45 protein-coding genes, 3 tRNA genes, 1 other RNA gene and 1 pseudogene are annotated in these 51533 nt (G+C 37.2%); 26 read left to right on the forward strand and 24 right to left on the reverse strand.

The window, feature by feature from the left end:
* Positions 1-65: 65 nt before the first annotated feature.
* From HMPREF9444_RS09530 to HMPREF9444_RS09540, 3 genes are all read right to left on the reverse strand, one after another.
* Positions 66-155 (reverse strand) — tRNA-Leu (locus HMPREF9444_RS09530).
* Between the two features lie 10 nt (positions 156-165).
* Positions 166-239, reverse strand: a tRNA-Cys gene (locus tag HMPREF9444_RS09535).
* 3 nt (positions 240-242) lie between these two features.
* Positions 243-318: transfer RNA gene (locus HMPREF9444_RS09540), tRNA-Gly, on the reverse strand.
* Between the two features lie 318 nt (positions 319-636).
* Between HMPREF9444_RS09540 and HMPREF9444_RS09545 the strand changes: the two genes are divergently transcribed.
* Positions 637-1065: an HIT family protein gene (locus HMPREF9444_RS09545; protein ID WP_040909512.1), complete on the forward strand. Its 429-nt coding sequence runs from the start codon at positions 637-639 to the stop codon at positions 1063-1065.
* Between the two features lie 77 nt (positions 1066-1142).
* Positions 1143-2015 carry an endonuclease/exonuclease/phosphatase family protein gene (locus tag HMPREF9444_RS09550; protein WP_009144230.1) on the forward strand — a complete coding sequence of 291 codons (873 nt, stop codon included), beginning with the start codon at positions 1143-1145 and terminating at the stop codon, positions 2013-2015.
* Between the two features lie 17 nt (positions 2016-2032).
* Here the strand turns inward: HMPREF9444_RS09550 and uvrC are convergent, their stop codons facing one another.
* The 5 genes from uvrC to HMPREF9444_RS09575 form a co-directional block, all read right to left on the reverse strand.
* Complete coding sequence (gene uvrC / locus HMPREF9444_RS09555) at positions 2033-3982, reverse strand: excinuclease ABC subunit UvrC (protein ID WP_009144231.1); 1950 nt, start codon at positions 3980-3982, stop codon at positions 2033-2035.
* Complete coding sequence (locus HMPREF9444_RS09560) at positions 3979-4764, reverse strand: protein-ADP-ribose hydrolase (protein WP_050779026.1); 786 nt, start codon at positions 4762-4764, stop codon at positions 3979-3981. Before HMPREF9444_RS09560 ends, uvrC begins: the two co-directional genes overlap by 4 nt.
* A gap of 62 nt (positions 4765-4826) precedes the next feature.
* The gene (locus tag HMPREF9444_RS09565; RefSeq protein WP_009144233.1) at positions 4827-5606 is read right to left on the reverse strand and encodes a MetQ/NlpA family ABC transporter substrate-binding protein; all 780 of its coding nucleotides are present in this window, start codon (positions 5604-5606) and stop codon (positions 4827-4829) included.
* Positions 5607-5827: 221 nt separating this feature from the next.
* Positions 5828-6469 (reverse strand): methionine ABC transporter permease, encoded by a 642-nt coding sequence (locus HMPREF9444_RS09570; protein ID WP_009144234.1) that lies wholly within the window; start codon positions 6467-6469, stop codon positions 5828-5830.
* A gap of 19 nt (positions 6470-6488) precedes the next feature.
* Positions 6489-7553, reverse strand: a complete 1065-nt coding sequence (locus tag HMPREF9444_RS09575; RefSeq protein ID WP_009144235.1) for a methionine ABC transporter ATP-binding protein — start codon at positions 7551-7553, stop codon at positions 6489-6491.
* A 288-nt stretch (positions 7554-7841) separates the two neighbouring features.
* Here HMPREF9444_RS09575 and HMPREF9444_RS09580 point away from each other — a divergent pair, with 288 nt between their 5' ends.
* Entirely contained in the window at positions 7842-9056 is a 1215-nt protein-coding gene (locus HMPREF9444_RS09580; RefSeq protein ID WP_009144236.1) for an ABC-2 transporter permease, read from the forward strand.
* On the opposite strand, the gene nth is transcribed toward HMPREF9444_RS09580, so the two are convergent.
* Complete coding sequence (gene nth, locus HMPREF9444_RS09585; RefSeq protein ID WP_040909519.1) at positions 9042-9650, reverse strand: endonuclease III; 609 nt, start codon at positions 9648-9650, stop codon at positions 9042-9044. The genes HMPREF9444_RS09580 and nth overlap by 15 nt on opposite strands.
* Positions 9651-9773: 123 nt before the next feature.
* Here nth and rsxA point away from each other — a divergent pair, with 123 nt between their 5' ends.
* The 7 genes from rsxA to HMPREF9444_RS09620 are packed head-to-tail and all read left to right on the forward strand — an operon-like array spanning position 9774 to position 15882.
* The gene (gene rsxA / locus HMPREF9444_RS09590) at positions 9774-10361 is read left to right on the forward strand and encodes an electron transport complex subunit RsxA (RefSeq protein WP_040909513.1); all 588 of its coding nucleotides are present in this window, start codon (positions 9774-9776) and stop codon (positions 10359-10361) included.
* Positions 10358-10927: an RnfABCDGE type electron transport complex subunit B gene (locus HMPREF9444_RS09595; protein WP_009144240.1), complete on the forward strand. Its 570-nt coding sequence runs from the start codon at positions 10358-10360 to the stop codon at positions 10925-10927. Before rsxA ends, HMPREF9444_RS09595 begins: the two co-directional genes overlap by 4 nt.
* A complete protein-coding gene (rsxC, locus tag HMPREF9444_RS09600; protein WP_009144241.1) occupies positions 10928-12829 on the forward strand; it encodes an electron transport complex subunit RsxC in 1902 nt (633 codons plus the stop codon).
* 6 nt (positions 12830-12835) lie between these two features.
* Positions 12836-13933 (forward strand): RnfABCDGE type electron transport complex subunit D, encoded by a 1098-nt coding sequence (locus HMPREF9444_RS09605; RefSeq protein ID WP_009144242.1) that lies wholly within the window; start codon positions 12836-12838, stop codon positions 13931-13933.
* Entirely contained in the window at positions 13933-14568 is a 636-nt protein-coding gene (locus HMPREF9444_RS09610) for an RnfABCDGE type electron transport complex subunit G (RefSeq protein ID WP_009144243.1), read from the forward strand. Before HMPREF9444_RS09605 ends, HMPREF9444_RS09610 begins: the two co-directional genes overlap by 1 nt.
* Positions 14568-15305, forward strand: coding sequence for an electron transport complex subunit E (locus HMPREF9444_RS09615; RefSeq protein ID WP_009144244.1), 738 nt, complete (start codon positions 14568-14570; stop codon positions 15303-15305). Before HMPREF9444_RS09610 ends, HMPREF9444_RS09615 begins: the two co-directional genes overlap by 1 nt.
* Positions 15306-15336: 31 nt before the next feature.
* Positions 15337-15882, forward strand: coding sequence for a CD3072 family TudS-related putative desulfidase (locus HMPREF9444_RS09620; RefSeq protein WP_009144245.1), 546 nt, complete (start codon positions 15337-15339; stop codon positions 15880-15882).
* 81 nt (positions 15883-15963) lie between these two features.
* On the opposite strand, the gene HMPREF9444_RS09625 is transcribed toward HMPREF9444_RS09620, so the two are convergent.
* Positions 15964-18660, reverse strand: a complete 2697-nt coding sequence (locus HMPREF9444_RS09625) for a hypothetical protein (protein ID WP_009144246.1) — start codon at positions 18658-18660, stop codon at positions 15964-15966.
* Positions 18648-20144, reverse strand: coding sequence for a purine-cytosine permease family protein (locus HMPREF9444_RS09630; RefSeq protein WP_009144247.1), 1497 nt, complete (start codon positions 20142-20144; stop codon positions 18648-18650). Before HMPREF9444_RS09630 ends, HMPREF9444_RS09625 begins: the two co-directional genes overlap by 13 nt.
* Before the next feature lie 238 nt (positions 20145-20382).
* On the opposite strand from HMPREF9444_RS09630, the gene HMPREF9444_RS09635 reads away from it, so the two are divergent.
* On the forward strand, positions 20383-20862 hold the full coding sequence (locus HMPREF9444_RS09635; RefSeq protein ID WP_040909514.1) for a low molecular weight protein-tyrosine-phosphatase: 480 nt from the start codon (positions 20383-20385) through the stop codon (positions 20860-20862).
* Complete coding sequence (locus HMPREF9444_RS09640) at positions 20840-21394, forward strand: DNA-3-methyladenine glycosylase I (protein ID WP_009144249.1); 555 nt, start codon at positions 20840-20842, stop codon at positions 21392-21394. Before HMPREF9444_RS09635 ends, HMPREF9444_RS09640 begins: the two co-directional genes overlap by 23 nt.
* Here the strand turns inward: HMPREF9444_RS09640 and HMPREF9444_RS09645 are convergent.
* Positions 21391-22521 (reverse strand): 4-phosphoerythronate dehydrogenase, encoded by a 1131-nt coding sequence (locus HMPREF9444_RS09645; RefSeq protein ID WP_040909515.1) that lies wholly within the window; start codon positions 22519-22521, stop codon positions 21391-21393. The genes HMPREF9444_RS09640 and HMPREF9444_RS09645 overlap by 4 nt on opposite strands.
* A gap of 291 nt (positions 22522-22812) precedes the next feature.
* Between HMPREF9444_RS09645 and purT the strand changes: the two genes are divergently transcribed.
* Genes purT through HMPREF9444_RS09660 form a run of 3 tightly spaced genes read left to right on the forward strand, consistent with a single transcriptional unit; the run spans position 22813 to position 25436 of the window.
* Positions 22813-24012 (forward strand): formate-dependent phosphoribosylglycinamide formyltransferase, encoded by a 1200-nt coding sequence (purT, locus tag HMPREF9444_RS09650; protein WP_009144251.1) that lies wholly within the window; start codon positions 22813-22815, stop codon positions 24010-24012.
* Positions 24012-24203 (forward strand): DUF4250 domain-containing protein, encoded by a 192-nt coding sequence (locus tag HMPREF9444_RS09655; RefSeq protein WP_009144252.1) that lies wholly within the window; start codon positions 24012-24014, stop codon positions 24201-24203. The genes purT and HMPREF9444_RS09655 overlap by 1 nt, the downstream gene beginning before the upstream one ends.
* Complete coding sequence (locus HMPREF9444_RS09660; RefSeq protein ID WP_009144253.1) at positions 24204-25436, forward strand: hypothetical protein; 1233 nt, start codon at positions 24204-24206, stop codon at positions 25434-25436.
* A 31-nt stretch (positions 25437-25467) separates the two neighbouring features.
* On the opposite strand, the gene topA is transcribed toward HMPREF9444_RS09660, so the two are convergent.
* Both topA and sohB read right to left on the reverse strand, forming a co-directional pair.
* Positions 25468-28119, reverse strand: coding sequence for a type I DNA topoisomerase (topA, locus tag HMPREF9444_RS09665; RefSeq protein ID WP_009144254.1), 2652 nt, complete (start codon positions 28117-28119; stop codon positions 25468-25470).
* Positions 28120-28140: 21 nt separating this feature from the next.
* Complete coding sequence (gene sohB / locus HMPREF9444_RS09670; protein WP_009144255.1) at positions 28141-29280, reverse strand: protease SohB; 1140 nt, start codon at positions 29278-29280, stop codon at positions 28141-28143.
* A 360-nt stretch (positions 29281-29640) separates the two neighbouring features.
* Here sohB and ssrS point away from each other — a divergent pair.
* A non-coding RNA gene (gene ssrS / locus HMPREF9444_RS10855) (6S RNA) lies at positions 29641-29823 on the forward strand.
* 242 nt (positions 29824-30065) lie between these two features.
* Here the strand turns inward: ssrS and HMPREF9444_RS09675 are convergent.
* The 3 genes from HMPREF9444_RS09675 to HMPREF9444_RS09685 form a co-directional block, all read right to left on the reverse strand.
* On the reverse strand, positions 30066-31070 hold the full coding sequence (locus HMPREF9444_RS09675) for a GGGtGRT protein (protein WP_009144256.1): 1005 nt from the start codon (positions 31068-31070) through the stop codon (positions 30066-30068).
* Positions 31071-31084: 14 nt separating this feature from the next.
* On the reverse strand, positions 31085-31783 hold the full coding sequence (locus HMPREF9444_RS09680) for an iron-sulfur cluster assembly scaffold protein (RefSeq protein ID WP_009144257.1): 699 nt from the start codon (positions 31781-31783) through the stop codon (positions 31085-31087).
* 146 nt (positions 31784-31929) lie between these two features.
* Positions 31930-32526: a DUF533 domain-containing protein gene (locus tag HMPREF9444_RS09685; RefSeq protein WP_009144258.1), complete on the reverse strand. Its 597-nt coding sequence runs from the start codon at positions 32524-32526 to the stop codon at positions 31930-31932.
* Between the two features lie 243 nt (positions 32527-32769).
* Between HMPREF9444_RS09685 and crp the strand changes: the two genes are divergently transcribed.
* The 3 genes from crp (at position 32770) to HMPREF9444_RS09700 (ending at position 35532) form a co-directional block, all read left to right on the forward strand.
* The gene (gene crp, locus HMPREF9444_RS09690; protein ID WP_009144259.1) at positions 32770-33411 is read left to right on the forward strand and encodes a cAMP-activated global transcriptional regulator CRP; all 642 of its coding nucleotides are present in this window, start codon (positions 32770-32772) and stop codon (positions 33409-33411) included.
* A 52-nt stretch (positions 33412-33463) separates the two neighbouring features.
* Positions 33464-33991, forward strand: a complete 528-nt coding sequence (fabA, locus tag HMPREF9444_RS09695; RefSeq protein ID WP_009144260.1) for a 3-hydroxyacyl-[acyl-carrier-protein] dehydratase FabA — start codon at positions 33464-33466, stop codon at positions 33989-33991.
* 332 nt (positions 33992-34323) lie between these two features.
* Complete coding sequence (locus tag HMPREF9444_RS09700) at positions 34324-35532, forward strand: hypothetical protein (protein ID WP_009144261.1); 1209 nt, start codon at positions 34324-34326, stop codon at positions 35530-35532.
* A 412-nt stretch (positions 35533-35944) separates the two neighbouring features.
* On the opposite strand, the gene HMPREF9444_RS09705 is transcribed toward HMPREF9444_RS09700, so the two are convergent.
* On the reverse strand, positions 35945-37288 hold the full coding sequence (locus HMPREF9444_RS09705) for a Y-family DNA polymerase (RefSeq protein WP_009144262.1): 1344 nt from the start codon (positions 37286-37288) through the stop codon (positions 35945-35947).
* 206 nt (positions 37289-37494) lie between these two features.
* On the opposite strand from HMPREF9444_RS09705, the gene HMPREF9444_RS09710 reads away from it, so the two are divergent.
* Entirely contained in the window at positions 37495-38295 is an 801-nt protein-coding gene (locus tag HMPREF9444_RS09710) for a M48 family metallopeptidase (protein ID WP_040909516.1), read from the forward strand.
* 101 nt (positions 38296-38396) lie between these two features.
* Here HMPREF9444_RS09710 and eno read toward each other — a convergent pair whose 3' ends face one another.
* From eno to HMPREF9444_RS11465, 3 genes and pseudogenes are all read right to left on the reverse strand, one after another.
* Positions 38397-39683, reverse strand: a complete 1287-nt coding sequence (gene eno, locus HMPREF9444_RS09715) for a phosphopyruvate hydratase (protein WP_009144264.1) — start codon at positions 39681-39683, stop codon at positions 38397-38399.
* 84 nt (positions 39684-39767) lie between these two features.
* On the reverse strand, positions 39768-40550 hold the full coding sequence (locus HMPREF9444_RS09720; RefSeq protein WP_009144265.1) for a ParA family protein: 783 nt from the start codon (positions 40548-40550) through the stop codon (positions 39768-39770).
* A 211-nt stretch (positions 40551-40761) separates the two neighbouring features.
* A pseudogene (locus HMPREF9444_RS11465) lies at positions 40762-40833 on the reverse strand (hypothetical protein); the annotation flags it as partial.
* A gap of 377 nt (positions 40834-41210) precedes the next feature.
* Here HMPREF9444_RS11465 and HMPREF9444_RS09725 point away from each other — a divergent pair.
* A complete protein-coding gene (locus HMPREF9444_RS09725; RefSeq protein WP_009144267.1) occupies positions 41211-42326 on the forward strand; it encodes a polyamine ABC transporter substrate-binding protein in 1116 nt (371 codons plus the stop codon).
* Positions 42327-42392: 66 nt separating this feature from the next.
* Here HMPREF9444_RS09725 and HMPREF9444_RS09730 read toward each other — a convergent pair whose 3' ends face one another.
* From HMPREF9444_RS09730 to HMPREF9444_RS09740, 3 genes are all read right to left on the reverse strand, one after another.
* Entirely contained in the window at positions 42393-44282 is a 1890-nt protein-coding gene (locus HMPREF9444_RS09730) for a hypothetical protein (RefSeq protein WP_009144268.1), read from the reverse strand.
* Between the two features lie 71 nt (positions 44283-44353).
* On the reverse strand, positions 44354-45472 hold the full coding sequence (gene dnaX / locus HMPREF9444_RS09735; protein ID WP_009144269.1) for a DNA polymerase III subunit gamma/tau: 1119 nt from the start codon (positions 45470-45472) through the stop codon (positions 44354-44356).
* A 3-nt stretch (positions 45473-45475) separates the two neighbouring features.
* Positions 45476-46048, reverse strand: coding sequence for an adenine phosphoribosyltransferase (locus tag HMPREF9444_RS09740; protein ID WP_009144270.1), 573 nt, complete (start codon positions 46046-46048; stop codon positions 45476-45478).
* Positions 46049-46309: 261 nt separating this feature from the next.
* Between HMPREF9444_RS09740 and HMPREF9444_RS09745 the strand changes: the two genes are divergently transcribed.
* From HMPREF9444_RS09745 to HMPREF9444_RS09765, 5 genes are all read left to right on the forward strand, one after another.
* The gene (locus HMPREF9444_RS09745; RefSeq protein WP_009144271.1) at positions 46310-47005 is read left to right on the forward strand and encodes an HAD family hydrolase; all 696 of its coding nucleotides are present in this window, start codon (positions 46310-46312) and stop codon (positions 47003-47005) included.
* A 2-nt stretch (positions 47006-47007) separates the two neighbouring features.
* Positions 47008-48132: a porin gene (locus HMPREF9444_RS09750; RefSeq protein WP_009144272.1), complete on the forward strand. Its 1125-nt coding sequence runs from the start codon at positions 47008-47010 to the stop codon at positions 48130-48132.
* 43 nt (positions 48133-48175) lie between these two features.
* A complete protein-coding gene (locus HMPREF9444_RS09755; protein WP_187363667.1) occupies positions 48176-48967 on the forward strand; it encodes a DUF2057 family protein in 792 nt (263 codons plus the stop codon).
* Positions 48968-49119: 152 nt separating this feature from the next.
* A complete protein-coding gene (gene sstT / locus HMPREF9444_RS09760) occupies positions 49120-50385 on the forward strand; it encodes a serine/threonine transporter SstT (RefSeq protein WP_009144274.1) in 1266 nt (421 codons plus the stop codon).
* A gap of 472 nt (positions 50386-50857) precedes the next feature.
* Positions 50858-51112: a hypothetical protein gene (locus tag HMPREF9444_RS09765; RefSeq protein ID WP_040909517.1), complete on the forward strand. Its 255-nt coding sequence runs from the start codon at positions 50858-50860 to the stop codon at positions 51110-51112.
* Positions 51113-51533 lie beyond the last annotated feature (421 nt).

The raw sequence follows: 51533 nt of genomic DNA on the forward strand, positions 1-51533 counted from the left end.
TAAAAGGGATTTTACCTAGACTGTAAATTTCGGGTAAAAATGACAAGAATTAAAAATTGAAGAGTTGGTGCCCGGGACCGGGGTCGAACCGGTACGAACTTTTAAGGTTCGAGGGATTTTAAGTCCCTTGTGTCTACCAATTTCACCACCCGGGCGGCTTGTTTGTGGAGGCGCGTTCCAGAGTCGAACTGGACTATACGAATTTGCAATCCGCTGTATAACCGCTTTACTAACGCGCCCTTTGGAGCGGGAAACGAGGTTCGAACTCGCGACCCTAACCATGGCAAGGTTATGCTCTACCAACTGAGCTATTCCCGCATCACATCAAGCGGAGACTATTATATATGAACTTTACTAAGAGTCAACAAATTTTTTAAACTTTTTTCATCAAACAAGATTATTTCAATAGGCAAACATATCAATAAACAAGATATAAATCAGCTTCTTTTAAAGAAAAAAATTTTTTAAATTAACATTATTTTTTAGGTGCATTACATTAATATGTGAGCTTATACTGACAGCAAAACTATACTTCTTGTATATTTATTTATTTTTTAAAGCTTTTTGCTCACGCTCACAGCTTTATAAGCCTGTTTCATTACAATCTTTTTAACAAATTTAATAAGGAGAAACAAAATGTCCGAACCATGCATGTACTGTGAAGAAACTGAGAAGCTTCATTCTTTAATGTTTCGCGTAGGTGAGCTTGATCACAGCATTTTATATTTAATGAAGGATCAAAAATTTAGAGGCCGCTGTGTTCTTGCTGCAAAAAAACACTACGACGAAATGTATGAAATGCCTGCTGAAGAGCGTAACGGCTTTTTTGCCGATTTAGCAAAAGCAAGTAAAGCTATAGCTGAAATTTTTAAACCGGGTAAAATCAATCTCGGTGCATATGGCGATTTAGTCAAGCATTTTCATGTTCATATAGTTCCTAAATATGAAGGCGGACTTCAATGGGGGGCTTTCGTATGGGATAAAGATGTTCCGGTGGTACACCTTGAACAGGCAGAATATGACGCTATGATTCAAGAACTTAAAGCAAAACTTAATATTGCTTAGTTTATTTAATGAAATAAAATCAATTACATTGTATTTATTATCTAATAATTAAATACAGTTATTGAGGATTTTAAAAGATGCCGAAGCTTTGCAGAATATGTAATACCGCTTGTGTTTGCGCTTTTACCTTTATTGCTTCAGCTTCGGCAGAAACATATTTTAACTACAATCAAACATATGATTTATCCACAGCTCCGGAATTAAAAATTGTTACCTATGCCATAGATAATCTTAAAGCCGATAAAATAGGAACGCTTGCTTCAGGACTTTATTTACTTGATGCTGATGTCATTGCTTTAAATGAAAGCTCTGAAAATATGACTTCCGAATATTTTTCAGAAGCCGTTAAAGAGTTATCACGCCTTATAAATTATTCTTACGTTTTATCTGATAAAACCGATACCGGAAACTGTTCTGTAGGGCTCATCAGCCGTTACCCTATATACAACGTCGTTTCTCTTAATTATCAGGATGTCAGCCAGCATCTGCCGCCAATACTTTGTGCTGAAGTAAAACTGCCTCAATTTGACTCACCTGTTCTATTTTTAAATACTGCTTTTGAAAATAATGAAGATCTTGAATCTAAAATCGCAGCAATACGTTCTATCAATGATTTTGTAAAAAATCCGTATGATAATAGCAATGCAATAACCGACAAAGATTTAAAAATAAAAATATTAACCGGAAATTTCAACGATACGGCAAACGGACCTGTCCTTTATGAGCTTTCACGATATTTTAACCTTGTTGATTCTCAGAATAATGAAGATTTTCGCACTTATCCTGCATTAAATCCTGCTCTTGATTTATCGCACATCTTAACCTATCGCGGACAGGTATGGAAAACCACCGCTATTACCGTTATAAAAGGTAATCACGGTCACATGCCTTGGCAGGAGTTTTCTTCTCACCTGCCTATTTTTGCTACCTTAAAATTAATTGAACAATAAATGCCGCAGAGAAATAATTAATCTATCGCATGTAAAGCATCATATATTTTCTGTGCCAATGCCTTGCTTATTCCAGGAACTTTAGCAAGCTCATCAACGCCTGCGCGCATTACTTCCTGACGCCCGCCCAGATGCTGCAGCAAAGCCTGCCTGCGTTTGGTTCCTACTCCTTCAATTCCTTCAAGAGCTGAAGTTCTCCGTGCTTTTGATCTTCTTCCGCGATGCCCCGTAATCGCAAACCGATGGGATTCATCACGGATATGCAAAATAAGCTGCAATGCCGGATCACTTAAATCAAGATGATATCTCTCATGAGTAAACCCCATGATAAGCGTCTCCAAGCCCTCTTTTCGTCCTTCCCCCTTTGCAACAGCAACAATTTTCGGTAAAGAACTTTTTGCATGTAAAAAGCTTTCAGTTAAAACTTCCTCTGCTTGTTTTAACTGTCCCGGCCCTCCGTCAATAAACACCAAATCAGGAATCTCAGAATGATCAGGATCTTTAAAACGACGGGTTAAAACCTGATGCATTGCTGCAAAATCATCCCCCGGAGTTATACCTTCAATATTAAAACGTCTGTATCTTGAAGTATCCGGACCTTCTCTATCGAAGACAACGCAGGAAGCTACAGTTAATTCTCCTTGAGTATGTGAAATATCAAAACACTCCATTCGATGTATATCTTTTATATTTAAGATTTTCTCTAAACTGTTTATGCGATCTTGTGCAGTAAGAGAAGATGCTATTTTCGAAGTTAAAGAGGCTTTAGCGTTTGCTTTTGCCAAAGTCAGATATTTCGCCCTCTCTGCACGCACATTAATTAAAAATTTAACCTCCCGTCCTGATACCTGATTTATTGCATTTTGCAGCACGCCAATTTCATTCACAGCAACATCTATAACTATTTCCTGAGGGAACATAGCCGAACGGTTTTCACTTAAATAAAATTGACTTAAAAAAGACATCATCAATTCATCAAGAGAACCTTCCCGAGGAAGTTTCGGATAATATGAACGTGTTCCTAAAATTCTTCCCTTTCTTATAAACAGCACATGTACGCAAGCAAGTCCGTCCTGAACAGCGTGTCCTATTACATCAATATCAAATTTAATATCACTTGAAACGGATTGCGCTTCTTGAACCCTACGCAAAGCAAGAAGTTGATCCCTACATTTTGCAGCTTCTTCAAATTGAAGATTTTTAGAAAAGCTTTGCATAAGTACAGTCAAATTATTTAATAATTCTTGATTTTGTCCGCGTAAGAATAACTTCACCAACTCTACCTGTTTGGCATAGCTCTCTTCTCCTTTCTCTCCCATAGGAACACAAGGAGCAAGACACTTACCTAATTGTGCCATTAGACACGGACGAGAACGATGAGCATATACCGTGTCGGCACATTGCCTGATAGGAAAAATTTTCTGTAAAAGACGAAGACTTTCCTTTACAGCACTTGAATCAGGAAAAGGACCGAAATAATCACCGACAATTCTTTTTGCACCCCGATGATAAAAAAGACCGGGATGCTTATCTTTAGTTAAAAGAATATAAGGATACGACTTATCATCACGTAAAAGGATGTTATATCGCGGCTGATATTTCTTAATTAAATTATTTTCAAGAATTAAAGCTTCCGTTTCTGAAAAAGTAACGGTAAATTCTATGTGAGCAATATGTGACACCAGAGCTCTGGTTTTTATCGAATCGACACCTTTTAAAAAATACTGCGACAGTCTTTTTTTCAGATCTTTTGCTTTCCCGACATAAATAACAGTTTCATTTTTATCATACATACGATATGAGCCGGGTCGGTTAGGAACAGTTTTTAAAAAAGTCTTATAATCAAAATCCGTTGTATCCTTTGATTTTTCTGATTTCTGAACACTTTGTTTTTTTACGTCTGAATCGTCATTTAAAGCATCATCAATAAAATACAAAGATTGAGACGGAGTTTTTTCTTCTTTCATTGAGTACCTAAAAGTTCGATGTAAATTGACAAATCACTATCTTTAAACACATTAAAAACTACTTTAAAAGGATAATCATGTGCTTTAAGAAACTCTCTTACACAATCTACAGCAATAATTGCCGCTTCCTTTTGCGGAAAATGAAATTCTCCTGTGGAAATACACGGGAAAACAATGCTCTTACACTTGTTTTCTAATGCCAAATTCATAGAGTTTAAATAACAGGATCTAAGCTCTTCTTTCTTTTTATTATTTACATCAACAAATATTATCGGTCCTACTGTATGAATAACATAACGTGCAGGTAAATTAAAACCGGGAGTAATAATTGCTTCGCCTGTAAATAATTCTTTGTTTCGTTTCTTTATAAGATCATGACAATATAGACGAAGCTGCATTCCTGCAAAGGTATGAATTACATTATCTATACAGTTATGCCCGGGAATAAAACATCCTTGTGCAGCACTGTTTGCAGCATTAACGATAACATCAGCATTAAGACGCGTGATATCTCCTTGAAATAAAGAAATCCCTTTTTCTTTTTCAGAAAGATTGAAAATATCAACAATTCCCCGCTCTTTAATTAAAGAACTTAAAACTAAATTCTGTGCTTTTACTACTTCTTCAGAAAGTGATTTTGCAGGTCTTAAATTCATATAAGCGCGAGCAATATTAAAGCGTTTTGCAAATGGAAATGTAAAAACATCCCTATCAAGTTTTTCCTTTCTTTCTTCACTTAATTTTAAAATTAAAAAATTAAGATTTTCATCAACAGCATGCATACTCATACCAAAGTAAAGGGGACATATAAGTCCCCTTTACTTTAGCACTAATTCAAAATGAATTAAAAGGCCGGTAAAACTGCACCTTTATACTGTTTCTCAATAAATGCCCTGGTTTCTTCAGACTGCACAGCCTTAATTAAAATCTTCATGTCTTCTTTTTTAGCGCTCTCAGGATTTGCCACCAAAATATTCACATAAGGCGAATCTGCGCCTTCAATAACAATGGCATCACGCTGCGGAATTAAATCAGCCTGCATAGCAAAATTAGTGTTAATAACGGCAGCGTCTACATCTTCAAGAGCACGCGGCAGCTGAGCTGCTTCTAACTCACGGATTTCTATGTTTTTAGGATTATCTTTAATATCCATCACAGTGGCAGTGATATCGGTAGGATCTTCTAAAGTAATAACACCGGCTTTATTAAGCAGTAATAAAGCACGACCGCCGTTGGTCGGATCATTTGGAATTGCGATAACTGCGCCATCCTTCAATTCATTGATCTTTTTAATCTGCTTGGAATAAACGCCCATAGGCTCAATATGAACGGCAGCAACCTCTACAAGGTTAATTCCATGATCTTTGGTAAACTCTTCCAAATAAGGACGATGCTGGAAATAATTTGCATCAAGCTCACCGTCATCAGTTGCTAAATTCGGCTGTACATAATCATTGAACTCAACAATTTTTAAATCAACGCCCTGTTTTGCAACTATTGGCTTAACGAACTCCATAACCTCTCCATGCGGCACCGGAGTTACGCCTACGGAAATTTCACCTGCATTAGCGGCAGAAACGGAACAAAGAACAGCAGCTGACAATGCTACAACAATGGCTTTCATTTATTAGCTCCTCATATTCTATATTTGAGCTTTATTTCAACTTAAAGCTCCACAATGATTCTATTAAAATCGTTTAAATACCATTATGCAAGGGAAATACGGAATTAAGCACCAAAAAGGAGCAAAAAGCGAAATAAAAGAAAAAATAAAAATAAAGCTCCAATCCTCAACATGAAAATCGGAGCTTAAAATATTTTTTGATAATATTGGAATATCAGAGTCTATCGATGATCATAGTGACGGGAAAGCATATCGCCAATCCACTGTACTAACTGAACCATCAAAATCAAAATAAGAACAGTTGCAATCATCATATCTGCTCTAAAACGCATATATCCGTATCGGATAGCCAAATCACCGAGGCCTCCGCCGCCGATTGTTCCTGCCATAGCAGAACTGCCGATAATTACAATCACGGTAATAGTAAAATTCTGAATAATCTCAGGCATTGCCTCGGGCAAAAGAACTCTGCGTATAATCTGCCACGGAGTAGCCCCCATGGAAGTTGCTGCTTCAATCAATCCATAAGGTACGGTTCTTAAAGAAGTTTCGATAAGTCGGCCGGTAAAAGGTATGGTTGAAACAGTCAAAGGTACGATTGCTGCAGTAGTTCCGATAGATGTGCCGACCAGCATTTTAGTAAACGGAATAATCGCAACCATCAGAATAATAAAAGGAATAGAGCGCAATGCATTTACTATCGTACCTAAAATACGATAAAAATTAGGAGATTCCCAAAAATAACCGCGGGACGTGACTAAAAGCAAAACACCTAAGGGCACACCGAAAATAGCGGTAATTACAGACGCTAAAAGCACCATGTAAAAAGTTTCGAGTGTACCGTCAAACAGTAATCCGGACATTTTAGACCATGCGGATAAATCAATATTCAGCCAGTTGCTTACGGCGGTCATAGCCTAAAACCTCCACTTTGTGAACGCGCTTTTTAAGTTCTTCAATAGCAATATGAATAGTTTCTTCATCACCGTCAATTTCAACAACCAAAAGTCCGAACGGAACTTTACGGATATGATCTATACTACCTGCCAAAATACTTATCTTGGCATTACAGCATTTAGAAACATCAGCAATTACCGGACTATCAGCCTTAGGCCCTAAGAACAGAATTTCCACAACGGCTTTATATCCGTTCTCATAATTAGGGACGATTTGCGTATGACGAAGTAATTCCGGCATACCGCGACGTACGGCAGAAGATACCAATCGCTTGGTTAATTCCTCTTTAGGCTCAGTAAAAATATCAAGAGTACTACCCATTTCGGCAATAACACCGCCGTCTAATACGGCAACTCGATCACAGCACTCTTTAATAACTTCCATCTGATGAGTGATAATAACGATAGTAAGCTTAAGCTTATCTCTAAGATCAAGCAGCAATTCCAAAATCGAACTTGTAGTCTTCGGATCAAGAGCTGAAGTTGCCTCATCACATAAAAGAACTTTTGGTTCAGCGGCAAGAGCTCTGGCAATACCGACGCGCTGCTTTTGACCGCCTGATAATTGAGCAGGATACATATCTGCTTTATCTGAAAGCCCTACTAACTCAAGAAGATGAGCAACACGCTTATTAATCGCCTCTTTATCAAGTCTGCCTTCAAGTTCCAAAGGAAAAGCTACATTTTTAGCAACGGTAAGCGACGACAATAAATTGAAGCTCTGAAAAATCATTCCGATTTTTCTTCTTTCAACTCTCAGCTGCACCTGTTTCATAGCTGTAAGATCTTTTCCGTCTACTTCAACTGTTCCTGAAGTGGGACGTTCAAGAAGATTAATATTACGGATAAGAGTGGATTTTCCTGCACCGGACAATCCTATCACTCCGAAAATTTCACCTTCTTCAATAGTCAAAGATACGTCTTTTAAGGCTTTAACCTCACGTTTAGTGCCTTTTGCGTAAATCTTTTCTATATGGGTAAGTTTAATCACAAATAAATCCCATTATTTAATAACTGTGTAAACCTATTTCACCACAAATCTTTCCATTTCTTTTCGGAAAGAAATTCACGGTCAATGCGGATAAATATAATATTGTAACACTACCGGAAGTTTTAAAAAAACTCACAATTCAGGTTCTGAAAAGCTATCAAAAATTGTAAGCAAGCTGCAGCTTAACAAAGTTAAATGACAAATACACCTTTCATTTAGATAAGGAGAAAATGACAAAAACGACTTTTTACGCTATTATGCAAAAGTGATTTTTTCGAGATTCCGACTATGGCGCTAAATATTAACGTTTTAAAAAACGTAACGGATAAGTTCATAAAAAAAACCGGCAGCAGCGCACGATCGACAAACACTGAACCGACTGCCGACGCTTCAATTTTTAAAAATGTAAGTCTTAATCAGACAAAAGATGAATCTTTGTTTAAAGATCCTACCGATAACATCTTAGAAACGGACAATCCGGTTCCTGAGCAAAGTACTAGAGTATTTACGGGTAACCAGACTATTTTCAGTGAGCTTAAGCAAGAATCGGCTGACACCTTTAATAAAACAGCAAATATAGATAAAAATGAATTGACTTCCGATGTTGAACCGCTCACCGAAACATTTGCAAAAAGTGTTAAAGAGCATACTGAAAAAAATTTAGACAATGATATTGACGTGGATCCGAGTCCTATTGATTTAAATTTGTCTGCATACAATGACAAAGAAACTATTTCTTTAAAATTATCATCAATTTTGTTTTTCCGTCAGTTTTTTGCCTCTTTCTTTCAGTACACTACATTATCACTGTGTTTTCCGCAAACTGCATCGCGTCTTGGCCCCAGTTACCCTAGCTCAATGCCTTTTGCTTATTTGCTTATCGGCCTTATTTCAGGAGCGGCAGCAGGATTTACTTCAAATGTAAATTTAAAAATTATCTCAGGCGGCCTTATTTTCTGCGTTTTCATCACTTTATCAGGCTTGAGTTCTTTTCGCGGTATTTGTACTTTGATGTGTTTATTCAGTCAAAGACGAGCCGATGAAATAATCTCCGGAGTAGCAGTGGCAATCCCCTGCATTATTTTTACAGTGGTTGCTTCAGCCCTGGCAATGATCGTAAGCCCTTTAGAGCTGTTTTTAAGCTTTGCCTTGATTTCAATGTTAAGCGCAGCCTTCGCCGTAACTTTAGTATTCACTCTCGAGCAGGATCCGGTAAACTCCATCGGTACAATTACGATTGGAGGGATGATAATAAGTGCACTCTTGACCTTAGCCTTATGCTTTTTAATTTTAAACCCGTTAGTTATGGTGTCTTTATTAGGAACAGGTTTATTAGTCAGGGTAATTATCGGCTATTTTCTGCATTTAAATCATGTTGCAGCCTCCCGAGATTTGATATTGGCGGCAACGCAAATCAGCGTAATTGCCATGCTGCTTGATTTAGCTTGCATCGGCTCTTCTCTTCCCGTTATCAATACTTGCGTTATCTCACTCTTTAACTAAAGGATAACTTTTGCAGTACTCTCGAATTACACAGGAGCTGCATTGCGGCCTCTGTGCTTTACACACGTAACGTCCATGCAGAAGAATATAGTGATGAGCATCCTGAATAAATTCCTTATCAATAAGCGCAGGTAAATTATCTTCTACTTCTTTTACTGTTTTTCCTACACACAGTCCAGTACGATTGCAAACTCTGAAAATATGAGTATCAACGGCAATATAAGGCTTCTTAAAAGCAACATTTAATACTACTTTTGCCGTTTTTGATCCGACACCTGGCAATTTTATGAGTTCTTCATAAGTATCAGGAACTTGTGAATTATATTTTTCATATAAAATTTGTGATAATATCTGCAAATTTTTTGCTTTATTGCGCCATAAACCTATTGTTTTGATATATGGAGCAATTCCTTCCGCACCTAATTTACACATTAATTCAGGTGTCGGAGCAACTTTAAACAAAGCAGGAGTTGCTTTATTGACTGAAGCATCAGTAGCTTGAGCCGACAAAACAACTGCGCATAAAAGTTCAAACGGATTGTTGTATTTAAGCTCACTTTGAGGATTAGGGTTTTGTTCCCTTAAAACCGACATCAAAGAATATCTTATGGCTTTGCTTAATAAAGATGATTTTTTTTCGCACTGCCTCTTATTCTTAAGTGCGGTAAGATCTTCATTCTGATGAATCATAATTAAATGCATTAATGAGAAAATAAAGTGTTAGATGCCATTATTCTCTTTTTCAGCGCGGCAATAGTCAATAACTTCGTGCTGGTTCGTTTTTTAGGATTATGCCCTTTTATCGGCGTGTCTAACCATTTATCCGCGGCTTTAGGCATGGGTGGAGCAACCACTTTCGTACTGACATTAACTGCAGGCTGCTGTTATGGCGTAAATAATCTTATTCTTGATCCTTTAGGCTTATCCTCTCTTGATCTTATCGTTGATATCGTAATTATCGCTATAGCAGTACAGCTTGTTGAGATTTTAATCAAAAAAATCTCTTACGATCTTTACAATGCTTTAGGTATTTATCTGCCTCTTATTACAACTAACTGCATCGTCTTAGGTCTGGTTTTGTTGAATGTCTCCCTCCATCATTCTTTTATAAATTCTATTGTTTATGCTTTAGGAGCCGGAAGCGGATTTACATTAGTCCTAACTCTTTTTGCCGCTATCAGGGAAAGACTGCAGATAGCCGACGTTCCGCTTCCTTTTAAAGGCACACCCGTAGCACTTATTGCCGCAGGTCTTATGTCGCTTGCATTTATGGGCTTTGCCGGATTTACAGGAAGTGCCGTATGATTTCAAGCAATGAAAGTTTATTTATATTAGGTCTAAGCATTGTTCTTCTGCTGCTGGGAGCCTTTCTTTCTTTCATTGCAAAAAACTCAAAACAAGGCAATGAAAGCACGGCTTCTAAAATTGAAAAAATACTTCCCGGCGTTCAATGTGCTCAATGCGGATTCCCAGGATGTTCTGCTTATGCGGAGGCCGTAGCTTCAGGCGCTGCTTTATGCAATAAATGTATTCCGGGAGGACCTGACACCGTCAAGGAAATTGCTGCATTATTAGGCATTGCCCCGCCATCTGAAGAAGATGAAGATTTAGTATTCCTCCCGCGCCTTGTTGCGGTAATTGATGAAAACAAATGCACCGGCTGCTCAAAATGTTTAAAGCATTGTCCGGTAGATGCTATTGAAGGAAAAATAAAAACAGTACATCACATTAATTCTGAAGAGTGTATCGGATGTGCCGACTGCTCAAAAATCTGTCCTGAACAATGTATTTCCATGCAGCGTCTAAAGCCTACTTCTGCCAATTTCAATTGGGACATTAAAGCCGTAACCGTAAAAGGAGACAAGCAGTAAATGGCTCAATCCAAACAGCTTGCCAAAATTTTAAAAGGAAAAATCTGGAAATTTTTCGGAGGAATAAAACCTCAGGAATTAAAAAAAACGGGAGATATCCCGATTAGAGAATTACCGCTTCCGGACTCCGTCTCATTACCGGTTAATCGCTATTTAGGACAAGGCGGAAAAATTATCGTATCAGTAGGAGACAAAGTAAAAGTCGGACAACCTTTAACAATTCCCGGAGGAAATAGGAATGTTCCGCTGCACGCCTCTATTTCCGGAGAAATCGTTGCTATTTCCGATCATATAATAGCGCATCCAAGCGGAGCTCTTGAAACATGCATTACCATCAAAAACGACGGTAAAGACGATATTTATCCGCCGGAGCCTTTAAAAGACTGGGAAACAAGTGATGCCGATACTTTATTAAAGCGTATTCGTGATTACGGTGTTGAAGGATTAGGCGGAGCTCAATTTCAAACTGCAGCCAAACTCGGTTCTTCAATCAAAGGCAACAGAAACTGCAATATCTTTATTGTAAACGGATGTGAATGTGAACCTGTTGCAACTTGTGATGATCGTTTAATGCAGGAAAGAGCAAAAGATATAGTATCCGGAATTAAAGTCATCAAAAGAATTCTTAAACCCAAAGCTGTAATAATTGCCATTGAAGATAATAAAACGAATGCAATTAAAGCAATTAAGAATGCAGCAAAAGATGAAGCCATTGTTAGAGTACTGCCTACGCTATACCCGTCAGGAGCGGCACGCAACCTTATCAAAATTGTTACCGGAATTGAAATTCCATACAGTGAACACACATCAGACTGCGGCATAGTAGTTGATAATGTCGAAACCGTTTTTGCAGTAAAACAAGCAGTTATTGACGGTATTCCTCTTACTAAGCGTACGGTTACGGTCGACGGAGAAAAGCTTTCTGATCACGGCAATGCCTGGATACGTCTTGGCAGCAGTGTAAATTTTGTTTTAAAACAATTCGGTTATACAGAGCAACCTAGCAATAAGGTTATTTTCGGCGGACCGTTTATGGGGTTTACTCTTCCTGATTTGAGTATTCCCGTAACTAAAAGCTGTACTTGTCTTTTTACTCCTTCTGAAAAAGAACTTCCTCCTGCAGGCATTGAACGCAATTGCATACGCTGCGGACGCTGCGCCAGGGTTTGCCCGTCACGCTTAGTACCTTATCGTATGTATGCTTTATCAAAAGCAGGTGATCACAAAAAGACTTTAAATTGCGGAATAAAAGACTGTACCGAATGCGGATGCTGTGCTTATGTATGTCCAAGTAAAATTCCTTTAACTTCACAATTTAGAAAAGAAAAGGCCATTATCAGAATATTGGATGACAAACAAAGACGTACCGATAGAGCAAAAGAAAGAATGAAACTTCACGATGAAAGACTGAAAGAGGAAGCAAAAATTCGTGAAGCCAAACGTCAAGCAGCTCTTGCGCGTATTGCAAAGCAAAAAGAAGCAGCAACTAAAAACGCCGAACCATCAAATTCTGAAAATAAGATATCGGATTCCGCACGCAAAGCAGCAATCGCTGCAGCGCTTGCCCGCAAGAAAAACCAAGATAAAAACTCTGCTGCAGCTGCAAATTTATCCCCTGAAGAGCTGCAACAACGCAGACAGGCGGCTATTGCTGCAGCACTTGCTCGCAAAAAAGCGCAAAGCGCAGCCGAAAAAACTAATACTGTTATTAACGAGACTGCAGAAAAAACAGATAAAAATTTAACTGTACAAAGTACAGATGGCTTAAAGCCAAAAGCTTACCAAGAGATTTCTCCTGAAGAGCTAAAGCGCCGCAGACAAGCAGCTATTGCTGCAGCCTTAGCCCGTAAAAAAGCACAAAGCCTGACCGTAGACAAACAAACGAATACTAAGCAGGATTAATTTAATATGACAATAAATAATTCACCTGATATTAAGTTCGATTTGGAGCCTGCTCCACATATTCACAGCCGCATGACAACCTCCAAAATGATGGGGATTGTTCTGGGCGCCCTGATTCCGGCATACTGCGTAATGATTTATTTTTTCGGCTACGGAGTTTTAATTCAATTTCTCATATGCGCAATTTCATGCTGCGTTGCCGAGAGTATTGCCGCTCTTTTACGTAAAAGAAAACCTGTTTTTTATATAACAGATTTATCTGCACTTGTTACTGCAGCTATTTTAGGTTTGACCCTACCAGCCTTCTTACCTTGGTATTTAAGCGTATCGGCTTCATTCTTTGCTATTTTACTTGTCAAACATACATTCGGCGGACTCGGTATGAATATTTTTAATCCCGCCATGGCAGGATTTATTTTCCTTGTAATATCTGCACCAGGAATATTCTTCTCAACATGGGTATCACCGGCACCGGGAGCCTATAGCATAGCAACAATTGAGCAACGCTCCGATGTAATATTCAGCGACAAAGATCCTATTATGCTTCGCAATAAAATAAAAGAATTAAACACCAATGCTGACATCCTTACTGGTGCTACTTATCTTGAAAGCATCAAAACGGCAAGAAAAGCAGGAGCTGTAGGCAATGTTGAGACAATTGATTTTTCTCTTGACTCCTATAAGGCTTATGGATATTTGGCAATAGCTTATCTTTTAGGCGGAATAATTTTAATCGGATTTAAAGTAATTCCTTTTCAAATGCCGCTATCCTTCCTTGCTACCATTTTTATTGGCGGAAGCATCTGGCATGCGCTTGATCCGGGAATGTCAATAAACGGTATTGAACATATTCTTTTCGGCGGCACGATGCTCGGTGCTTTTTTTATTATTACCGATCCGGTCACGAATTCGGGAACATTTAAGGGCCGTATATGCTTTGCAATATTTACAGGTCTGCTTGTTCTTTTGATCCGAGTTCAAGGCTCTTATTCTGACTCAGTAGCCTTTGCTGTCATGCTCGCAAATGCAGCTGCCCCTTTGCTTGACGTTTTAACCCGCCGCCGTCCTTTCGGCATCGGGTATAGAAAAGGAGGTCTTGATTAATGATTAAATCCTTTTCTTCTCCTTTTACAAGAGCAATAGCTGCAGGCTTTACTCTTGCCTTTATCGCCGCTTTATGCGTATTTTTTATTTTACATGCTCAACACAATACTTCAGAGAAAATTTCTGCCAATCAAAATGCCCGAATGATGCAAGTAATAAACGATCTATTGCCGGCTGAAACATTAACTGAAGATACAATTACTGTATGTAAATTATTTTCACATAAAAAAATCGGTAAAAATATGCCGTTTCTTACCGTAACGGATAAAAACAATAAACCTTTAGGTTATATTGCAACTTTTTCAACATCTCGCGGATATTCAAATCCTTTAATCTTAATAGCAGGACTTACATCGGACCTGAAAATTTATAAAGTAGATATTCAAGCATCAAAAGAAACACCGGGGATCGGCGATAAAGTTGACAGGAATCACGGCAATTTCCTTGACCAATTTGACAATCAAAATTTAGAGTCCATTCATTGGGAAGTAAAAAAATTCGGTGGGGACTTTGATTATATAACAGGAGCAACCGTAACCTCACGCGCCATCGTACTTGCAAGCCGTGATTTACTTAAAGCCGTTAATGAAACAGATTTATCTTCTTTGCCGTTATGTAAAGGAGCTTTGCAATAATGACCGACAATATTGATACCGTACATGGGACTAAAGAGTCTGAATTCACCCCTGCTGAAAGCAAAAATTCACTGCTTATAATCATTATCAAGGGGCTGTGGAAAGAGAATCCCGGACTTTGTCAGCTTCTGGGGTTATGTCCGCTGCTTGCCGTTACCACCACAGCAGTTTCTGCTCTGGGGCTTGGCATTGCTACAACCTTGGTTGTTATTTTAAGTTCTACATTAATTTCCTGTCTTCGTTCAGTTATCTTCACAGAAGTGCGCATTCCTATTTATGTAATAGTAATTGCAACCTTAGTTACCGTAGTGCGTTTTTACGTAGAAGCCTATTTCCCTGAACTTTATAATGCCCTTGGCATTTATCTTGCCCTAATTGTCACCAACTGCATCATCATGGGACGAGCTGAAGCCTTTGCAGGACGCAATCGTCCACTCCAAGCTGCCGTTGACGGACTTGCCTGCGGCGTAGGTTTTTCTCTTGTTCTTTTTACTTTAGGATCCATCCGTGAAGTTTTAGGCAGCGGAACTTGGATGTTCGGGGCTCATGACTTCTTAGGTGATTGGGCTTACGCTCTCGAAATAAATTTGATAAGTTCCGATCATACTTATTTAATTGCAATTTTACCGCCGGGAGGTTTCTTCATTCTTGCCATGCTTATCGCAGCGAAAAACGCTTTAGATCAAAGAAAACAACATAAAGAACAATCTCTTGCAATCAAATCAAAGCAAATTTAAGGTTCAACACGTAAGTTATAATCTGTAAACCATGTTTGATGATATTAGAAGCAAAAAAATTGTATTGATTGCTCATTGCTTAATCAATCAAAACGCAATTTCCGATGGAACGGCAGTCTATCCTGCTGCCTTTTCCGATCTAATAAACTTTCTAATGCAAAACAACATCGGAATACTGCAAATGCCTTGTCCTGAGCTTTGTTGCTTAGGTCTTGACCGGGGAAATCCATTAGGAGCAGCATCTCCGGTTTTAGTTGAAAACACTCGGATCCGCAGCGCAATGCAACAAAAAGAGACAAAAGACAAACTGCAAAAATTAATTGATTATGTAATGCTGCAGATTTTAGAATACCGCAAACACGGCTTTAAAATTATTGCTATTATCGGTGCTAACCGTTCCCCCAACTGCGGAGTTGAAACAACGTCGGAAAACAATCAGGAAACCCAAGGAATGGGACTATTTATGGAAGAACTTGCCAAACGCCTTTATCAAAATAAAATAAAAATCTCGTTTCTAGGCATTAAATCCTCTGACGGCATGGAAAAAATAAAGAAACTTTTAAGATTTGCAGATTAATTAAAATATCAACAGCTTTAATTAAGTAAAACTTATTAAAGCCGTCGCTATTCTTATTGCTACTGTGCAATGCAGACTAATCTACATAATCAGCTTAAGGATCGGAGCTGCCAAAATACCGCAACTGTCCGGTCCGCTTTTACGCCACTTGCTATGTTGATAATAATAGTTGGCAGCCGAAGTATATAATTCAATTTCCAAAAGATTAGCCCCTATCTTAAGCTCTGTATTCAAAGAAAAACAATAGTCTTGACCTAAGCTTTGTCCAACTAAAACTTTATTTAAATAAATCTTTACTCCGTCATGACATGACGGCAACAATAACTTAGCCTCTTTACATGAGCTTTCAAGTAAAAAATTTATCTGATATAAAGCCTTTCCTGCAAAGTTTTCAAATCCTTGTTTTTCAAGACCGCATTCTACACTGATGGGACAAAACTCACGTTCTACTGTTGTAACTGACCATCCGTCTTTAAGCGTACGATAAATTTCTTTATCAAAATCGCTAAGAATAAAACAAGCAATCTCATACGGATTAAGGAAAACGGAATGTACGCGTTGTTTGTACGACTCTTTAGCAAACTCAGCACCGGAAAAATCCAGCTTACTGAGCAGTGAACTTTTATCACCGACAATATTAAGAGCAAGATAATTGTGACTGTCATTAAAAATGCACAACGCATAACCGTCATCAGTTCTTAATATTTTTGACCACACCGGATCTTTACGTGGGGAAAATTCAAGATGAATTCTTTCTTCTTTTAAAAATGATAACGCCTTTTCTAATTTAGGAGCATAAGCTTCATTGAGCTCTTCTAATGAAAAATCAATTGGATGTACAAGCAAATCAGATATTAAATCGCTCACCTCTCTTGCAGCTTCATCGTCCTCACCGTAAGCTACAATACGAGGCAAAGATCCGACAAAAAAGATTTTAAGCCCGTCTTCGGCAAATTCTTTAATAAGCTTAAGAGTCTTAGCTGATTTTACTACCTTAACATCCGGCAATAGCAAAGCACTAAAACTCTCTTTTCCTAATATAAGTTTCCCATTCTCTACATGAGCCTTATCAAGATAGTCTTCATCTAAAAATAGATAATCATAAGCATGAGTACTTAAATATTTAGCTACATCAGCACAAATGCTGCCGTATTCCCGATTCATTCCGCTTACGTAAAAATTTCGGCGCGGATAGAAAATTGCCAAATCAAAAACAGGATTTCCGGCATCAAGAAATTCCGCAACTATTGCAGAATCCTTACAAATTTTCGTAAAAAACGGTCGATACCAAGGTTCAAAATTAATCCCCGGAGAAAAATCCAAACGCGGATTCTTAAAAATTTCATCATTATCTAAAGTTCCGTCATCAAGATAAAAAGCGTGCATCAAAAATTGACGCATTCCTAAAATATGATGACGCATGACTTGAGCATAAAGCTCCAGCGGCTTTAACTCCCAAAAACCGGCACCGAAATGTGATCCTTTTTCCTCCCGACCGTAGTATTGTTCTAAAATACAGCCGCTTCTTCCATTTGCTCGTGCTACAGAATCACCCATTTTGGCTGAAATCTGAGAAATTGAGTTCTTCGCATCTACAGCAGTGATATCACGTAAGGCGTCCAATGCAAAATAATCAAGTGCAAAGTTGCAGCGGTTATCTTCAGTAATTACCGTATCGGCAAAATTCCATGAATGCACATGACCTAAAACCTCATGCCCGCTGAATAATAAATTATGATCACTACACCATTTTCTTAAAGGTTCAAAATAGTTTCTAAAAGCAAGATGAGCGTAGGTTTCAAACACGCAGCAGCGTTTAGCGGCACTATCGTTAAAATAATCCCCTAACAAAGAAATAAGACAATGCGCTTTTTCTAACTCACCCCCTGCTGATAAAAGATCCGAAAACTCTTTTGAAAACATTAAAGAAGAACGGACTTGAGAGGTATTTTCTCGCCATTGATAAAAACATGAATGCGGTTGATCAAAAAATGTATAACGTACCGTAGTACCTAAATGGTCACCCAGTGCCTTTGCATAAGGTTCATACGTTGTTTTAATAAAAGCTTGAGCCGTCTGCGGTAACAGATAATTCACCATACGTGAGCTTTTACAGCGAGCTGCAGCAAAAAGTGCCAATTTGCTTTCAGAATTCAAATACGGAAGAAATTCTTTTTTTACTTTAATTTTTATCCCTTGATCATCACAGCAGCAATCAAATTGTGTTTTATCAAGTATCGCCAGTTTTTTACCGTCTGCCGTAAAATTATAAACTCCTACAATCTCCCACTCATCCCATAAAGCTTTTCCGCCTTCATAAATCCAGTTTTTACCTATTTCAAACAAACATTGGGCATCTCCTGAGCTTATTGAGCTTATCTTAAGTTCAGCATATGCGTCACTATCGTCAATATTCTTAAGGCTCCAAAACAGATGGCGTTCTTTTACTGTGGGATCAAGCTTTACGCACAATCCTCCTGCATGACCTGACTGCCAATTATAATCATCATAAATTCCCATCATGAGCTTTAGCTCACGTGCCCTATCGGCGCAATAACGATAAGCCGTTAAAAAACGATCACTTAAATAATCATTTATAGGAGTAGCAAGTCTTGCTGCAATTTGAAATGATCCGAACCCTCCGCTTTTAAGTTCTTTTAACTTGGCATCTATTTCATCGCATGCAGGAATACGCTGCCAAAACCAATAACATGCAGGCAGATGCCATTTATCCGGATGTTTGATCCTTTCAGCTAACTTACCTCTTACCTTACACATTTAGGTCTTTTCTCCGCATAATTGTTCGGCAATTCGGTTTTTCCTAAAACAAAAGTTATAATCGCATAAATTGCAGCACCTGCTGCCATTGACACAATGACACCGACATTAGCAGATGCAAACACACTTTGTTTAGTTTCCTCAGTTAACAAGAAGCCGACAAAATGAGCGATATTCGGATCCCATGAGGTGATGGTACCCAAACCGATAATCGATGCCGCAATTAAACTGAAAAGTGCTCCTTTGCGATAATTCAGTCCCCCGCTGCCTAAAGGCTGAGCCAATGAAACATCCCAGTTAAGTCGTTTTTGTCTTATAAAATCAACAAGCTCAATAGCACCCATTGACCCCAAAACCACAGATACCGCAGCTAAGAAAGCTTGAAAAGTCGATAAGAAAGAATCTGAGACGAACAAAAGATAAAAAGCTCCAAAAGCAATAATAAGCGCATTTAATGCCGTAGTTACTGCTCGCGATGTAGGAAGTCCCAAAGCCATTAAGGCAAGCCCTGAACTATAAACTCCTGTCATCGCAGCAGAAAGCAAAGATATGATAATAACAATGCAAAAAGGAACATAAAACCAAAAAGGCAGCAAAGCGGTAAGTGCGCCTATAGGCTGAGATGCGGCAGCAGCTGTCAAATCCGGATTAGAGTCTGCAAGCAGTACTCCTAAGATTAACAAAACGGCAACCGGCAACGAAATACCCAAAGAAGTCCAAAAAATAATGCCTCCGGCTTTAGTGTTTTTAGGCAGATAACGACAAAAATCCCCGCCGTAATTTAAAAATCCTAAACCGACCATGGTCATTGCCATAACCATACCGCCGATACAGGTTATAAAATCTGCAGACTCATGTGATCCTAAAGCAGAAAAATTAATATGCGGAATAATCATGAAAATAAAAATCACCGTCATGATGCTTGTAACAACAGCGATATATTTTTCAACACGAACAATAAGTTGATACCCGTATACGGCAACTGACATGCTCAAAAAAAGAACAACAATAAACCAACAAACAAGACACGTTGTGGTATAAGTACCGTCAGCATTGGCACACAATGACGGAAACAGTTTGGCAAACAAATCGGCACCGGTAGTTGCCGAAAGCGTAATAATCGTGACTTTCCAACCCATATTGGAAATATAGGCAAAAAGAGTCGGAAATTTATTTCCTTTAAAGCCGAAAGCCATGCGCGTCTGGGTTAAGGTAGGAAGTCCCGTACGCGGTCCGCCCACAGCTAAAATACCCACTAATGTACTTGATAAAAAATACCCTATAACCCCAAAAGCAATAGCTTGTAAAAAGCTCATGCCTAAACTGTAAACATAAATACCGTAGGTAATCCCCAAAATAGATACATTCCAGGAAAACCACACCGGGAAAAGACCGAACGGAGTACCGTAACGCTCATTTTCAGGGATCGGATTAACACCGTTGGTCTCCAGCCTAACGCCCGTGTTGCCGCTATTGCTTGACATAATATGTTCCTATCTGTAAAAGATGATGAAATTTAAACGTACAATTATACCCATTTTGCCGGTTATGCTTTCTAATGGAACACAAAGGTGCAAAACAGTTAATTCTATCAAAAGAGCTACAAAATTTAGCTTACTATAAGCTGACTTGACGGCATGATAGTTAGCATTAATAATTACAACAACTCTTTCAATTTCATCTCTTAAATCAATTTAATAATTTCAACCAGCTAATACGAATATGATTAATATAATTTTTGTCTGTCACGGCAATATATGCCGCTCACCTATGGCCGAATTCATATTTAAAGATATGATAAAAAAAGAACATCTTGAGCACGAATTCAATATTGCCTCAGCCGCAACTTCGACAGAAGAAATCGGAAATCCGGTTTATCCGCCGGTTAAAGCATTGCTCGAAAGTAAAGGTTTATCTTGTAAAGGTAAACGCGCTCGTCAAATAACTAAAGATGATTTAGATTTTTATGATTATATTATCCTTATGGATAATAATAATTTACGCAATCTGTCTTATCTTTATCCGCAAGCTAACCAAAATAAAATCCATCTTTTAATGGACTTTACCGGAACAAAAGGACAAGAAGTCGACGATCCGTGGTATACCGATAACTTTGCTCTTGCTTATAATGATATTAAACAAGGCTGTACTGCTCTGCTACATTTTTTAAAAGAAAAACATGATAAAAAAACATCGCTGTAAATGGGTTAATCTTAATAACCCGTTATATGTTGCTTACCACGATACGGAGTGGGGAAATCCGGTCTTTGACGATCACTGTCTTTTTGAAATGCTTATTCTTGAGTCATTTCAGGCCGGACTTTCCTGGGAATGTGTTTTAAATAAAAGAAAAGATTTTAAAATCGCCTTCGATAATTTTGAGCTGAATAAAGTCATTAATTATGATGACAATAAAATAGCTGAACTATTAAGTAATGAAAAAATAATCCGCAATCGCCTTAAAATTAAAGCCGCCATCAGTAACGCTAAGATTTTTAAAGAGATACAAAAAGAGACTAAATCATTCAGCAACTATCTATGGCACTGGACAGATTACAAAATAATCCATGAAACGGGAAAAACCTCATCGGCCCTTTCTGATGCAATTTCTAAAGATTTACAAAAACGTGGAATGAAATTTGTCGGAACAACAATTATTTATTCATATCTACAAGCTGTGGGAGTAATAAACTCCCACGAAAAAGATTGTTTTTTAGCGCCCCAAATCCGCTAATCGCCGCTTAAAGAAAAGCCAAGCCCTTTTAACGTCTCTTTATATTCTATCGGGACATTTTGCAATGTAAGTGATGATAATTCACGCCTTTCCCGATAGTTTTTCCGCAAAGCATCAAAACTCTTACCGTCAACGCAACGATTTTTAAATAGATAACTATCACGGCGAACATCATAAATAGAAAAAACCAAGCGAGAAATCAAATCGCGGTCAAGACTATCAATTCTGCCTATATCAAGTTCAGAAAACTCAGGCAAAGGAACAATAAAAGAACTTTTTAAAGGGATATTCAAATATTTGCACATACTTACTGCAAGCATATACGCAGCTCTACGCTTTGACTCATATGAATATCCGGCAATATGAGCAGTTGCCCCTTCAAGAAAAGGAATCAACTTCTTATATGAAATGTCAGGCTCTCCCTCAAATACATCAAGCCATACTCTTAATTTCTCTCCTTTTTCAAACAACGTAAGCAATGCCTTATTATCAAGTACCGGTCCGCGTGACGCATTTATAAGAAAGCCCTTGCCGATCTTTGTTTGTAACGCACTCTCATCAATAAGATGGTAAGTTTTATATTTACCTTCTTTAATAAGCGGAACATGAAAAGTCGTAAAATCACAGTTAAGACATTCTTCAAGACTTGCTCCATATTCCTTTTGTCCTGCGGCAAATAAAGGAGGATCGCGTTTAACAACACGCATATTCAAAGCATGTGCCTTTTTAATCACTTCAGAGCCTGTATTGCCGCAGCCCACTACCCCTATAGACATTCCGTCAAGTTTTAAATCATAGCGCTGAGCAAAAACCAACAGCACGGACAAAATATAATCGCCAACACTTTCTTTATTTGCCCCGGGAGCTGAAGCAAAACCGATCTTAAGCTGTTTTAACAATTCCTCATCAACATGATCACAACCTGCAGTGGCAGTCCCAATAAATCTTAGCTTTGCAGCGTGTGCAAGCAGCTCTCTATCAACTTTTGTCACTGAACGAATCATCAAAGCATCAATATCTTTAAGATCGTCTCCTGCAATATCGCGCCCCGGTTTTAACACGACTTCACCATATGGAGAAAAAACTTCCATAGCATTCGGCATGGCGCTATCGACTAAAATCTTCATGTTTCTTTTGTCCGCAAAGTACTTAAGCACAATTTTTGCAGTAAATTATATGAATTTTTCTTATAAATAAAAAAAGTCCCAGTTCACACTATTAAACGCTTACTGCTTAAATCACTATAAGGCATGATAGAAAAAACATTTTAGTCCGTTCAATTTTTTCTTAAACCCATAAGAGCATGTTATAATTTTAATTTAGGTTAAGGAAATAAAAATCCTTTTTTATTTTAATAAGTTAGCTTTTACAAGTACTTATCTTATTAATACATTTCAGAGCTAAAAGAAGGTTTACTTATGGCATCAGCTATCAGCATTCATAATACCGTTAACGGTCGCCCGACCACCGCTTTACTTTTAGGTTCGGGAGAATTAGGTAAAGAAGTTGCCATTGAACTTATACGCCTGGGAATAAAAGTAATAGCCTGCGATCGCTATGACAATGCCCCTGCTATGCAAGTTGCCCAAGACAAAGCTGTTATTAACATGAAAGATCACGATGAGCTTTCAGCTTTAATTCATAAAGTAAAACCTGATTTTGTAATTCCCGAGATTGAGGCAATCTCCACTTCTACATTAATGGAACTTGAAGAAAAAGAAGGCCTTCATGTGGTTCCGTGCGCGCACGCCGCTCATATTACAATGAACCGCGAAGCAATAAGAACATTAGCCGCAGAAAAATTGGGATTACCTACTTCAAAATATTTCTTTGCCTCTTCTCTTGCAGAAATTAAAGCTAATATCGATAAAATCGGTTTTCCCTGCATAATGAAGCCTACTATGAGCTCTTCTGGTAAAGGTCAGAGTACGGTAAAAGCTCCTGAAGATGTTGAAAAGGCTTGGGACTACGCTTTAAAAGCCGGCCGCGGCGGTGAGCAGAGAGTAATTGTGGAAAGCATGGTAAAATTTGACCGTGAAATAACTCTACTAACCGTTCATGCCGTAGACGGGATTCACTTCTGCCAACCCATCGGCCACCGTCAGGAAAACGGTGATTACCGAGAATCATGGCAGCCTGAACCTTTAACTGATACCGTTTTAGATGAATGCAAACGCATCGCTTCAACTGTTGTTAAGGCATTAGGCGGATACGGAATTTTCGGTGTGGAATTATTCATTTGCGGCGATAAAGTAATTTTCTCGGAATTATCTCCTCGCCCGCATGATACCGGCATGGTAACTTTAATTTCTCAAGACATGTCAGAATTTGCTCTGCATGTTCGTGCCTTATTAGGTCTTCCTATAGGTAATATAGCTTTCTACGGACCTTCAGCATCAGCAGCCGTCTTAGTGAAAGGTGAAGGCAATAATCTTACCTATTCAAATCTTGATAAAGCTTTGAGCATGGCTCCTGATTGTGCCGTCAGAATTTTCGGTAAACCCGAAATCCATGGAGAAAGACGTATGGGAGTGGCTTTAGCACGCGGATCCGACGTTAAAGACGCTGTAGCAAAGGCCTGCGCTGTACGAGATAATATTGTTTTTGAGGCCAAATAATGTTTTCTCTTGATAACTACGAAAAAATGGATCCTTTTATCTTATTGTCTGCAGTTAATATGCAGCTGCGAGATAATTATCCATCTCTAGAAGATCTTTGCAAAAGCTTCGATATCGACGAAGAAAAATTAAAAACCCGTTTAAATAACGCGGGATTTACCTACGATAAAGCTCAAAATCAATTTAAATAAATGCTAAATCGTCTTGACGGGCAGTACCTTTTCGTACTGCCTTTACCCCTTACTGCGCCCGGCAAAAACGCCAGACTTTACGGCGTTGTTTTATGCCGTACAGATGCCAATCTAAATCCATTAAGCGAATACGAAATTTTAAGGTGCAAACTGCCGTATAACGCTTTACCCAGTCCTGCATATCTATACACTTTAGATCTTAATGTGGATCTCTTGCGCGACGGGATTTGTGAAAGCAAATTCATCAATTGTCTAAAATCTCATTTTGACAACAAAAATCTTACCGTCGTTACTTTTTCAGCAAGACATCTGCAGGCATTGAATGCTATATCCCTACGTTGTTTCCTTGTACCCGATATACTGCAAAAACCTAAAAGCGTATTTGACGTAAAAACAGCACTTAACGTAGCTTCAATTTTCGGCACACAAAGCTTCACTGCACAAAGTGATCTGATTGCCAACGCCAAAATTCTTGAACTTTACGAAAATGAAAAAGCAAATGATCATATTGCACGACTTAAGCTTCTTATAAAACTTTTTAAAAAGCTTATTACCGACAATTACAAGATCGCTGCGTATTTATTAAGGCCGACTGCTGACAAAATAAACTTTATAAGAAAATCAATCAGTACCCGTGATTGCTTGGCTCTGCTTGATAATACCGAAATAAAAATAATAAAACCAATAAAACTGCAAAATACGTTGCTTTATGCGCTGACTTGCAATAATGAAGAAGAACTGAAGTATGAAGCAATAGATCTTGATTTAATGTATATGATTGCTCCTCTTAGTATTTTGACCCCCGATCGCTTACAAAAATTACATTTTAATTTATCTAATACTTTGTCAATTTTAAAAAGCTCATCTGAAGATCTTATATTTAATACGGACACACTTCCTTATAAAGACAAATTTTTTATGAATCTTAATGCAGCAGATATGGCTTTTTATGAATCAATAGGCAAAAAAGATCCACACAGCTTATATCCCAATATGGAAACTGACTCTCAAGTTTTAAGCAATCATTTATTTTTATATCGCTGTGAAAACTTTCAAGGAACACTTACCGATCAAGAGCTTAATAAATATTATGAATACTGTGTAAAAAAAATGCGCAAAGATCTTCCGGTATTCTTAAAAGAAGCAAAAATATTGGCTAACAATCTTGAAGAAAATGATGAAGCCGGATTAAAGCGAATACGCAATATTATTAGGTTTGCTGAAGAGCTTTAAAGGCGGTTGTTTTTTACCGCCTTTTAACCGATTATTTTTTAGATGATTTTTGAACTGTCTGTTTTTTCTTTACCGTAGATTTTTTTACTACAGGTAAATTTATTTCCCATTTTTCTTCTTTTTCATTGTAAAAAGCAGTCCACCCGGTAGGCTTCCCGTTAGACTCAGTCATCAAATATTGTTTTTTAACCTTTCGCGAAAATCTTACTTCTGCAGGATTTCCGTTTTCATCGGCTTCAGGGCCGTCTGCCAAATAATAAAATTTTGGTGAAATTCTATCTCTAAAGCGCTTGAGCTCTTTTACCAAAACAGGACGGGTTTCACGTACTTTAGGGAAATTATGCGCAGCCAAGAACAATCCGGCAGCGCCGTCTCTTAAAACATAATGGGAACCTGGCGTTTTACATTCTAGCTCCGGTAAATCAACGGCCGGCTCTTTAGGCGGTGCAACTTCTCCGCTTTTTAAAATTTTACGCGTATTACCGCATTCGGTATTGGTACATGCCATATATTTACCGAATCGCCCGTCTTTAAGAACCATTGGAGCTCCGCAGCGATCACACTCGATAACAGGCCCCTGATTCTGTTCTGCAGCAAAATTCCCTTCTTCAAGAACAGTTCCTGAACAAGCAGGAGAGTTAGCGCAAACATAAAGTTTGTGAGAATCATCAATAAAGAAAGCATCCATAACAGAGCCGCATATTGGACAGCGCTTACGTTTACGCATCAACTCTGCTTCATCTGTTTCAGACAAATCTTTTTTACTAAAGTCATTAAGATCAATTTCCTTTAAATTTAAAGTCTTTTTACACCGTTTATCTGCAGAAACCGTCTTATCATAATAACCTTGGCAGGCAAGAAATGTACCGGTACGCCCGGTATGCAATGCCATCTTGTACTTTCCGCACTCGGGACAAATCAAATCAGTCACGATTGCCTTATTTTCCGGCATACCGCCTTCACTAGCAGGCTTTTTGGCTTCTTCCAAGGTCTTGCTGAAACGACCGTAAAACTTATTCAGACTATCAATCCAATCAGCCTTACCGCTTGCAATCTCATCAAGATTATCCTCCATTGATGCGGTAAAATTAAGATCCATTAATTCTTTAAAACTCTTGCGAAGTCTATCTGTAACGATTTCTCCCATCTTCTCAGCATAAAAACGTCCGCGTTCAATCTTCACGTAACCGCGATCCTGTATCGTACTGATGATGGCAGCATAAGTAGAAGGTCTGCCGATACCATCTTTTTCAAGCTCTTTTACTAAAGTGGCTTCGGAAAAGCGAGCCGGAGGCTGAGTAAAGTGCTGCTGCGGAATAATTTCTTTTAACTTAAGGATCTCTCCTACACAGACTTTAGGCAATAGATTGCTGTCTTTAGATGATGAAGGCAAAGCAGCTCTGAAACCTTCAAATAATACGGTTTTGCCGCTAGTTCTTAACAAATAGTCACCAGCCTCAACACTTATTGTGGTAGTTTCATAAGTTTGCGGAGCCATTTGACAAGCTAAATATCGAGCATAAATCAAAGCATATAAACGCTGCCCGTCCCGATCAACCGATGCCGGCAAATCTTTTGCTGAAAGTTCAGGGTGAGATGGCCGTATAGCCTCATGAGCTTCCTGTGCTGATTCTTTTGATTTATAAAAATTAGGTTTTTCCGGCAAATATTCTTTTCCGAAATTCTTTTCAATCTGCTCGCGTGCAGCACTTATTGCCTCTGCTGACAAATTAACACTGTCAGTTCTCATATAAGTAATAAGACCGTTTTCATAAAGGCGCTGCGCAACCATCATAGTACGTTTTACAGAAAAACCCAATTTCTGATTAGCGCTTTGCTGCAAGGTTGATGTGGTAAACGGAGCTGGAGCATGAAGCGAACCTTTTTTAGCTTCAACCTTTGCTACCTTAAAAACATTTACTTTTAATTCATCTTTAATAAAGTTCGCAGCTTTTTCATCAGCTATTTCAAGCTTTTTGCCGTTTTTACTTATAAGCTGCAATTTTAAAAATGCTTCGTGTGTTGTTAGAGTATCGGCATCAATAGTCCAATATTCTTTAGGAATAAATGCCTTTATCTCTCTTTCTCTGTCAACAATAAGCTCAACAGCTACCGATTGAACACGACCTGCAGACAGACCTCTTGCAACCTTAGTCCATAAAAGAGGAGAAACCATAAAACCAACAACGCGATCTAAAAAACGTCTGGTCTGCTGCGCATTAACCAGATCCATATTAATGGTACCTGGATTTTCAAAGGCTTTATTAATAGCGGCTTTTGTGATTTCAGGATACTTAACACGTAAATAACGATCTTTTTTACCGCCTAAAACCTCACGTAAATGCCAGGCAATTGCTTCTCCCTCACGATCCAAGTCAGTTGCCAAATAAACTTTATCGGCATCTTTTGATAATTTTTTTAATTCACTTACAACATTTTCTTTACCAGGCATAATTTCGTAACGTGCCTGCCAATTATTTTCAGGGTCTATTCCCATTCTGTCAAAAAGCGGATTCGTTTTCTTATCTTTAGCCGTAGTTTTTTTTCCACGTCCTGACGACGAGCTTACCGGTAAATCCCTTATATGTCCGACACTCGCCTTTACAACAAAGTCCTCTCCCAAATAACGATTTATAATTTTGGCCTTAGAAGGAGACTCAACGATAACTAAAGACTTACTCATCAGCTTACAACCTTATAATTTTTAACGTATTCCTGTAAATTCGTCATCTTTTGCAGATAACAAAAGCTTACCGATGTCGCTCTTTATATGTTTTAGCAAAATTAATTGTTTAAGTTTAGACAGTAACGACCTTTTTTGCTTGCGGGCGCACATAATTTGCAGAGCGCAACCATAAGTTTGTGCTACTTTTTTACTGATATATTCATCAGAAGTAGCTATTTCATCAACCAGTTTTAATTTAAGAGCATCACTTGCAAGCCAATACTCACCTGTAGCAACTTCATCAATATTAATGAAAGGACGGTACTTTTGTACCTGCTCTTTAAAACGGGCATGAATGGCTTCTAACTCTTCTTTGAATTTTTTTCGACCTTCCTGTGTGTTTTCTCCGAGCATTGACAGCGTACGTTTATATTTGCCTGCTGTTATTTGTTCATACTCGACATCATATTTATCAAGTACTTTTCTAAAATTAGGGATTCCCGCTATAACCCCTATCGAGCCGATATAAGAAAAAGGCGCCGCTACAATATGATCGGCTACTGACGCCATCAGATAACCGCCAGATGCTGCAACACTATCTACAGTGCAGGTAAGTTTTATGCCGCGATCTCGGATCCTTGCAAGTTGTGAAGCACACAATCCGTAAGAATTTACCATACCGCCAGGTGATGTTAAATTTACTATAACTTCGTCCTTTGGGGTTGCTACATCTAAAATTGCATCAATTTCTTTGCGTAATTTTTTAACTTCATTACCCTTCGTTGAACCGACAAAATTTACTACATATAAATTCTGCGGACAAAAAACACCTTCATCTTCAAGTTTTTTTAAATTCTCAATAAAACTTTGACGATCCTTTATTTTCAAATCTTTATCTTCTTTTTTATCTTTTTTCTTCTTTTTCTTTTCATCAAGCGACGCAATTTTCTTATCAGGATCATAGACGCTCAAAGCTTTTACCATAGACTTCTTGCGTTTTTCATAAACCGACTTTAAATCACGGATAATTAGTTTGGAGTCTGCATACGTTGAAGGATTTTTTTTACCTTTTGATTTTAAAACAGCAGCAAAGACCAAACCGACAGGTATTGAAACAACCAAGATGACAATCAGAGTTTTTAAGAAAAATGAGAGTAAATCAACGAAAAAAGGAACCATTCTTGACCTTAATTTTAATTTAAGCAAATTCTACTTATATTAGTAATAACGTTAATTAAGTTATCTTGCAATATCCAAAATAAATCTTTATTAAGAATTTAAAAGAAAACTGCTCATTTTTAATCATAAACAACTAAAAATGAGCACTATAAAAATCTGCCAAGCAGATTTTACCTATTTACTTACAAAAGAAAAATAGTCAATGCAAAGCTTTAAAATAAATACTACAAACAGATAAGTAAAGAACTTTTTGATAATTTTGTATCACACATGTAAATTACATTAATAAATTCATGAAAACATTGAAACATCAACGTTTTTTTGATAAATTAGCATCCAAGGTAATTGAGTTACCTAAAAATTTCCCTGGGGTGTTGGCCAGTCGCATTTACCCTGAGCCGATAATACCAGATCGGGGCGTCTCCCTGGTGATTGTTGTGCAGGCCTGCTTTTTAGTACAGGAAGCCTTATTTCATCACAGGTGCTCCACTTGAACTTCATGGTTCAAGGAGTCATATCGACAGCGGCACTTCCGGGGTCCTATAAAAAATAAAACACAAAATCATATAAGTAGCTAAGCTGTCTTCTTTATTGCTTTTTTATTCTAACCATAATCATCCCACCATAGCGCACGAGAGAATTTCCTTTTATTTAAATAATTGCTCATAAAGTTATAAAGAGCAAAAGATTTTCTGAATTTATACACAAAAATAAAAAACCCGCAGAACTCGAAATTTATCTCGATATCAACGGGTTTTTAATATATGTTTAAAAGTTTCTACAAATTACTTGTTTTTCAAAGCTTCAGAAACTGCAACGGCAATTGCTACGGTAGCACCAACCATCGGGTTGTTGCCCATACCTAAAAAGCCCATCATTTCTACGTGAGCAGGTACGGAAGAAGAGCCGGCAAACTGGGCATCTGAATGCATACGACCCATGGTGTCGGTCATACCGTAAGAAGCAGGACCTGCAGCCATGTTGTCCGGGTGAAGAGTACGGCCGGTACCGCCGCCTGATGCAACGGAGAAGTACTTCTTACCCTGTTCAACACACTCTTTCTTATAAGTGCCGGCAACCGGATGCTGGAAACGAGTCGGGTTGGTAGAGTTTCCGGTAATAGAAACGTCAACACCTTCTTTATGCATAATTGCAACGCCTTCACGGACATCGTCTGCACCATAGCAACGAACAGCGGCACGCTCACCGTTAGAGTAAGCGATTTCACGTACAATGTTTAACTCGCCGGTGAAGTAATCGAACTTGGTCTGGACGTAAGTAAAGCCGTTAATGCGAGAAATAATCTGAGCAGCATCTTTACCAAGACCGTTCAAAATAACGCGCAACGGAGTCTTACGAGCTTTATTTGCATTACGAACGATACCGATAGCGCCTTCAGCTGCAGCAAAAGACTCATGACCGGCCAAGAAAGCAAAGCACTTGGTCTCGTCACGAAGAAGCATTGCACCCAAATTGCCGTGACCCAAACCTACTTTACGATCCTCGGCAACAGAGCCGGGAATGCAGAAAGCCTGTAAACCGATACCAATTGCTTCAGCTGCATCTGCGGCGTTTACACAATTTTTCTTAATTGCAATAGCTGCACCTGCAGTATATGCCCAGCAAGCATTCTCAAAGGCAATCGGCTGAATTTCACGAACCTTGTCATACGGATTGATGCCATGATCTTTACAAATCTGCATGGCTTCATCCAAAGAGGCAATACCGTTCTCGTTTAAAACTTTATTTACTTTGTCAATACGACGCTCATAACTTTCAAATAATGCCATTTTCAGTACACCTCTTATTCTTTTCTCGGATCAATGTACTTGGCAGCGTTATCGAACTGTCCATAGTGTCCACGGATCTTGGCGATTGCGTCAGAGCCTTTCATGTCGGGATTAGCTTTGAGCAAATCGATAAGTTTGCCTAAGTTTACAAACTCGTAACCGACAATCTCATTCTGCTCATTTAAAGCCAAACGAGTTACATAACCTTCGGTCATTTCGAGATAACGTGAGCCTTTTGCTCTGGTACCGAACATAGTGCCAACCTGGCTGCGAAGGTTCTTGCCCAAATCTTCAAGCGAGGCACCAATAGGGAGACCGCCTTCAGAGAACGCAGTCTGAGTACGTCCGTATACAATCTGCAGGAATAATTCACGCATTGCGGTATTGATAGCATCGCAAACGAGATCGGTATTTAAAGCCTCAAGTAAAGTCTTACCCGGAAGAATTTCTGAAGCCATTGCAGCAGAGTGAGTCATACCGGTGCAGCCGATAGTCTCGACCAAGGCTTCTTCAATAATACCGTCCTTAACGTTCAAGGTGAGCTTGCAGGTGCCCTGCTCAGGAGCACACCAGCCGATACCATGAGTAAGGCCACTGATATCTTTGATTTCTTTTGCCTGAACCCATTTGCCTTCTTCAGGAATAGGAGCAGGACCATGATATGCGCCTTTGGTGACCGGGCACATATTCTCTACTTCTTTTGAATAGATCATTGGTGGTACCTAAACTTAATGCTGTGTTTTATATAAATTTTATTACCGAAAAACGAACGTCTTTATATCCGTTTATTAGGCCCCCATATAATACCACGGATAAGTCATTCAGATAAGAGAGCAAAAGCGAAGCTTTTAAAGAGATCTCAAAACTGCGACGAATTTACGAACTTTAAAGCATCAATCTCAATTTTTTTCTGAAGTGAAGGCGTGATTTCTAAAGTAGCAGCAAACAGCTCTAAAAAATGCCGTTCCATGAAATTGTCTCCCTGCAAAATCATTGCTGCAATAAAATAGGCATCCACTGCTTCTTCTTTAAAAAGTATTTTGGAAGATATTTTCCTAACATCAAGATCTTCTGTAAGCATAGTATCGACTATACCGTACATATCCTCTTCTTTAGCAAACTTTTTCAAAACACTGATTATCGAATTGTGCTCATCTTTATCAATTTTTCCATCGGCACGACTGGCAAAAATCAAAGTCCGCAGTAGAATCTCAAAACAATCATCGCTAATCGACCTTTTTTGCAAAACATCTCTGCCGCCAATCACATCCGTACAGCGCCTTTGTATCCATTTTTCACATAAAGAAATTGCTTTAGATGTAATTAAAGAGTTTTTTGGATCTGTTTCTTTCGTAAAAGCAGTGTCTAAATTACGATAATATGCAAATAACCCGGATGAAGCATTTTTATTAAAATCACGCATACTCTGCGCATTATCATCTTCAATATTTTTCATAATTATTATTTTAAAATTATATTAATTTTGCATTGATTTATTTTCAAAGTTATCTGATTATTAGATTATATCTACAACAGAACAACATTTATTTTAAAATTTGATCAAAATTTTTGCTCAAATTTTGATCAGAGTAAGGTTTTAACGGCTTCTACTGTTAAATCTGTGATGAATTCTGTTATTATCAAAAAAAAATATATTTTTACCTTTAAACAATAAGTTAAGGTCATATAGCTATAAATTATGAGCAGTATTATAAAACCGCAAACAGACAGCACTATCAGCTGGTTCATAAGCCAGTGCCACATCCATAAGTATCCTGCTAAAAGTTCAATTATGCACGCCGGAGAAAAAGCCGAAACCTTATACTACATTGTTAAGGGATCGGTTGTTGTCTTAATTAAAGATGCCGAAGGGCGCGAAATGATTCTTACCTACTTGAATCAAGGTGATTTCATAGGAGAAGTAGGACTTTTCGATCAATCTGAAAACCCAATCAGAACTGCTTGGGTACGTGCAAAGACTCAATGTGAAGTTGCAGAGGTTTCCTACAGCAAATTCAAACAATTAGTTCAAGTTAACCCCGAAATCTTAATGCGTCTATCTGCTCAAATGTCTCGTCGTCTTGCTGCGACATCAAAAAAAGTCGGTAACTTAGCATTCCTTGACGTGACTGGACGTATTGCTCAAACCTTAATCAATTTAGCGCACCAACCGGAAGCTATGACCCATCCGAATGGAATGCAGATTAAGATCACTCGCCAAGAAATAGGACAGATTGTAGGCTGCTCAAGAGAAACTGTCGGACGTATTCTTAAAATGATGGAGGAACAGCATCTTATTACAGCTCACGGCAAGACTATTGTTGTTTTTGGTACTCGCTAATCATTAAAAAAGTCCGCACGGTCGGACTTTTATTATTTAAAGGAGTTTATTAATGGCTTCACTGCTTGAACGCGGAATCCATTCTTTTTCAAAAGAAGATTTATTAGCCTGCAGTCGCGGCGAACTTTTCGGACCCGGCAATAGTCAGCTTCCTGCTCCCAATATGCTGATGTTCGACCGAATTACACATATAGATGACACTGGCGGAGAGCATGGTCTTGGTTTTATTCAGGCTGAACTTGATATAACACCTGATTTGTGGTTTTTCGCATGTCATTTCCCGGGAGATCCTGTTATGCCGGGTTGTCTCGGACTTGATGCCATGTGGCAATTAGTAGGTTTCTTCCTTGGCTGGCGCGGAGGCCCCGGAAAAGGGAGAGCCCTTGGCGTTAACAAAGTTAAGTTCAAAGGTGAAGTTATAGATAGTTGCAAGCTTGTTACCTATGAAATCACTATAAAACGCATTATTGAACGCGGAAAATTGATTATGGGTGTAGCAGATGGAAAAGTGTTTGCTGACGGCAAACATATCTATACTGCGGAAGATTTACAGGTAGGATTAATTCCTCCTGCTAAATAATTATTATTTATTACTTTATAAGTAGGGCCTCTTATTTAAGATAAGCGGCCTTTATTTTATGTAATAGATTCCAGCAAAAAATTAAATATATATTTATTAATACATTATTTTATAAAGAAAAAATATTTACAGTTTTAGAATTAAATTAAAATCCGTATATATCTAATAATAAAAATTATTATAATTTTTATGTTTATATAAAATTATTTGACTTTTGTTTTTTTATCAGTATATTTACGCTTACTCATATAAAACAAACAATTAACTTCATTTAAGTTATTGTATTCCCAATCCATTTAAATTAGATAATATTAATTATATATAAATATAAAATGACTAATTATTCTAATAAATTTACTCATCACAAACTTTTTGCTGATCGCGCTGATAGAATAGATATTTCCCCACAAAGAATAACAGACTGCTCACAAAGCGACCTATTTCTACCACCCCAAATAAAAAAAGATAATCATTTTTCTTCAGAAAAGAATCTAAATTACAAAAATTTTTATTACGACTTATCCGGCAAAGATCTTAACATTCACGTCGCATATTCAATTTACAGATCCGTTTCATCTCATATTCCTATTACTTTATCGCAATATGTTTATTTCACATATCTTTTAAACAAAAAAAGATTTCCTCGATTTCAACTGTTTTTAAACAGATATGCCGAATATGATCCTTGTGCTAACAAACTTACTGCTAAAACCGGTAATGAAAATTTTATAAACTCTTTAAATTTCGGCAACTTTAACATAAATACAATAGCCAATTACTTTAATAAATCAGAAAGAAATCCCTATTTATTACTGGCAAATTTATGCAATCCCAATAAAGGCTTTTTTCAAATTATTGAAAATTTCATTCGCGATTTTGCATACGACAACTTCTCGTCTTTCATTTTATCCGGAGAATATGAGCTTAAACTTCACTTAAGCAAAATCATGTTAATAGCCGGCGTACCTTACGGAAACATATACAAAGCCACCCGTATATCATTTAGAAAATTACATGAACTTATAGAAGAAACAAAGACGGCAGCAGTTTCTGATAAGAAATTTAACCGTGGATCTAATAAATTATGTTTAAGTGCCTGTGATCACCCGGCAAAAGCTTTATTTTGCAACATTATGATAAGTTTTTATCAAATGGGCTTTAGAGTATTACATAATCATAATTTATCTACTCCGTTAAATGAATCCGGACGACATAACTCGCATTTAATAGAACACACTTTAGCTATTGGCGCATATATGTCCGGCAAAACAATTTTTAAACGTATAGATTTTTATAAACCTTGGCACGGAAAATCACACTTTATTTTCTTTCCTTCATATGTAGAGTTTTTCTCTATTTTAAAACTGTTTTTAGAGAAAAATTGCGAAAGTTTAGTATGTGGTGACTGCGGAACACATTACGTTTATTTTGAAGAACTGCATAATGAATGGTTTAAAATATTAAAAAGCAATACATTTAATACTTGTCCTTACTGTCGTTCTTCTCAAATAGATAAGATAAAAAATTATAAATTCTTTTAATAAATATTTGTTATGTCTCGAACTAAAGACCAAAGGCATACTGCCAAATAACAATTAATGATGTTTTAAATTATGACGAACTCTTACGGCAAACCTACAGCAACTCAGACTTTGATAAATCTTCTGCCATAAATGATCCGTGCAGCATCAAAGTAAACGTTTTTATTACATCTATACTTTATTATTGAATTCTCAACAATGCCATTTTCTTTATTGCATGATGGCCCTGCTTTCTAATATTAGACAATATATTACTGTAAGAAATAATAAGGTTAACTAATAAGTTCTTTGTATAGAAAAACAAAAATGAACTGGCTTATAATTCAATTAATTTTCGGAAATTTCTTAAAATTCTACATAATGCAGATGATCTATTTTGAAAAACACATTCACATTACTAGAAAATAAAATATTATTTTTCTTTGTTTTCCTCTATTGCATAAGAAACTTCAGGCAAATTATAAAAATCAGCAAACGATTTGGATAAAAATTGGCGATTTAAATATTTTTTATCTTTTAATAAACCGCCTTGGGCTCCTAAATAAACAGTATTGCTTATTCTGCTATTCAACACATCAAGCGCCTGCATCAACGAATCTGCTTTCTGTTGTGAACCGATTTCAGGAGCTCTACAAAACAAATCACTTTGTTCTGTACGGGTAAAAGAAAAATCAGTCAAAATCACGCCGGCCTTCATATATTCATATCCCGGACGATACATTAAATCCAAAGCTTTTTTAGCTGCATTTATGAAATCACGCGTATCATTGCTAAGATACGGCAAAACTATTGTCTCATCTGCAGAGTATTTCGCCTTGCTGCCATATAGCGATGTTCTTATATGAAAATGAAGACATTTACAATATTTTTGCTGACTCCTTAACTTTTCAGCAGCTTTAACAGTGTAATTAGCCAAAGCCTCAAAAATTTCTTCCTTGGTTAACAATCTTTCTTTAAAAGATCGTGACCACATAATCTGGGATTGATTTTCTTCAGAAATATCTTCAACAATACAATTAATCCCGTTTAATTCTTTAGCTGTTTGTACTGCATTTATATTAAAATCTCTGCGTAATTTATTAAGATCTATCTGAGCAAATTGCCATGCTGTAAAAATGCCCATAGATTGAAGTTTTAAACTAAGCCTTTTACCTATTCCCCATATTTCTGACACAGGATTATTTTTTAAAAGAAAAAGTCTGGCTTTTTCATTTAATCCTGAAAAATAAGCACCGGAACGTTTTACTTTTCTTTTTGCATAATAACTTGCAAGCTTTGCTAATGTTTTCGTCGTTCCAATACCTATTCCAACCGGGATCCCTAAAGAATAAGCTAACGTATTTCTTACTTTGCATGCCAAATCTTTTGCACTTTCCTCTGTAGCTTTTTCTAAATAAATAAAAGACTCATCTATAGAATATTGTTCGACATGCGGACACATACTTTCCAAAGTTTTTACCACCCGACTGGAAATATCCAAATACAAATTAAAATTAGAGGAAAAAACCACTATATTTTTAGAATCTATTAAATTTTTAATTTTAAATACCGCCTCTCCCATTTTTATGCCTAAAGCTTTTGCTTCATCTGATCTGGCCACCACACAGCCATCATTATTAGAAAGAACTATTACCGGTTTAAAATTTAAATCAGGATGAAGTAAACGCTCACAAGAAACAAAAAAATTATTGCAATCCACTAATAAATATACGTGACAAAATTCTTTGCACAAATCTTCCTGATAAAACGAGAACATAATTAAAACCAAAAGAAGCTAACTTGCGATAATTAATATAACAATCAGTCTACAAAGAATACATAATTATTTTTAAGTTTTTTTTAAAATGATTTACACGTAAATCATGATAAGATATTACAGACATATAAAAACTTATATAATAAAAACAAGAAGTTAATTTTATAAATATCACTATATACAGCAATAAAAGGACCAATTTTTCCATGAAAAAACTGCTTATCGTTTTATTTTTTATCACAACTCTTAGCAGTTGTACTTATACAACATTATCCGGTTTTACCAATTACAATCGATCTCAATTAATGCTGACTTCTGCGGACCAAATCAATACTCAAGCTGATCAAGCTTATTCACAAGTAATAAAACAAGCAAAAGATAAAAAACTTTTAAACACAAATAAACAAACAACGGCAAGAGTAAAGCGTATTGCTAATAAGCTTATAGCAGCCACTTCCGCTTTTCGTCCTGACGCCAAACAATGGAATTGGGAAGTCAATGTAATTACCAGTGATACTGTAAATGCTTGGTGTATGCCAGGAGGTAAAATTGTCGTTTATTCAGGTATCATTAACAAATTAAAACTAACTGATGATGAAATAGCCATTGTGGTCGGTCACGAAATAGTTCACGCTCTGCGCGAACACAGCAGAGAACAGCAAAGTCGTGAAATGATAAAAAGCGGTATTATAGCTATAGCTGCCATAATGGGAGCAGATCGCGGAACATTAGCTCTTGGCAACACCGTAGCCAATCTAGGTTTCTCCTTGCCATTTAACCGCCAACAAGAAACAGAAGCTGATACAATCGGTTTAGAGCTTGCATACCGGGCCGGTTTTAATCCTGATGCTGCGGTAAGTGTATGGCAAAAAATGAGTAAAATGGGAGGAGAGCAACCTCCTGAATTTTTAAGTACTCATCCGTCTTATGAACACAGAATTGACAATTTGCAGCAAATTGCCAACCAATTGAAATTAATGAAGAGAAAAAACAGCTCCAAAATCTGATAAAAAACTTGTCAAGAAAAAACCTCACTTATCATAAACCCCGCTATTTGATCACTTAATCGATAACGGGGTTTTATATAGCAAAAAACTCTAAACAAGAACTACAGTTTTATTGAATAGAAGGAATTTCTTCCTCCGTAACATACAGAAGAGCCAAGTTCTTCTTCAATCCTTATAAGTTCATTATATTTTGCCAAACGATCAGAACGCGACAAAGAACCGGTTTTAATTTGTCCGGCGTTGGTACCTACTGCTATATCAGCAATAGTGTTGTCTTCCGTTTCTCCGGAACGATGCGAAACAATTGCTGTATAACCGGCTCGCTTAGCCATTTCAATTGCTTCAAAAGTCTCCGTTAAAGTTCCAATTTGATTTATTTTTATCAAAATAGAGTTTGCGACTTTTTTATCTATTCCTTCACGCAAAATCTCAGGATTTGTTACAAACAGATCATCTCCTACCAATTGACATTTTTTACCGAGTCTATCAGTAAGTTTTTTCCAGCCGAGCCAATCACCTTCAGCAGCACCATCCTCGATAGAGATTAGCGGATATTTATCAACCCATGACTCTAAAATATCAATCCAAGCATCAATTTCATAACTCTTTCCTTGCTTTTTAAGAGCATATTTGCCATCTTCATAAAATTCTGATGAAGCACAATCAAGCCCTAAAAATATATCCTTACCTGGGACATATCCTGCTTTTGTTATAGCTTCAAGGATAAGTTCTATCGCTTCTTCATGAGAATTAATCGATGGAGCAAACCCGCCTTCATCACCTACTGCGGTTGTCATTCCTTTTGCATTTATAATTTTACGCAGAGTATGAAAAGTCTCAGCACCATAACGAACCGCTTCCTTTAAAGATGGAGCTCCGACAGGAATAATCATAAACTCCTGTAAATCAAGATTATTATTAGCATGAGCACCGCCATTGATGATGTTCATCATCGGTACCGGCATATTCATTTTGAAGCTGCCGCCAAAATATCTATATAAAGGTAAACCTGATTCTTTTGCTGCTGCCTTAGCTGCTGCTAAAGATACTGATAAAATAGCATTTGCGCCTAAGGATGATTTTGTTTTTGTTCCATCTAAATCAATCATTGTTTTATCAATCAACACCTGATTAGTTGCATCAAGACCAATAAGCGCTTCTTTAATTTTAGTATTTACATTATTAACTGCTTTTAAAACACCTTTTCCCTCAAAACGTTTAGCATCACCATCACGCAACTCTATAGCCTCGCGTATTCCGGTAGATGCTCCAGACGGAACGGAAGCTCTTCCGAATGCTCCTGACTTAAGGAACACATCGCACTCAACAGTAGGATTTCCGCGACTATCAATAATTTCCCGTGCTTTGATATCTGTTATGGCACTCATTTTAAACCTCTTTTGTAAGTTTTAACTAACTTATGTTAGTTTAACCTAACCAATAAAAACTTTAAAGACTACTGCATATTTTTATTAATTATGACGAAGCCAAAACGGACTTTTATAAATAAATTCAGAGCATAACTTTCTAAATGCCTTAGCAGCAGGACTATCCGGCATGGCGGTTACAAGAGGGCGACCTAAAATAATACTTTCATCAAGAGATTTATCTTCGGGAATAATAGCTTTAAATACATTTTTTCTAAATATTCTTACTACTTCATTTTGAATTTCATTTAAAACAGATTCACCATTGCTTCCATAACTGCGTAAAATCCCAGCCAAAACAGCATGACAAAGACCTTTTTCTTCTAAAGAATTTACATACTCAACCACTGTACTTAAAGCAGATGTGGAGTAATATTCACAAGGAAGAGGAACGATAAAAGCGTGACTTGCGCATAAAGCATTGAGAGTTAAAACATCAAAAGTCGAAGGACAATCTATAAAAATATAATCATAATTTTTATTAAGAACATCTAGTTTTCTTTTTAAAGTCAAAAATCCTTCTTTTTGATTATAAAGAGCCACTTGAACAGCCACTAAATCATCAGAAGCTTTTATAACATCCAAATTAGTATTTGCGGTTTTCTCAACAAAGTCATAAATATCATCATCTGCAATAAGAGCTCCGGCAAAACCTAATTTGGGATCTTTTTTAAGACCTAAAGCTAACGAAGCACTTGCGTGAGCATCTAAATCTACCAATAAAACTTTATATGCAAGATCGGCAATACCTGCTGCAAGATTAACTGCCGCAACAGTTTTGCCGCTACCGCCCTTAGGATTAACAAATGATGTAATTAATGCTGTCATTTCACTATTCTTTTTTAATCATGATATCCTCATCATACCTGTCCTAAGACATCTATTCCACTCATTCATAGCTCATCGTGATCAAATTAATTGACGTTCCGGACTAAAGGCCTGAGATCCTTCCGCAAAACAACAATACTGTTGTAAGCTGCAGCTGGTTCCTACTGCCGACATCCAACGAGATTTTCTTGTCGAGATATCCGGGCAAATCCTACCCTTCTGATATGTTTTGTGCGGCATTGTGGTCGACATTAGCCTCATACCTGCACTTTACGCACTTGAATTCTGTCTGCTATTTGAGCTGATCTTTTTTTAACAAATTGATACATAATCTATATTGCCAATCAATTATGAACATTCTTTTACAAACAAATTTTGCCATATTGTTAAAGATCTCTGCTGTAAAATAATTGTGATTTCATACTTTGGGCTGTTAATGAAATAATTTGTTACAATGATTCTCGCATCATAATGATGCAAAATTTTTTTGCCGCAAATAAGCGGTAAAGACATAGTGCAAATTCTTTAGTGACGATACTCTTTCTGTGTTTTTTCTTCTATCGTCAATGTATTTGCCTTATAAAGCTTGTCTTATATAAGTATTTACAAAAGCAAGTATTTTCCTATAATTCAAAAATTTTGCTTAAACGAGGTCAATTAATGAAAAACGTAAAATACTGCTTATCCGCTGCTCTTTTAACAGCTTCAGCCTCTTGCGTTTTTGCAGCGGATTTGAATATATGGAACTGGAGTGATTATATTGCTGAAGATACAGTTGATAACTTTATAAAAGAAACAAAAATAGATGCCAACTATGTTTTATTTGATTCCAATGAGCTGGTAGAAGCACGACTTCTGTCAGGCAGCTCAGGGTTTGATGCTTGTATGATGACAAGCTATTATGTACCGCGTTTAGCAAAAGCTGGTGCGATTGAAAAAATTGATAAAACCAAAATACCTAATTGGTCGCATTTGGAAGAAAAACGCATGAAACTGCTTGCAACATTAGATCCGAATAACGATTACGCATATCCCTACACTGAAATTTCGTTAGGAATAGGATACAACAAAGAAAAAATTGCTGAAATTTTCGGACCTGAGTATAAAGTAGATTCTTGGGATTTTCTCTTTAAAAAAGAGAATTCGGATAAATTAAAAAAATGCGGTATCGCTGTTTTAGATTCGCCTATAGAAATAGTATCTGCCGTAATGCATTATTTAGGAAAAGATCCAGCATCAGAAAAATCCTCTGACTATAAAGAAGCAAAAGCTTTATTAACCGCTTTTGCTTCAAATGTAGCATATTTTCATTCTTCGCGTTATATCAATGATTTAGCTTCTGGAGAGATCTGTGCAGCTATAGGATATTCTGGCGATATATTGCAAGCAGCCAACCGCGCAGCTCTTGCCAATCAAAATTACACTATAGAATATACTTTCCCCAAAGAAGGCAGTCTTTTATGGTTTGACTGCTGGACAATTCCGCGCGGAGCAAAAAACAAAGATAATGCTTATAAGTGGTTTAATTATCTAATGAAAGATGATGTGGCCAGCAGCGTTTCCAATGAAATCAAATACATTTTGCCGGTAAAAGGAGCAATTAATTTGCTTTCTGACAATTTAAAAAATAATCCTAATGTCAATTTAACCGATGAAATGTACTCAAAAGCATATTTTCCGCAGACACCTACATCAAAAGTATCAAGAATAACCAATCGCATTTGGAACTCAATGAAATTAAATTCTTCTGCAGAAGATGAATCCGGATGGAATTAATATTAACTTGATATACTAACCTTGGCCGCACAACATATAGCGGCCTATTATTTTATATTTATCTCATTAGTGAACATCAGTATATAAATCTATACGCATCTTGTATAAATCTTCACCAAGATCATTTAAAAGCTCTGTAAGTTTACGATTAGACAATAAAGCATTTCTCGTTGCATTTAATTGTTTGATAAACAAAGCACAAGCCTGTAAATAAGGGCACCCTTCCGGAGCTTGAGAAGTTAACTCAATATCAATATCCACCGGTTTTGAGTTGGATATTGAGAACTTCGTTACTAAATTATGTTTCCAAGTTGGATCGGTAGCCAACAATTTAAAATCATCACTTATATATATAATCCACTTATTCGGATCCGCCTCATTTTGTTTTCTAATAGTGTACAGTAAAGCTGCAAAATCCGGCCCTGACGAATAACCGGCTTTTAATATTGTTTGATACCAAGGATCAATTTTCGCTACTTCATCTAAAAAATCATTGGGCTCTAGCAAGCGTTTTCCTTTAAAAGATAATTGATTTTGAAAACTTTGCTGATAAGCATTTTGAACCTGCTGTTTTGAGACTTTCGCGGGATTGCCGTCTTGAATTTCATTTACAACAGCATCTTCAACATCAGCATAAAACAACATATCCTGTGAATTATCAAGAGGCATATCAGTGTAATCTATTTCACTATCATCAACTGAAATTTCAGAATCTACTTGTTGGTTTTCAACTTCATCTGCCTCATTTAAAAGGATCTGTTGACCATGCTTATCTGATAAATCATTATTTTCTGAAACAGGCAAATTAGCTGCATCATTACCTTTTTTATAAACATCTTGCTCTTTAAAATATAAAGCACGTTTATCAATAGCAGCCTTTTGAATTTGCTTTAAAGCAAAATTCAAAATTTCTTCCTTAGAAGTTTCTTTTAGTAATTTTGTATTACTATAATTTTTCCCTTTAGGAATAATTAATTTACAACCAAAATCCGAATCAGAAAAAATAATATCTTTGCAATTTAGCGGTGATTCATCATCAAAAGGATCACTTTCTATTGTTTTTAATGTATATTCGCAAGCTGCGCCATGATCTGTAAAAGAGTTTTCGCTCTTAATATGCTTTAAACTAAAATCATCTTGAGTATTTAAACCTTCATTTGAAAATTTTATTTCTTGTGCCTTTGCTATTATTTCACTCTTAAGTTTATTTTTCTGCTCTGCTTCATCGGGCGCATACTCAAGATCTTCATCAATAAAAAAGTTATCGCTATTTTTATCCGATTGTTTCTCTTCTAATGCTTCATTATTTACTGCACTTTGAGCTTCGCTTTCAGACTTACTTATAGAATCATGCGACACGTCCAAAAGAGATAAAGATCCATTGTCATCATCTTTATCTTCTAACTCTTGACTATTATCCAGATCTATTGGGGCCTCTTGAGGAGCAACTAAAGATAAGGCAGAAACATCTCCGCCTGAAAAAGGATCATTTAAAAATACCTCCTTATCCTCAACCATATTTTTTGCATAAGAAGATCTTGATTCTTGAGGTTGTACTGAACGTCCTAATTCGATTCCTAAAGAGGTAATTTTAGCAAGCTGACCGGATATTCCATCTTCTTTAACATTGACTTCGTGATCTTGCATAATTTGCAAAGCTGAAGTTATATCCGTTAAATAATTGTTTATATCCTCAGCCAATGATAAAAAATCTTGATCTTTCTTATCAAAAGAAGAAGCACTAGTTATTTTTCCTAAACCTTCCTTAACTGATAATACTCCACTGGTATTTTTACTTTCAGGCGATAATATTTCTGTCTCAGTTTGTGTTTTAGTAGAAGTTGATGTCTTAACTATCACATCAGATTTAAGATCAGAATTTTCGGCAAGAAGCTTCAAAGAGGCAGTAACATTATCAAGATTTAGCTTATGATTTGCCGTAGGAGGTTTGGGCAAATTATCTACCTGATATTGTAAAGTTTTAGATTGTAATGATACGTAATCAGGTGTTATAGGATTGTCTTCACCTATCCATTCTTTTTTTTTTCAGGTGAAAAAGCCAAAAGGCGCAGGAGTGTCATCTCAAAAGCACTCTTACCGTCCGGAGCTGCAGAATACTCTTTAATACCCTCAAGAACAATCTGATAGTAAAGCTGTACACTTTCAGGTGAAAAAACTTTTGCGTAAGTATTTAAAATATCCTGTGGTAATGTAAATACGCCAAGAGCGTTATCACCAATCATCTGATACAAAGCCAAATCATGAAAGGCTATGGCAAGATCGTCCAATACTGCTTTAAAATTAGGTGAAATCTGAGCGAATTTAGATAAAACACCAGCTAAATTGGCCTCAGTTTCCGGAGCTAACAGATCAATAATTTCAGCAATCAATCCATCCCCAGCAGTACCTAGCATGGTTATAACACTCTTTCTTTCAAGAGCCCCTGATCCTAATGCTATCGCTTGATCACACAACGATAAGGCATCTCTCATACTCCCTTTAGCTGCTCGTGCAATCAACTGAGCTGCTTCTATTTCACAAGGAACACCTTCTGTTGCTAAAATCGAGATAATGCGATTTTTAATTTCATCAACGCTTAAAGCTTTAAGCTGAAACTGCAGACAGCGAGATAAAACCGTAGTAGGGATCTTATGAGGATCCGTAGTAGCCAAAATAAATTTCACATACGAAGGCGGCTCTTCCAAAGTCTTAAGCAAAGCATTAAAACTATTGTTAGTAAGCATATGCACTTCGTCAATAATATAAATCTTATATCTGCCAGTAAGAGGAGGATACTGAGTATTCTCGAGCAACTGACGAGTATCATCTACTTTAGTTTGAGAAGCTGCATCTATTTCTATAACATCAGGATAATTTCCTGCAGCTATCGCTTTACAGGCATCACATTGCAGACAAGGTTTAGACGTTATTCCTGTTTCACATTCAAGGCTTTTAGCGATAATTCTGGCAATTGTAGTCTTACCGATACCGCGAGTTCCCGTTAAAAGATAAGCGTGATGAATACGCTTTGCGTCAATAGTATTGCACAAAGCACTTAAAACATGATCTTGCCCTACAACATCTGCAAAGGTTTGCGGACGATATTTACGCGCTAATGCCTGATATTCGCCTATCTTCTCTGACATAAATCAGTGTCCCGGAAACTCTACTAGAGAAAAAGTTTCTATATTGTAATCATTTTTAATTTTAACAGCCCCGCCCAAATCAAAAAGCTCAATGACAAATGCAGTACAGACAATCTCAACATCAAAATGTTTACACAAACGAATCATGGCTTCAGCAGTTCCACCGGTTGCCAACAAATCATCTACGATAAGCACTCTTTGTCCGCTTTGCAATGCATCCTCAGTTATCTGCAAAGTACTTGTGCCGTACTCCAAATCATAGCTCTCTTCAAGCGTTGAACGCGGTAATTTACCTGGTTTTCTTGCCATAGCAAAACCGGCATGAAGGCGCTGGGCAAGAGGTGCTCCGAAAACAAAACCTCTAGCTTCGGCCGCAACAACCATATCTATTTTTTCGTCTTTAAATGCCTCATACAACATGTCTATACTTAAAGCAAAAGCATCTTTATCTTGACATAACGAACTAACATCACGGAATAAAATTCCCGGTTTCGGAAAATCAGGAATATTTTTTATAGAGTTTTTCAGTTTTACAACTTTTGCTTCAAATTCTCTAATTCTTGCTTTATAAGACATAGTTCACCGTTCTTAAACTATTGCATATCTATATAATATACAAATGCCTTTTACTGAAAATTATAAGCTTTATTCTTTATAGAACAAAAATGCACTTTTTGTGAAAATAAACTGCTCTTTAAATTAAAAATAAAGCAAAATTCATATGTTTTTAAGCTTTAAGCCGCAAATGCTGAAGGTGTAGTTATACAGCGATTTTCAGTAAAAATGCTTTATAATTATAGGAATTAATAATCTAAGAGACAAGAAAAAAGAAATCTCATGGCTGAAGCATCTAATAAATTACCGTTTCAAGCAATACTCTTCGACTTAGACGGAACATTGCTTGACACGGCATACGACATAATGGACGCATGTAATCATACTTTAATCAAATTCGGGTTTAATCCTGTTGCTGAAAATATTCTGCGTACCAAGGTTACTGCCGGCATGAGAGAAATGCTCAAACTCGGAATACCAGAACATCTCCGCAGCTCTGTTGATATTGAAGGAGCAATGCGTAATGAATTTGCGGCATATTACACCTCTCATATCTGCGATCGAACTCAAGAATTCAACGGTGTTGAGTCATTATTCGAAAAACTTCAGCAAAACGGAATAAAAACAGCTGTTATTACAAACAAATATGAAAAGATGGCGCACAAAGTGCTTTCTAGTTTTACCTTTAGTAATAAATTAAGTCTTGTTTTAGGATGTGATAGCACAAAACATTCAAAGCCGCATCCTGAACCTCTGCTTAAAGCCCTTGAAAAAATTCAGACACCTCCCTCTCAAAGCTTATATGTAGGAGATCATCTTAACGACATACTGGCCGCCAAAAATGCCGGTTGCAAAAGCTGTGCCGCTCTTTGGGGTTACGGTCAAAATGAATGCGGTGACGCTTCAACTTGGAACAGCGATTATAAAGCTGATAATATCGAAGATTTAAGTAAACTCATTTTTAACCCGTTAAAATAAAAATGAAAACATTAAAACTTTCCGTTCTGACATTATCTTTGTTAACGCCGTTTTGCACGTTTTCTGCCAATGTTTACATAACTGAAAACAGTTCTTTTGATGTTTTCGGCAGAGTTCAAGCATTAGTTATGAACGGTGATGGAGCTTATCCTGATTACCCCAGTCCAAATGCGGCCGGCGATAATTCAATAGTTGCCACCACGCGTTTTGGTATTGCCGGAAGAACTAAGCTTACCCATGGACTTGACGCTATTATGATGGGCGAGTGGGATATGCCGTCTACTACCTCAGGACGAACACATAATAGATATCTATATGTCGGAATTGATGCCTACCAATACGGCTCATTAACTGCAGGCACAGGAGACGGTGCTTTTTATACCGTAGCGGGAGCTACTGATATCTATCACTATCTAAAAACAAGAGCCAACGATTATTTTGTCATGGGGGATCAGCTTCCCGGTCAAATAATGTACTCTTTATCAGGATTAGGATGGGATCTGCGTATCTCTTATCAAACAGCAAATGAATATATAAACGATACACCGTTTTCCATACGCAACGCAGCCGGAATCGCCATATCGGGAAAACTTACTCCTAAAATAACAATAGCCTACGGTATCGACTATTACGACCTGACTTATCAAGGAGGTCAGTCCAGTATTGCCATGGACAATTACTTTAGTCCGATGCTTAAAAATGACTATAACCTTTCTGAGGCACAGATTAAAGATTTTTCCAAAAACCATCGTCCCGGACATAAATATGATTATGGTGTTGCCCTATCGTATGGATTTTTAGGTGAAGGACTCTACGGGGCCTTTGTTTTCACTGGAACTGATTATGAATATTTAAAGCATCAAATTTACACTTATGATTTGGCTTTAAATTATTCCTTTGCAAACGGCATTGGTATTGCAGGAGGATACAGTCTGCAAACATATAATGGGGATGCTACGGTATCCGATTTAAATCTGAGCCTATACTACAAAATTAATCCTTCATTTAAAGTATTTGCAGAAGCACAAATAGATTTAAACGCAGATCCGTTGAAACTATACGGAGAAAATGCAGTCCAATACGAAGCTCAAGACAAATTTGTCCTAGGTGCAGAGTATGATTTCTAAAAAAATGCTAAGATCAGCTCATTCAAAAATAAGAGAGATGAAAATGACTAATTTCAATTCATTTTTAAAAATAGGCGTTACAGCATGCGCTTTAACTTTTGCAGCCAATGCTTTTGCTGATGCACAATTTAAAGTTCCTACCTACTATTCAATTGAATTAGTTGACGGTTCAACCAACCAATACAACTATAGCAAATTTAACAGAACCATTACTCTTTCTCCCGGTCGCCATCAAATCGTACTGCTTTTTGAAGGACAATTCGGCTCCATGAGTGAAGGAAGAATGATTGAAGCGGCTGATCCTATCGTTGTCGAAATAAGCGATATTCAAGACGGAGAAACTTATACTTTCAAGTATGAGATACCACGCGACGAAGATCAGGCATCCAAATTTGCCCGTTCTCAAAAAATTCAGCTTACAGATCTCGACGGAAATGCTATTCCTGAAAGTAAAGCAAGTTACTACATCTTAACATCTGAATCAGGTTTTGCGATTTTGCGTGATTATCGCCAAGATCTTATGTCATTAAACCGCCTGTATGCCCCTAACTACGTAGAAGGCTCAAAACGCGGTATAGGCATGACCGCATATGGAGCTCCAACTATTCAAGCTGATGCTTCAGGAAATATTCTTAACAGCGGAGCTGCTCATTCTAATATGGCAATGGCTGCTCCCCAAGTTTCATACGAGCAAGAATCAAATCTTGCTACCTCTTCAGTTAACGGCGGAGCTGTTAACAGGGGTTCAGCTGCTTTTAGACAATTAGTAAAAATGTATGAAAGTGCAGATGATAAAACTAAGCTTGAATTTGTTAAATATGTAATGTCACATTAACTTTCTTAAATTTTAATAAGGCTTCATTATTTGAAGCCTTTTTTATTTGATCTGTTGCACTATTTTAGTACATGGTTAGCTTATAACAAATTTTTTAACTACTATAATAAATCTTAATTAACAAAATTACTTTTAAGCAAAAGGGAAAGAAAATGTTAGAAAATATCAATCCACGAGCTCCTTTATCACAAACTTTAAATAAAATTCCATTTATACTTCAAATCGTAATAGGATTAATAATTGGTATCTTTCTTGCTTTTATTTTCCCGAACGACAAATCAATTATCCCAACATTCGGAACTCTTTTTGTTAAAGCACTAAAAGCTGTTGCCCCAATCTTGGTTTTTGTCCTGGTTTCATCTGCAATTGCTCGTCACAAAAAAGGACAGCAGTCAAATATGAAGCCTATTATTGCTTTATATTTCATCAGCATGCTTTTATCAGCAACTTTAGCTTTATTGATGAGCTATATTTTCCCAAGCTCTTTTAATATTTTGTCCGAGCATGTTGATAATGTATCTGCTCCTCAGGGTGTATCTGAAGTTATCATTAATTTTATTAATCAAGCGATCGATAACCCTTTTACTGCCATGATTAACGGCAACTATATTGCCATATTAATTTGGGCTATCTGCTTAGGTCTCATGTTCAGAGCTGCCCACGATAATACTAAGCGAGTACTTGAAGATCTTGCACAAAGCATCTCCGGTGTTGTTCGTATCGTAATACGTTTTGCTCCATTAGGTGTTATGGGCTTGGTTTATTCGTCATGTACAGCCGAAGGCGGTTTTACCAACCTGCTTAACTACGTCCACGTAGTCTGCGTATTACTCGGCACAATGCTATTAATCGCTTTTGTTCTTAACGCTATTATTGTCTTTATTGCTACTCGTGAAAATCCCTTCCCTCTAATTTTAACTTGTATTACAAGAAGTGCAGTAACTGCTTTCTTTACTCGTTCTTCTGCAGCAAATTTACCGGTCAATTTAGAATTATGTGAAAAACTCAATTTACCGCGTGAAACATATTCAATTTCTATACCTTTAGGCTGTACCATCAATATGTCAGGAGCTGCTGTTACCATCGTAATTATGACTATGGCTGCGGTACATACTTTAGGCATTGAAGTTGATTTCGGTTCTGCACTTTTGATGTGCATCTCCGCTGTTCTTTGTGCTTGTGGAGCATCAGGCGTCGCGGGAGGATCTTTAATGCTTATTCCTCTTGCCTGCTCTATTTTCGGTATCGGTAACGATATTGCTATGCAAGTTGTCGGTATTGGTTTTATTATCGGTGTTCTTCAAGATTCAACAGAAACAGCTTTAAACAGCTCGACTGATGTATTATTTACAGCAGCTGCCTGCAAACGAGCAGAGAGACTCAAAAAAGCAAAAGAAGCAAAAAACACTTCCGAATAATTTATTATGACTATATTAACCGGCGCTCAATACGCCGGTTTTATTTTCTCTTTTTTTACCTTCTATATTCCCTCTGCTTTAATACTTTTTCATTCTTAAAAATTACAGTGCAGTTTTTACAAAAAAACTACACTTCTGTAAATATTTATACAAAACTCACTGTCGCCTAATACGGCCTCAATAAACAGGATTAAGCCCTGTCGTAAATCAATGTCATAATGACAGATAACGGACGAAGACAGCTCCCGTCCTTTATATTATGTACTTCAAAGGCCCCATTACGAACATGATTGAATGCTCTCAACAACGCTGTAAAAATTATCCGCATGGAAAAAGTGCATACAAAAGTTGGATTTATTTTTTTAATTCATGATACATAAAGATTGTCATTATTGACTATCGGGCCTATACCCGCCGCAAGTGCATCGAAAATACTTTTACCACGCTTAAAAACTGCATACAGCTTAAGCGTTTGCGCGTTAGCTCAGAAGAATCATTGTGCAGTAAATGCTTTATCGAATTCATCGCTCTTACACTGTATGCTTTTTTATACCGCAGACTTGAAGGCTCGGGAAAATCACGGCAGGAGCTGCCGCATCATACTCTTACCGGCATTATGGATGAACTGCGCGGGATAAAAGAATACTACTTCAATGCCACTCATGAGCACGTGTTAAATCCGTTTTGTCCAAAAAACAGCGGGAATGCCTGGATTTATTTAACGTGAAATATCCTAAGTCCTATTATGATAATGAGCTTGCCGAAGCTAACCGCAGAAAAGAAGCACTCAAACCGCACGAGGATGATTTGCGCAGAGAAATCTAAAAGAGATTTTACCCAAAATTTACAGTCTAGGTAAAAAGCTGATTTTTAATTTCTCCTGCCGGATTTAATTTTATTGTTTTTAAAGTATTTTTTATAACTTGAGCACATTTTTTTTATTAAATTTCTAGGTAAAATAATATACCTAGAAGGTGATATTTATGTTAAAGGCTCCCGAGCTTCCCAAGCTCTATTTCGTTAGGTCCGGAAATTACACTTACGCCCGCATGTACCGCAATGCCTGGCAGGATAAAAAGTCCGGCTCCGGCAAAACTGCGGTTAAAACTCATACCTGAAAAATCTACATAAAAAAGCACATAGATCCT

It is taken from the genome of Succinatimonas hippei YIT 12066, from assembly GCF_000188195.1.
Lineage (GTDB): Bacteria > Pseudomonadota > Gammaproteobacteria > Enterobacterales > Succinivibrionaceae > Succinatimonas > Succinatimonas hippei.

Excerpts from the sequence above, each read along its gene's own strand:
- HMPREF9444_RS09640 (WP_009144249.1), top strand. The coding sequence starts at position 20,840 with ATGATAAAAAAACATCGCTGTAAATGGGTTAATCTTAATAACCCGTTA.
- purT (WP_009144251.1), top strand. The coding sequence starts at position 22,813 with ATGGCATCAGCTATCAGCATTCATAATACCGTTAACGGTCGCCCGACC.
- HMPREF9444_RS09630 (WP_009144247.1), bottom strand. The coding sequence starts at position 20,144 with ATGTCAAGCAATAGCGGCAACACGGGCGTTAGGCTGGAGACCAACGGT.
- HMPREF9444_RS09740 (WP_009144270.1), bottom strand. The coding sequence starts at position 46,048 with ATGTCTTATAAAGCAAGAATTAGAGAATTTGAAGCAAAAGTTGTAAAA.
- HMPREF9444_RS09645 (WP_040909515.1), bottom strand. The coding sequence starts at position 22,521 with ATGAAGATTTTAGTCGATAGCGCCATGCCGAATGCTATGGAAGTTTTT.
- HMPREF9444_RS09545 (WP_040909512.1), top strand. The coding sequence starts at position 637 with ATGTCCGAACCATGCATGTACTGTGAAGAAACTGAGAAGCTTCATTCT.
- nth (WP_040909519.1), bottom strand. The coding sequence starts at position 9,650 with ATGTCGGTTTTAAGGGAACAAAACCCTAATCCTCAAAGTGAGCTTAAA.
- HMPREF9444_RS09615 (WP_009144244.1), top strand. The coding sequence starts at position 14,568 with ATGACCGACAATATTGATACCGTACATGGGACTAAAGAGTCTGAATTC.
- HMPREF9444_RS09705 (WP_009144262.1), bottom strand. The coding sequence starts at position 37,288 with ATGTTCTCGTTTTATCAGGAAGATTTGTGCAAAGAATTTTGTCACGTA.
- rsxC (WP_009144241.1), top strand. The coding sequence starts at position 10,928 with ATGGCTCAATCCAAACAGCTTGCCAAAATTTTAAAAGGAAAAATCTGG.
- HMPREF9444_RS09710 (WP_040909516.1), top strand. The coding sequence starts at position 37,495 with ATGAAAAAACTGCTTATCGTTTTATTTTTTATCACAACTCTTAGCAGT.
- HMPREF9444_RS09755 (WP_187363667.1), top strand. The coding sequence starts at position 48,176 with ATGACTAATTTCAATTCATTTTTAAAAATAGGCGTTACAGCATGCGCT.
- HMPREF9444_RS09570 (WP_009144234.1), bottom strand. The coding sequence starts at position 6,469 with ATGTCCGGATTACTGTTTGACGGTACACTCGAAACTTTTTACATGGTG.
- HMPREF9444_RS09720 (WP_009144265.1), bottom strand. The coding sequence starts at position 40,550 with ATGACAGCATTAATTACATCATTTGTTAATCCTAAGGGCGGTAGCGGC.
- HMPREF9444_RS09655 (WP_009144252.1), top strand. The coding sequence starts at position 24,012 with ATGTTTTCTCTTGATAACTACGAAAAAATGGATCCTTTTATCTTATTG.
- HMPREF9444_RS09625 (WP_009144246.1), bottom strand. The coding sequence starts at position 18,660 with ATGTGTAAGGTAAGAGGTAAGTTAGCTGAAAGGATCAAACATCCGGAT.
- eno (WP_009144264.1), bottom strand. The coding sequence starts at position 39,683 with ATGAGTGCCATAACAGATATCAAAGCACGGGAAATTATTGATAGTCGC.
- HMPREF9444_RS09580 (WP_009144236.1), top strand. The coding sequence starts at position 7,842 with ATGGCGCTAAATATTAACGTTTTAAAAAACGTAACGGATAAGTTCATA.
- HMPREF9444_RS09680 (WP_009144257.1), bottom strand. The coding sequence starts at position 31,783 with ATGATCTATTCAAAAGAAGTAGAGAATATGTGCCCGGTCACCAAAGGC.
- HMPREF9444_RS09660 (WP_009144253.1), top strand. The coding sequence starts at position 24,204 with ATGCTAAATCGTCTTGACGGGCAGTACCTTTTCGTACTGCCTTTACCC.
- HMPREF9444_RS09745 (WP_009144271.1), top strand. The coding sequence starts at position 46,310 with ATGGCTGAAGCATCTAATAAATTACCGTTTCAAGCAATACTCTTCGAC.
- HMPREF9444_RS09675 (WP_009144256.1), bottom strand. The coding sequence starts at position 31,070 with ATGGCATTATTTGAAAGTTATGAGCGTCGTATTGACAAAGTAAATAAA.
- HMPREF9444_RS09610 (WP_009144243.1), top strand. The coding sequence starts at position 13,933 with ATGATTAAATCCTTTTCTTCTCCTTTTACAAGAGCAATAGCTGCAGGC.
- HMPREF9444_RS09700 (WP_009144261.1), top strand. The coding sequence starts at position 34,324 with ATGACTAATTATTCTAATAAATTTACTCATCACAAACTTTTTGCTGAT.
- HMPREF9444_RS09605 (WP_009144242.1), top strand. The coding sequence starts at position 12,836 with ATGACAATAAATAATTCACCTGATATTAAGTTCGATTTGGAGCCTGCT.
- fabA (WP_009144260.1), top strand. The coding sequence starts at position 33,464 with ATGGCTTCACTGCTTGAACGCGGAATCCATTCTTTTTCAAAAGAAGAT.
- HMPREF9444_RS09550 (WP_009144230.1), top strand. The coding sequence starts at position 1,143 with ATGCCGAAGCTTTGCAGAATATGTAATACCGCTTGTGTTTGCGCTTTT.
- HMPREF9444_RS09560 (WP_050779026.1), bottom strand. The coding sequence starts at position 4,764 with ATGCATGCTGTTGATGAAAATCTTAATTTTTTAATTTTAAAATTAAGT.
- HMPREF9444_RS09685 (WP_009144258.1), bottom strand. The coding sequence starts at position 32,526 with ATGAAAAATATTGAAGATGATAATGCGCAGAGTATGCGTGATTTTAAT.
- topA (WP_009144254.1), bottom strand. The coding sequence starts at position 28,119 with ATGAGTAAGTCTTTAGTTATCGTTGAGTCTCCTTCTAAGGCCAAAATT.
- sstT (WP_009144274.1), top strand. The coding sequence starts at position 49,120 with ATGTTAGAAAATATCAATCCACGAGCTCCTTTATCACAAACTTTAAAT.
- HMPREF9444_RS09565 (WP_009144233.1), bottom strand. The coding sequence starts at position 5,606 with ATGAAAGCCATTGTTGTAGCATTGTCAGCTGCTGTTCTTTGTTCCGTT.
- sohB (WP_009144255.1), bottom strand. The coding sequence starts at position 29,280 with ATGGTTCCTTTTTTCGTTGATTTACTCTCATTTTTCTTAAAAACTCTG.
- crp (WP_009144259.1), top strand. The coding sequence starts at position 32,770 with ATGAGCAGTATTATAAAACCGCAAACAGACAGCACTATCAGCTGGTTC.
- HMPREF9444_RS09595 (WP_009144240.1), top strand. The coding sequence starts at position 10,358 with ATGATTTCAAGCAATGAAAGTTTATTTATATTAGGTCTAAGCATTGTT.
- dnaX (WP_009144269.1), bottom strand. The coding sequence starts at position 45,472 with ATGTCAGAGAAGATAGGCGAATATCAGGCATTAGCGCGTAAATATCGT.
- HMPREF9444_RS09620 (WP_009144245.1), top strand. The coding sequence starts at position 15,337 with ATGTTTGATGATATTAGAAGCAAAAAAATTGTATTGATTGCTCATTGC.
- HMPREF9444_RS09750 (WP_009144272.1), top strand. The coding sequence starts at position 47,008 with ATGAAAACATTAAAACTTTCCGTTCTGACATTATCTTTGTTAACGCCG.
- HMPREF9444_RS09635 (WP_040909514.1), top strand. The coding sequence starts at position 20,383 with ATGATTAATATAATTTTTGTCTGTCACGGCAATATATGCCGCTCACCT.
- uvrC (WP_009144231.1), bottom strand. The coding sequence starts at position 3,982 with ATGAAAGAAGAAAAAACTCCGTCTCAATCTTTGTATTTTATTGATGAT.
- HMPREF9444_RS09725 (WP_009144267.1), top strand. The coding sequence starts at position 41,211 with ATGAAAAACGTAAAATACTGCTTATCCGCTGCTCTTTTAACAGCTTCA.